The organism is Pseudomonas sp. MYb541 (assembly GCF_037479595.1).
Taxonomy (GTDB): Bacteria; Pseudomonadota; Gammaproteobacteria; order Pseudomonadales; family Pseudomonadaceae; genus Aquipseudomonas; species Aquipseudomonas canadensis.
On record NZ_JBBGYS010000021.1, the window covers coordinates 55,055 to 102,253 of the forward strand.

General features: G+C 59.0%; 40 protein-coding genes (1 of these 40 running past the window's edge). 20 read left to right on the plus strand and 20 right to left on the minus strand.

The genetic code is table 11. From position 1 onward, the window contains the following. Positions 1 to 1,006, plus strand: the 3' portion of a protein-coding gene (gene ahpF / locus WH299_RS14860) for an alkyl hydroperoxide reductase subunit F (protein ID WP_339550641.1). The gene continues 560 nt to the left of window position 1, outside the view; only the last 1,006 of its 1,566 coding nucleotides appear in the window; the start codon falls outside the window, past its left edge; its stop codon occupies positions 1,004 to 1,006. 50 nt (positions 1,007 to 1,056) lie between these two features. Here the strand turns inward: ahpF and gloA are convergent, their stop codons facing one another. Continuing rightward, a complete protein-coding gene (gene gloA / locus WH299_RS14865; protein WP_016974784.1) occupies positions 1,057 to 1,578 on the minus strand; it encodes a lactoylglutathione lyase in 522 nt (173 codons plus the stop codon). A gap of 196 nt (positions 1,579 to 1,774) precedes the next feature. On the opposite strand from gloA, the gene WH299_RS14870 reads away from it, so the two are divergent. Then, positions 1,775 to 2,311 (plus strand): DUF4946 domain-containing protein, encoded by a 537-nt coding sequence (locus WH299_RS14870; RefSeq protein ID WP_123477843.1) that lies wholly within the window; start codon positions 1,775 to 1,777, stop codon positions 2,309 to 2,311. A gap of 112 nt (positions 2,312 to 2,423) precedes the next feature. Here WH299_RS14870 and WH299_RS14875 read toward each other — a convergent pair whose 3' ends face one another. The 3 genes from WH299_RS14875 to WH299_RS14885 all read right to left on the minus strand — a co-directional run bounded on the left by WH299_RS14875 (position 2,424) and on the right by WH299_RS14885 (position 5,498). After that, positions 2,424 to 2,789 (minus strand): histone-like nucleoid-structuring protein, MvaT/MvaU family, encoded by a 366-nt coding sequence (locus WH299_RS14875; protein WP_028616210.1) that lies wholly within the window; start codon positions 2,787 to 2,789, stop codon positions 2,424 to 2,426. A gap of 198 nt (positions 2,790 to 2,987) precedes the next feature. Then, complete coding sequence (locus WH299_RS14880; protein ID WP_122727116.1) at positions 2,988 to 4,529, minus strand: EAL domain-containing protein; 1,542 nt, start codon at positions 4,527 to 4,529, stop codon at positions 2,988 to 2,990. A 99-nt stretch (positions 4,530 to 4,628) separates the two neighbouring features. After that, positions 4,629 to 5,498: a LysR family transcriptional regulator gene (locus WH299_RS14885; protein ID WP_339550643.1), complete on the minus strand. Its 870-nt coding sequence runs from the start codon at positions 5,496 to 5,498 to the stop codon at positions 4,629 to 4,631. A 77-nt stretch (positions 5,499 to 5,575) separates the two neighbouring features. On the opposite strand from WH299_RS14885, the gene WH299_RS14890 reads away from it, so the two are divergent. Both WH299_RS14890 and hppD read left to right on the plus strand, forming a co-directional pair. Beyond that, on the plus strand, positions 5,576 to 6,499 hold the full coding sequence (locus WH299_RS14890; RefSeq protein ID WP_122727445.1) for an EamA family transporter: 924 nt from the start codon (positions 5,576 to 5,578) through the stop codon (positions 6,497 to 6,499). Positions 6,500 to 6,744: 245 nt separating this feature from the next. Beyond that, entirely contained in the window at positions 6,745 to 7,821 is a 1,077-nt protein-coding gene (gene hppD, locus WH299_RS14895) for a 4-hydroxyphenylpyruvate dioxygenase (RefSeq protein ID WP_028616206.1), read from the plus strand. Between the two features lie 55 nt (positions 7,822 to 7,876). On the opposite strand, the gene rarD is transcribed toward hppD, so the two are convergent. The 3 genes from rarD to WH299_RS14910 form a co-directional block, all read right to left on the minus strand. After that, positions 7,877 to 8,758, minus strand: coding sequence for an EamA family transporter RarD (rarD, locus tag WH299_RS14900; RefSeq protein WP_122684984.1), 882 nt, complete (start codon positions 8,756 to 8,758; stop codon positions 7,877 to 7,879). A 150-nt stretch (positions 8,759 to 8,908) separates the two neighbouring features. After that, a complete protein-coding gene (locus WH299_RS14905) occupies positions 8,909 to 9,919 on the minus strand; it encodes an aldo/keto reductase (protein WP_122727112.1) in 1,011 nt (336 codons plus the stop codon). A gap of 79 nt (positions 9,920 to 9,998) precedes the next feature. After that, the gene (locus WH299_RS14910) at positions 9,999 to 10,901 is read right to left on the minus strand and encodes a LysR family transcriptional regulator (protein WP_122727110.1); all 903 of its coding nucleotides are present in this window, start codon (positions 10,899 to 10,901) and stop codon (positions 9,999 to 10,001) included. A 100-nt stretch (positions 10,902 to 11,001) separates the two neighbouring features. Here WH299_RS14910 and WH299_RS14915 point away from each other — a divergent pair, with 100 nt between their 5' ends. Next, positions 11,002 to 11,706 (plus strand): SDR family oxidoreductase, encoded by a 705-nt coding sequence (locus WH299_RS14915; protein WP_339550644.1) that lies wholly within the window; start codon positions 11,002 to 11,004, stop codon positions 11,704 to 11,706. Between the two features lie 13 nt (positions 11,707 to 11,719). On the opposite strand, the gene WH299_RS14920 is transcribed toward WH299_RS14915, so the two are convergent. Continuing rightward, complete coding sequence (locus WH299_RS14920) at positions 11,720 to 13,030, minus strand: MFS transporter (protein WP_016974773.1); 1,311 nt, start codon at positions 13,028 to 13,030, stop codon at positions 11,720 to 11,722. 161 nt (positions 13,031 to 13,191) lie between these two features. Here WH299_RS14920 and WH299_RS14925 point away from each other — a divergent pair, with 161 nt between their 5' ends. From WH299_RS14925 to WH299_RS14940, 4 genes are all read left to right on the plus strand, one after another. Next, a complete protein-coding gene (locus WH299_RS14925; RefSeq protein WP_323623666.1) occupies positions 13,192 to 14,298 on the plus strand; it encodes a sugar diacid recognition domain-containing protein in 1,107 nt (368 codons plus the stop codon). Positions 14,299 to 14,389: 91 nt separating this feature from the next. After that, complete coding sequence (locus WH299_RS14930; RefSeq protein WP_339550645.1) at positions 14,390 to 15,529, plus strand: glycerate kinase; 1,140 nt, start codon at positions 14,390 to 14,392, stop codon at positions 15,527 to 15,529. 53 nt (positions 15,530 to 15,582) lie between these two features. Continuing rightward, positions 15,583 to 16,647 carry a DUF1176 domain-containing protein gene (locus tag WH299_RS14935; protein WP_339550647.1) on the plus strand — a complete coding sequence of 355 codons (1,065 nt, stop codon included), beginning with the start codon at positions 15,583 to 15,585 and terminating at the stop codon, positions 16,645 to 16,647. Between the two features lie 61 nt (positions 16,648 to 16,708). Then, a complete protein-coding gene (locus WH299_RS14940; RefSeq protein WP_038851527.1) occupies positions 16,709 to 17,221 on the plus strand; it encodes a GNAT family N-acetyltransferase in 513 nt (170 codons plus the stop codon). On the opposite strand, the gene WH299_RS14945 is transcribed toward WH299_RS14940, so the two are convergent. From WH299_RS14945 to ccoN, 3 genes are all read right to left on the minus strand, one after another. Beyond that, a complete protein-coding gene (locus tag WH299_RS14945) occupies positions 17,218 to 17,907 on the minus strand; it encodes an aspartate/glutamate racemase family protein (RefSeq protein WP_339550649.1) in 690 nt (229 codons plus the stop codon). The two genes, WH299_RS14940 and WH299_RS14945, sit on opposite strands and share 4 nt — an antisense overlap. Positions 17,908 to 17,997: 90 nt before the next feature. Continuing rightward, positions 17,998 to 18,225: a cbb3-type cytochrome oxidase subunit 3 gene (locus tag WH299_RS14950; RefSeq protein ID WP_178083535.1), complete on the minus strand. Its 228-nt coding sequence runs from the start codon at positions 18,223 to 18,225 to the stop codon at positions 17,998 to 18,000. After that, on the minus strand, positions 18,209 to 19,636 hold the full coding sequence (ccoN, locus tag WH299_RS14955) for a cytochrome-c oxidase, cbb3-type subunit I (RefSeq protein WP_028616195.1): 1,428 nt from the start codon (positions 19,634 to 19,636) through the stop codon (positions 18,209 to 18,211). The genes WH299_RS14950 and ccoN overlap by 17 nt, the downstream gene beginning before the upstream one ends. 166 nt (positions 19,637 to 19,802) lie before the next feature. On the opposite strand from ccoN, the gene WH299_RS14960 reads away from it, so the two are divergent. Continuing rightward, positions 19,803 to 20,297 carry a hypothetical protein gene (locus WH299_RS14960; protein WP_028616194.1) on the plus strand — a complete coding sequence of 165 codons (495 nt, stop codon included), beginning with the start codon at positions 19,803 to 19,805 and terminating at the stop codon, positions 20,295 to 20,297. A gap of 89 nt (positions 20,298 to 20,386) precedes the next feature. After that, on the plus strand, positions 20,387 to 21,058 hold the full coding sequence (locus WH299_RS14965; RefSeq protein ID WP_339550651.1) for a DUF3313 domain-containing protein: 672 nt from the start codon (positions 20,387 to 20,389) through the stop codon (positions 21,056 to 21,058). A gap of 49 nt (positions 21,059 to 21,107) precedes the next feature. Here WH299_RS14965 and WH299_RS14970 read toward each other — a convergent pair whose 3' ends face one another. The 3 genes from WH299_RS14970 to WH299_RS14980 form a co-directional block, all read right to left on the minus strand. Next, complete coding sequence (locus WH299_RS14970) at positions 21,108 to 22,508, minus strand: DUF1254 domain-containing protein (RefSeq protein ID WP_323623660.1); 1,401 nt, start codon at positions 22,506 to 22,508, stop codon at positions 21,108 to 21,110. 157 nt (positions 22,509 to 22,665) lie between these two features. Next, entirely contained in the window at positions 22,666 to 23,025 is a 360-nt protein-coding gene (locus WH299_RS14975) for a response regulator (protein WP_419793305.1), read from the minus strand. Between the two features lie 148 nt (positions 23,026 to 23,173). Continuing rightward, positions 23,174 to 26,752 carry a hypothetical protein gene (locus WH299_RS14980; RefSeq protein ID WP_339550653.1) on the minus strand — a complete coding sequence of 1,193 codons (3,579 nt, stop codon included), beginning with the start codon at positions 26,750 to 26,752 and terminating at the stop codon, positions 23,174 to 23,176. Between the two features lie 262 nt (positions 26,753 to 27,014). On the opposite strand from WH299_RS14980, the gene WH299_RS14985 reads away from it, so the two are divergent. The 5 genes from WH299_RS14985 (at position 27,015) to WH299_RS15005 (ending at position 33,588) form a co-directional block, all read left to right on the plus strand. Further along, positions 27,015 to 30,512, plus strand: coding sequence for a response regulator (locus WH299_RS14985; RefSeq protein WP_122727093.1), 3,498 nt, complete (start codon positions 27,015 to 27,017; stop codon positions 30,510 to 30,512). After that, positions 30,513 to 31,343, plus strand: a complete 831-nt coding sequence (locus WH299_RS14990; RefSeq protein ID WP_012724198.1) for a CheR family methyltransferase — start codon at positions 30,513 to 30,515, stop codon at positions 31,341 to 31,343. Beyond that, entirely contained in the window at positions 31,340 to 31,945 is a 606-nt protein-coding gene (locus WH299_RS14995; protein WP_126570299.1) for a chemotaxis protein CheB, read from the plus strand. Before WH299_RS14990 ends, WH299_RS14995 begins: the two co-directional genes overlap by 4 nt. Beyond that, positions 31,939 to 33,132, plus strand: a complete 1,194-nt coding sequence (locus WH299_RS15000) for a hybrid sensor histidine kinase/response regulator (RefSeq protein ID WP_123477511.1) — start codon at positions 31,939 to 31,941, stop codon at positions 33,130 to 33,132. Before WH299_RS14995 ends, WH299_RS15000 begins: the two co-directional genes overlap by 7 nt. Before the next feature lie 78 nt (positions 33,133 to 33,210). Beyond that, positions 33,211 to 33,588: a response regulator gene (locus WH299_RS15005; protein WP_003217591.1), complete on the plus strand. Its 378-nt coding sequence runs from the start codon at positions 33,211 to 33,213 to the stop codon at positions 33,586 to 33,588. Positions 33,589 to 33,631: 43 nt separating this feature from the next. On the opposite strand, the gene WH299_RS15010 is transcribed toward WH299_RS15005, so the two are convergent. The 6 genes from WH299_RS15010 to WH299_RS15035 form a co-directional block, all read right to left on the minus strand. Continuing rightward, the gene (locus WH299_RS15010; protein ID WP_339550654.1) at positions 33,632 to 34,627 is read right to left on the minus strand and encodes a hypothetical protein; all 996 of its coding nucleotides are present in this window, start codon (positions 34,625 to 34,627) and stop codon (positions 33,632 to 33,634) included. A 28-nt stretch (positions 34,628 to 34,655) separates the two neighbouring features. After that, positions 34,656 to 37,415 carry a hypothetical protein gene (locus tag WH299_RS15015; RefSeq protein WP_339550656.1) on the minus strand — a complete coding sequence of 920 codons (2,760 nt, stop codon included), beginning with the start codon at positions 37,413 to 37,415 and terminating at the stop codon, positions 34,656 to 34,658. Between the two features lie 148 nt (positions 37,416 to 37,563). Beyond that, complete coding sequence (locus WH299_RS15020; protein ID WP_126570297.1) at positions 37,564 to 39,234, minus strand: ATP-binding protein; 1,671 nt, start codon at positions 39,232 to 39,234, stop codon at positions 37,564 to 37,566. Continuing rightward, positions 39,234 to 40,733: an ATPase domain-containing protein gene (locus WH299_RS15025; RefSeq protein WP_339550657.1), complete on the minus strand. Its 1,500-nt coding sequence runs from the start codon at positions 40,731 to 40,733 to the stop codon at positions 39,234 to 39,236. The genes WH299_RS15020 and WH299_RS15025 overlap by 1 nt, the downstream gene beginning before the upstream one ends. Positions 40,734 to 40,877: 144 nt before the next feature. Next, a complete protein-coding gene (locus WH299_RS15030) occupies positions 40,878 to 41,936 on the minus strand; it encodes a tetratricopeptide repeat protein (RefSeq protein ID WP_028616183.1) in 1,059 nt (352 codons plus the stop codon). 70 nt (positions 41,937 to 42,006) lie between these two features. After that, entirely contained in the window at positions 42,007 to 42,900 is an 894-nt protein-coding gene (locus tag WH299_RS15035) for a bestrophin family protein (RefSeq protein ID WP_028616182.1), read from the minus strand. 201 nt (positions 42,901 to 43,101) lie between these two features. Between WH299_RS15035 and WH299_RS15040 the strand changes: the two genes are divergently transcribed. The 4 genes from WH299_RS15040 to WH299_RS15055 are packed head-to-tail and all read left to right on the plus strand — an operon-like array spanning position 43,102 to position 46,988. Continuing rightward, positions 43,102 to 43,869 (plus strand): SDR family NAD(P)-dependent oxidoreductase, encoded by a 768-nt coding sequence (locus WH299_RS15040; protein WP_122727082.1) that lies wholly within the window; start codon positions 43,102 to 43,104, stop codon positions 43,867 to 43,869. 12 nt (positions 43,870 to 43,881) lie between these two features. Then, on the plus strand, positions 43,882 to 45,066 hold the full coding sequence (locus tag WH299_RS15045; RefSeq protein ID WP_339550658.1) for an acetyl-CoA C-acyltransferase: 1,185 nt from the start codon (positions 43,882 to 43,884) through the stop codon (positions 45,064 to 45,066). 9 nt (positions 45,067 to 45,075) lie between these two features. Next, the gene (locus tag WH299_RS15050) at positions 45,076 to 46,203 is read left to right on the plus strand and encodes an acyl-CoA dehydrogenase (protein WP_122685042.1); all 1,128 of its coding nucleotides are present in this window, start codon (positions 45,076 to 45,078) and stop codon (positions 46,201 to 46,203) included. An 11-nt stretch (positions 46,204 to 46,214) separates the two neighbouring features. Next, on the plus strand, positions 46,215 to 46,988 hold the full coding sequence (locus tag WH299_RS15055; protein ID WP_339550660.1) for an enoyl-CoA hydratase: 774 nt from the start codon (positions 46,215 to 46,217) through the stop codon (positions 46,986 to 46,988). Positions 46,989 to 47,199: the final 211 nt, after the last annotated feature.

Consider the following 47,199-nt stretch of genomic DNA (forward strand, 5'->3'; position numbering starts at 1 on the left):
GGAGGAAATCCTCGCCAAGCTCGACACCAGTGGCATCGAAAAAGCCGCCGAGAAAATCAGCGCCAAAGACGCCTTTGATGTGCTTGTGGTCGGCGGTGGCCCAGCCGGCTCTGCGGCCGCGATCTACGCTGCGCGTAAAGGCATCCGTACCGGCGTTGCTGCTGAGCGCTTTGGCGGCCAAGTGCTGGACACCATGTCCATCGAGAACTTCATCTCGGTACAAGAAACCGAAGGGCCGAAACTGGCCAGCGCGTTGGAAGCCCACGTACGCCAATACGATGTGGACATCATGAACCTCCAGCGCGCCAGCAGCCTGGTGCCCGCGAAAAACACCGGTGACTTGCACGAAATCCGCTTCGAAAGCGGTGCGACCCTGAAGTCCAAGACTGTGATCCTGGCCACCGGCGCCCGCTGGCGCGAAATGGGTGTGCCGGGTGAGCAGGAATACAAGGCCAAGGGCGTGTGCTTCTGCCCGCACTGCGACGGTCCGCTGTTCAAGGGCAAGCGTGTGGCGGTTATCGGCGGCGGTAACTCCGGCGTTGAGGCGGCCATTGACCTGGCCGGTATCGTCAGCCACGTCACCCTGCTTGAGTTCGATAGCAAATTGCGCGCCGACGCCGTGTTGCAGCGCAAGCTCTACAGTCTGCCGAACGTTGACGTGATCACCAGTGCGTTGACCAGCGAAGTGAAAGGCGATGGCCAGAAAGTCACCGGCCTGGCGTACAAGGATCGCGACAGCGGCGAGTTCAAGACCATCGACCTGGAAGGGATCTTTGTGCAGATCGGCTTGCTGCCCAACACTGACTGGCTCAAAGGCACCGTTGAACTGACGCCGCGCGGCGAGATCATCGTCGATGCGCGGGGGGAGACTTCACTGCCCGGCGTGTTTGCCGCCGGTGATGTGACGACGGTGCCCTACAAGCAGATCGTGATTGCAGTGGGTGAGGGCGCCAAGGCTTCCCTGAGTGCCTTCGATCACCTGATCCGCACTTCCGCCCCGGCGTAAATCCGGAGCCGGAAATGAAAAACCCCATGAGTGATCATGGGGTTTTTTCGTTACAGCGGTGCGGGCTGGATAATCTCGACCCAGTACGCGTCCGGGTCCTTGATGAAGGCCAGGCTCTTCATGCGGCCATCGCTCAGGCGCTTCTGGAAGTCGCAGCCCAGGGCTTCGAAACGTTCGCAGGCAGCGACGATATCCGGCACCGAGATGCAGATATGGCCAAAGCCACGTGGGTCGGTATTGCCATTGTGGTAGGCAAAGTCGGCGTCGTTTTCGGTGCCGTGGTTGTGGGTGAGTTCCAGGATGCCTGGGATCGACTTCATCCACTGGGTGCGCTCGGCGGCGTCGGCCGGGATCTGGGATTTGTCCACCAGGGCCAGGAAGTACAGGCTGAATTCGGCTTCCGGAAAATCACGCTTTTCAACCAGGGAAAAACCCAGGACGCGGGTGTAGAAGTCCAGCGACTTGGTGATGTCCTTGACCCGCAGCATGGTGTGGTTGAACACGAAGTTCGTGGTGGCGGTGTCCGGTTGGGCGGTAACGCCCGGGAAAGTGTTCAGTTCGTGCAGGCTCATGGGCCCTCCAGAAAAAATGGGGCAAACGCAGCTCTGAAATGTGAGCGGTTCCTTGGCTTGCGGCTGGCATCCGTGCAGCCGGACCATGATACGCAAGGCTTGCCCCAGGCGCCAAATGAAAAAGCCCATGCAGGCCTTGCGACACAGGGGCGCCGGGGCTCAAACTTTGGCGCTTGAACCTTGGGTATTTTTCGCAATGATCGCATTTCGTAAACCGCTGTTGAGCGCTGTGTGTTTGCTGGTGGGCAGTTCCTTGGTGCTGGCGGCCGACCCCGAAATTCATTGGCCCAGTGGCTGGCAGGTCGAAGAGGTCGTACCGGATGGCGAAGCGCCTGCCAAACCCCAGGCGGTGTCGCGCCAGCGTGCAATCAAGAATGATGAAAATGGCACGACCCTGATGGTGATGGAGTTGACCGGTACGCCGATTGAAGCGGGGCATAAGGTTAATCTACAAGGCGTACTGCTGGAGATGCGCAAGTCCATCCAGAAAGATTTTGCCCAGGGTGGTTATCAAAGTGTGTGCAGCAAGATGCGCCCTACAACATTGAGCCGCCTAGACGCGCTGGAAACTACTTGTGTGATAACCGAAAACGGGCGCCACGTGCTTTCGCAAACATTGGTGGGCGCGGTTGATGCCGATAAGGCGTATGTTTTTTCATACGCAGGGCAGGCGGATGCTTACGAAGCAAGCAAGGAAGAAGTCAGCTCGGTGCGCGATAGCCTCAAACTCTAAGTGTGTAATGTGCGACGTTTCTGAACATTATGAAACGTTATTTAAGTTCGGTTTCGAACCCTGGAATTAAAAAAGCCCCGTATAAGCGAGGCTCTTTCTTAGTGCAGTGCGATCAGCCGCGAAGCCAGGAGTCTACAGTGGCGGCGCCGTACTGTTCTTTCCACGCCTTGAGGCCACGGTGGTTGCCGCCTTTGGTTTCGATCAGTTCACCGGTGTGCGGATTCTGGTAAACCTTGACCACACGTGCGCGGCGCTGTTTTGGTGCGTTGACGGCAGCAGCGCTGGACTTGCCCGGGTTTGGATCAAGGATGGAAATGATGTCGCGCAGGCCTTTGCCGTAGGTCTTCATCAGGCCCTGGAGCTTTTCTTCGAATTCGATTTCTTTCTTCAGGCCGGCGTCGTTCTTCAGGGATTCCAGCTGGGCAAGCTGCTCTTGAAGGGCTTTTTCGGCTGCGCGAAATTCGGCGAGTCTGGACAAAATAGGTACTCCAATAGTGTGTTTGGCTGATATCAACTGCAGACAAAGCTATAAGCCAAGCGCTTTAAGGCGACTCTAGAAAGAAGCCGTCCCGCGAATTCTGCACAGGCTGGAAAAATTGTAGTAGTTAATTTGCTACGAGTAAATCATGTCTGTTGGCTAAATAACATTATTTCAGTGCAGGTAGTGCATGGCTATTCAATGGCTTGCCAGAGATTTAATAAATTCATCGCTGGGCAAAGGCTTTCCGAACAGGTAGCCCTGCAAAAAATCCACGCCTTGAGCGGCCAGGTAGTCGGACTGTTCGGGCGTTTCCACACCTTCTGCTACGATGCCTAAATCGAGTTTGCCGGACAGTTCTATGATGCTGTCGAGAATATGCCGTGATAGTGCATCGGCACCGATCATGGCGACAAAACTCTGGTCAATCTTCAAGTAGTCGACATTGAAGTTACGTAAATAGCCCAGGCTGGAGTGGCCGGTTCCAAAGTCGTCAATAGCGATCATCACCCCCAGTTGATGCAGGGCGTCAAACAGGCGGCGAGTGATGTCGGTGGGCACGATCAGCTCGCGCTCGGTCAACTCCAGCACCAAGGTCACTTGGCCCACGGGAAAGGCGGCGAGAAACTCTCGGCAGTCATCCACCAAGGCCAAATCCTGGCAGTGGCGTGCGGTGATATTGACGCCGATATGAAACCCAGGGCTGAAGCGCGCCGCATGGGGCGCCAGTTGCACGGCGGTCTGGCGCAGGAGGGCGCGGGTCATCGGAACTATCAGGCCCGAATGCTCGGCCAGGGGAATAAACAGGTCGGGACGCACCAGGCCTTCCTTTGGATGCTGCCAGCGCATAAGCACTTCACATCCCGCCCACTCGCGAGTATCACCGCGTACCACCGGCTGGAAATACGGAATGAATTCATTGGCGCCCAATGCCCGCTGCAATTCGTGAGTCGGTGCCGAGGAGCGCTTTTGCAGCCAGTGCGCCAAAAGGCCAGCCAATACGCCAAAAAACACGATCAGGCTGAACAATGCCGGGTATCGGGCCTGCATGTAGCGCCAGACTTCACCCGCCGGCATACCCGCGTCGACGCTGTAGTGATAACGTCCGGACGCCAAGTGGTGGTGGGCCACCGCGAACGCCGGCACCGCAGTGTCATGCACCTTGCCATCAGCCCCCAGCCAATTCGGGCCCACTTGCAATATCAGGTGGGCGTATCGGCTGATCAGACGCAGGGCGTTGGTCAAGTGGTAGCCATCAATCGACGCAAAAGCCGCCTTGTCGCCGTCAACCAGCCGGTAGACCAGCAGTGCGGTGTCGGGTGTCACCGGGTTGCCATTCATCAACCATAACCGGCCGTCCACATAGTCATCCGGGTTGACCGGTGACTCGTAGTTGCTGCCGAACAACGAGCTGCAATAGATGTTTTTTTGCCAGGACAGGGTGGTCGCGCGCACAAACGGGCGACGCGTGACTTGTTCTCGCAGGGCCAGCTGCACGTCGTTATCACAGGGCAACCCCGCCAGCGGCAGCAAGGCCTGGGCGGCGAGGGCGGTATTGTCGAGCATCAGGTCGAATTGGCGCACCGCCTCCTGGGCGGTCTGGGCGGTGCTTTGTTGCAAGGTACGTTCGGCCTGCCAGTGAAGGATAACGACCCCGAGCGCAATCGGTAGCAGCGCGCTCAGGGTTGTGATCAGGTAGCGAGTGGCGCGTTTTCGCGGGCCGTTGACAGTCAGGGGCATGGAGTGAACGGCCTGTTGCAGGGATCGGATATCAGTCGATGATAGATGGCTCGGCCGAAATAAGCTCGCGACACCTACCCATTTGGCCAGTACGCGGCACTACAACTCGACGCTTTGGGCAATACGGATAAACGCGAGCGCTGCTGGAGAAGACTGACGCCGGTCCAGTACGGCAAGCCCAACCTGGCGCGGCACACGCGGGGATAAGGCGCGCTGTACATACCGTGTGTCATGTCCAACCGGTAACGACGCTTGCGCTACCACGCTCACGGCATTGCCCCGGCTGACGGTTTCCAGGGTACTCAGCAGTTGCGAGCAGCGATAACGCACAGTCGGGGTCAGACGCGCCTCGTTGAACAGTCGCATCACCAGCTCAGTGGATCCGGCTTCAGTCAGCACAAAAGGGTCGTTGCACAAATCCTTTAGACTAACGTGTTCACGGGCGGCCAGCTTATGGTCAGCCGGCAGCAGCGCCACCATCTGGTCCTCGAACAGTGGGAACGTGTCGAAGCGCTCTTGTTCCAGTACCACAAAGCCGATATCAATTCGGCGTTCATCGAGCCATTGGATGACTTGCCTGTCCGGCCCTTCATCAACGTGTACCTCGATACCCGGATACTCCAGGCGGAACCGGCTGAGGATCTTTGGCAGCAGGTAGGCCGAGGAGGTGGGGCCGAAGGAGCCGATGCGCAGCGTCCCGCTTTTCAGGCCCCGGGCGTCCGCGGCTTCCTGTTGCAAGGTATTCGCCAGGCCCAGCATCGCCCGGGCGCGCGCCAGTAACTGCACGCCGATGTCGCTTAGTTCGACCTGCGCTTGGTGGCGCCTGAACAACGCCACCCCCAGCTCCTGCTCCAGGCCTTTAATCGCGTGGGACACCGCCGATTGGCTGATACCGAGACGGTGGGCGGCGCTGGTAAAGCCTTGCAGCTCGGCTACCAAGGAAAAGATTTCAAGTTGGGTCAGGGTCATGAGCAATCACTCATTTTACGATGACACCGTATTACCAGAAGAATGCACGCATCCTCAAGCCATTGGAGCCCTATCCTGTGCATTCAAGCCCCGATCGCATCACTTATATGAAGTTGGCCGCCGTCACCATGATCTGGGGCGGCACCTTCGTGGCCGGTCGCTACCTGAGCGGGACGATCGACCCTTTGCTGGCGGCCAGCCTCCGGTTTGCACTGGCCAGCCTGGCATTGTTGGGATTCCTGGGCTTGGCACGCATCCCGTTGGTCCGACCCAACCCGCGGCAGCTACTGCAACTGGCGATGCTGGGTTTCTTCGGTATCTTTTTCTATAACCTGTGTTTCTTCTATGGATTGCAGTTAATCAACGCATCGCGCGCCTCATTGATCGTGGCGCTGAACCCGGCCGTCATCGGCCTGGCGTCCTGGTGGTTGTTCAAGGAGCGCCTGGGTGCCAGCAAAGTCGCGGGGATCGTGCTCTGCCTGGCGGGTGCCGCCATGGTCATCGTCAGTCGCAACCCCCAGGTTTTGAGCGAAGCAACCAACACGTGGCGTGGGGATTTGCTGATCTTCGGCTGTGTAGTGGGGTGGGGCATCTACTCACTGTTTTCCCGTGGTTTAAATCAGAGCCTGGGGCCGCTGCAGACGGTCACCTGGTCGATACTGCTGGGAACGCTGATGCTTACCGTCACCACACTGATCATGGGGCGCTTTACGCTGGAGGCGATGGGTCGCGTGTCTCTCGCGCAAGGACTGAGCTTGATGTACCTCGGCGTGCTGGGTTCTGCGCTGGCCTATATTGGTTATTACGACGGTATCCGACGAATCGGCGCGACACGTTCCGGTGTATTTATCGCGCTCAACCCACTCACCGCCGTGATCTGTGGCGCTCTGTTGCTGGACGAACCGTTGAGCCTGCCCATGCTGGCCGGCGGGGCAGTGATCCTGCTCGGCATCTACCTCTGCAACAAACCCCTTGCACGCGCCAGGGCAATGGGGATTTGATAAGAGTACGGACAAACGTGGTTACGCTGTGTAGAATCGATTTACGCATACAAGAATATGGACTTGCGCTCACGCAAGCCTAAGCCGTCAGAGACTGATGACCCCATGAAGCTACTCGGCTCCCCCCTCATCTTTGGTGACTTCCTCGCCCGCAGCGTGCGAGGCCTTTCCTGTGCGCCACCCTGCAACCTCATCCTTGCTCGCCACTAATACTGTGTCTATTACAAGAATGATGAGGTGCCACCATGGCAGATCTATACGAAAACCCAATGGGCCTGATGGGCTTTGAATTTATCGAATTTGCGTCGCCGACGCCGGGCACCCTGGAGCCGATCTTCGAGATCATGGGCTTCACCAAAGTCGCGACCCACCGTTCGAAGAACGTACACCTGTACCGCCAGGGCGAGATCAACCTGATCCTCAACAACGAACCCAACAGCATTGCCTCCTACTTTGCGGCCGAACACGGCCCCTCGGTGTGCGGCATGGCGTTCCGCGTCAAGGACTCGCAAAAAGCCTACAACCGCGCCCTGGAACTGGGTGCCCAGCCGATCCATATCGAAACCGGCCCGATGGAATTGAATCTGCCGGCGATCAAGGGCATCGGCGGTGCGCCGCTTTACCTGATCGATCGTTTTGGCGAAGGCAGCTCGATCTATGACATCGACTTCGTATACCTCGAAGGCGTGGAGCGTAATCCGGTCGGTGCAGGTCTCAAAGTCATCGACCACCTGACGCACAACGTCTATCGCGGCCGCATGGCCTACTGGGCCAACTTCTACGAAAAACTGTTCAACTTCCGTGAAGCGCGCTATTTCGACATCAAGGGCGAATACACTGGCCTGACGTCCAAGGCCATGAGTGCGCCGGACGGCATGATCCGCATCCCGTTGAACGAAGAGTCGTCCAAGGGCGCGGGGCAGATCGAAGAGTTCCTGATGCAGTTCAACGGCGAAGGCATCCAACACGTGGCGTTCCTCACCGAGGACCTGGTCAAGACCTGGGACGCGTTGAAGAAGATCGGCATGCGCTTCATGACCGCGCCGCCGGACACCTACTATGAAATGCTCGAAGGCCGCCTGCCGAACCACGGTGAGCCGGTGGACCAACTGCAGGCACGCGGTATCCTGCTGGACGGCTCTTCGGTGGAAGGCGACAAGCGCCTGCTGCTGCAGATCTTCTCGGAAACCCTGATGGGCCCGGTGTTCTTCGAATTCATCCAGCGTAAGGGCGACGATGGGTTTGGCGAGGGCAACTTCAAGGCGCTGTTCGAGTCCATCGAACGCGATCAGGTGCGCCGTGGTGTATTGACCGCCGACTAAACGTAAAAAAGCCCGGCCGAGGGTAACCCCGGCCGGGCTTTTTATCGCCTGCGCATCAGGCTTTGCGTTGGCGGACCAAGTGCTTGAAACCTTCGAACACCAGCACCATCACCGCCAGCCAGATCGGGATGTAGGTGAACCATTCGCCACCTTTGATCCCTTCCCCCAGGATCAATGCCACGCCCAGCAGCAGCACAGGCTCCACATAACTGAGCAAGCCAAACAGACTGAACGCCAGTAAACGGCTGGCGATGATATAGCTCACCAGCGCTGAGGCACTGATCAGGCCCAGCATTGGGATCAGTGCATACAGTTTCGGGTGGGCATCCATGACCGCAAAGCCTTGCTCACCACTCTGCACAAACCACCAGGCCACCGGCAGCATCAGCGCCATATCCAGCCAGAGCCCGCCCAGATGGTCGGTCTTGAGGTATTTGCGCACGATGAAATAAACCGGGTACCCAATAATCACCACCAGCGTTGCCCAGGAGAATCCACCCGCCTGGTACAACTCGTTGAGTACACCGAGGGCGGCAAAAAACACGGCGATCCGTTGCAGATAGGACAGTTGTTCACCCCACACCAGGCGCCCGGTCAGCACCATGGTCAGCGGCAACAGGAAGTAACCCACCGACACATCCAGGCTGCGCCCATTCAGCGGCGCCCACATAAACAGCCATAGCTGTACGCCCAACAAGGCGGAAGACAGCAACACACCCGCAATCAAGCGCGGCTTGGCCGCAAGCAGTTGCGCCAGCTCCCACACCCGTCGCCATTCGCCGCTGACGATCATGAAGATCGTCATGCACGGCACGGTGAGCAACATGCGCCAGCCGAAAATCTCCAGGCCGCTCAAGGGCGTGAGCAATGATGTGAAGTAATACATCACGGCAAACAACACTGAGGCCAAGACCGATAAAACAACACCTTTAGACACACTATCCTCGCGAAAACCGTTGATACAAAAGATGAGGGGATTATGGAGCTTTTGGCGGGAGAGGGTTGCGCTGTTTTGGGGCGTTTTTCAGGAAAATTTCTCGCAGCCTTTTGTAGGAGCGAGCAAGCTCGCTCCTACAAAGTGGAGGGGTTATGCGCGTGGTATGCGACCGGAGACGAAATGCCCGACATCATTGAACCCCGGCGTGGATGAATGTCCCGGCGTCACCAACGAATCGATAAACGCCTCATCTTCGGCGCTGATCTTCACCTCCAGCGCGCCAATATAGGCATCCCACTGCGCTTCGGTACGCGGCCCGACAATCGCCGAACTGACCGCCGAGTTGTTCAGTACCCAGGCAATCGCAAACTCGACGATCCCGACGCCACGACCTTGGGTGTACTGCTGGATCTGCTGGGCGATGCGCAACGATTCCACGCGCCATTCGGTTTCCAGGATGCGTTTGTCCTGGCGCGCCGCGCGGCTGCCGGCTTCGGGGGTAACGTCCGGGGCGTATTTACCACTGAGCACGCCGCGGGCCAGTGGGCTGTAAGGCACCACACCCAGGCCGTAGGCGGCTGCCGCGGTGATCTGTTCCACTTCGGCCTGGCGGTTGACGATGTTGTACAACGGCTGGCTGATCACCGGTTTGTCGACGCCCAGGCGCTCGGCCACGCGAATCACCTCGGCGATGCGCCAACCGCGATAGTTGGACAGGCCCCAGTAGCGGATCTTGCCCTGGCGGATCAGGTCGCCAATCGCCGATACCGTTACTTCCAGCGGCGTGTTGTGGTCTTCACGGTGCAGGTAGTAGATGTCCAGGTAGTCGGTATCGAGGCGTGTCAGGCTGGCCTCCAGCGCGTTGAAAATGCGCTTGCGGCTCAAGCCGCTGCGGTTGGGCAAACCGTCTACCGGCCCGATGCCGACCTTGGACGCCACCACCCAATCCTGGCGATTGCGCACAATGGCTTCGCCGACGATTTCCTCGGAGCGACCGCCGGTATAGACGTCCGCCGTGTCGATGAAATTGATGCCCTGGTCCCAGGCCTTGTCGATGATGCGCAGCGAGTCCTCGGTGTTGGTCTGTTCGCCAAACATCATGGTGCCCAGGGTCAAGGCGCTGACCTTCAACCCGGACTGGCCCAATGTGCGGTAAATCATGGATAACTCCTCAAGGCGGGAAATGTACCCATGCAATACCAGACTCAGCCGCTCTGGGACAAGCCCTGCGCGCGTTTCTTCATGGGCTCAGCAATGTCTGGCAACGCTGCTGTAAAAAGCGATGCAGCACCTTCACGCGTTCCGACACCTGCAGGCGGTGAGGGCACATCAGGTTGAAGGGCGTGGGTTCGCCTTGCCAATCCGGTAGCAAGGGCACCAGTCGACCGGCCTTGATGTCTTGGGCAATGTCCAGATTGGCCTTATAGGCGATTCCGTGACCGGCCAACGCCCAGCGCCGCACGATTTCACCGTCATCGCTGAGGTAATCGCCCGACACCTCGACCTCCTGCAGCACCGTGCCCTGGCGGAAATACCAGGTGTTGTTGGCCCGGCCCTGGCGCATGTAGCGCAGGGTGTTGTGCTGCGCCAGGTCAGCCGGAGCGAGGGGTGTGCCATGGCGCGCCAGGTAAGCCGGGCTGGCACAGGGGATGCGGTGGTGATCGGGCACCACCGGCAGCGCCACCAGGCTGGAATCCCTTGGCACACCAAACCGCAGGGCGATGTCGACGGTGTCGCGGAACAGGTCGGCATTGCTGTCGTTGAGCAGCAATTGCAGGCGGATATTCGGGTGTTCGAGCTTGAATTCATCCAGCCAGCCCAGCAACACATTGCGCCCGAAATCCGAGGGCGCCGCCAGTTGCAGCAACCCGCTGAGGCTCTGGCCCTGTTGCTTGATCGCCTGTTCGCCCTCGGACAGGGCTTCCAGCGCGACGCGCACGCTCTCGAGGTAGCGCCGACCTTCCTCGGTCAGGCGCATGCTGCGCGTGGAGCGTGCCAGCAAGCGGATACCCAGGCGGGTTTCCAGGCGCTTGAGGGCAATACTGGCGGCGGCCGGGGTCAGGCCGAGCCCGCGTGCGGCGGCAGACAGGCTGCCGCTGTCGGCGGTGCGCACGAAGACTTCTAGGTCGAGGGTCGAGCTCATTTGTAAAAATCCTTTAAAGATCTTGTCGTTTTACCGGGATTTTTCGCCGATTGCCAAGCTGTGAAGATGAACGCTCATTTTCTCACTCAGGAATTTCCCCATGACTACTCCCCTCAACGGCAAAACCGTCATCGTGATCGGCGGCAGCAGCGGCATCGGTGCCGCCGTAGCCAAGGCCGCCGCTGCGCGGGGTGCGCAGGTGGTGCTGGCTGGGCGGCGCCTGGTGCCCGGCGTTGAAAACGGCCTGCGCAGCGAGCCGGTTGACGTCACTGATTCGGCCTCCCTGGAGCGCTTGTTCGAAAGCGTGGGGCGCTTTGACCACTTGGTCTACACATCGGGGCCAAGCGTGCGCGCCAAAACCCTGATCGAAACCGACCTAGTCGAAGCCCAGGAAAACTTCAACGTAAAACTGTGGGGCTCACTGCGGGCCATTCAGTTGGCGCTGCCATATCTGAACGAGCACGGCAGCATCAGCCTGACCTCCGGGCAACTGGGGCGTAAATCCGTGGCGGGGCAGTTCATCAAGACCGGCATCAACGCCGCGACCGAAGCCCTGGTCAAGCAGTTGGCCAAGGAACTGGCGCCGCGTAGGGTCAATGCGATCAGCCCAGGAGTGATTGACACGCCAGCCTATGCAGGGCTTGCAGAAGATCAGCGCTTGGCAATGTTCGCCAAGGCCGGTAGCGCACTGCCAGTGGGGCGAGTGGGCCATGCGGAGGAGGTTGCGGCGGGATATGTGCTGGCCATGGAAAATGGCTTTATGACCGGCGCCGTCATCGACATCGACGGCGGCGGTCTGCTCTGATGGCTAGAGCGGTTTAAGCCTTCAGGGTTCGCGTCATCCGCAACGCCAACACACTGCCGGCGACGATCACCGCTGCGAGCAGGTACAGCGCCACATCCGTGGACCCGGTGGCATCTTTCACAAAGCCGACGATATAAGGGCTGAGGAAGCCGGCCATCTGGCCCATGGAGTTGATCAACGCCAGGCCGCCTGCCGCCGCGCCGGCACTGAGCATGGCGGTGGGCACCGGCCAGAACATCGGCAGGCCGGTGAGGGCACCCATGGTGGCGATGGTCAGGCCGAGGATTGCAATCGCTGGGGTCGTGGCAAAATTCACCGCGATCACCAGGCCCACAGCGCCCATCAACATCGGCACCACCAAGTGCCAGCGACGCTCTTTGCGCAAGTCGGCGGAGCGACCCACCAGCAACATGAATACGGCTGCCAGCAGGTAGGGGATCGCGCTGAGCCAGCCGATCACCAGGTTATCGCTGAACCCCAGGTTCTTGATGATCGACGGCAGCCAGAAGTTGATGGCGTATACGCCGCTCTGGATGCAGAAGTAAATCAGGCCGAACGCCCAGATCGCCGGATTCTTGAACACTTCGGCCAAGGAGTCGGTGGTGGTTTTCGGCTTGTTCGCCAGGTCGGTGGCCTGGTCGGCTTCCAGCACCGCGCGTTCGTGGGGCTTGAGCCATTTGGCGTTGGCAAAGCTGTCGCTGAGCAGGAAGTAGGCGAGGGCGCCCAGCACGACAGTCGGGATGCCTTGCAGCAGGAACATCCACTGCCAGCCCGCGAGGCCACCTTGGCCGGCGGCGAAGTGGTTGAGGATCCAGCCGGAGAACGGGCTGCCGAGCAACCCGGAAACCGGGATCGCCGACATGAACAGCGCCATGATCCGCCCACGGCGGAAGGTCGGGAACCACTGCGAGAGGTACAGCACCACGCCGGGGAAGAAGCCCGCTTCGGCGGCACCGGTGAACAGGCGCAAGGTGTAGAAGTGTGTCGGTGTGGTGACGAACAACAGGCAGGTAGACAGCGTGCCCCAGACGATCATCATCAACGCGATCCAGCGCCGTGGACCGAACTTGGTCAACGCCAGGTTGCTCGGTACGCCGCACAGCACGTAGCCGATGAAGAAGATCCCGGCGCCGAGGCCGTATACGGTTTCGCTGAATTTCAACGCATCGAGCATCTGCAACTTGGCAAAGCCAACGTTTACCCGGTCGAGGTAATTGAACAGATAGCAGATGAAAATGAAGGGGATCAGGCGCAGGGTAATGCGCTTGTAGATGGCGTTTTTATCGTCATCGGTGGCCAGTGGGGTCGTGGCGCTCTGTGACATGGCAGTCTCTCTTTATTATGATTTTTCGCGATGCGAGGGTAACGTTGATCGCCCATTGAGTCTCGGCCACCTGGCAGGCCGCTGTCTTTGTGCTTGCGCACAGCGAACCCGGCTTTGCGCTGTGCCTATGAACAACCCCGCTTTTTAAGGAATTTAACCCCATGTTCGAGCTGGATCATGACCTGGCACAGGATATCGTCGATCGAACCATGGCGATCCTGCCTTACAACGTCAATGTCATGGACAGCCAGGGCCTGATCCTCGGCAGTGGTGAGCCCGAGCGTATCAATACCCGGCATGAAGGCGCACAACTGGTACTCGCCAACGGCCGGGTGGTGGAAATCGATGGCCAGACCGCCAAGCACCTCAAGGGTGTACAACCGGGCATCAACCTGCCGCTGCTGCATGACGGGCGCCTGATCGGCGTGCTCGGCATCACTGGCGAACCGGAGGGCCTGCGCACCTACGCCGAACTGGTGCGCATGACCGCCGAAATGCTGGTCAGCCATCGTCACCAGCAGGCCGAGCAACAATGGCGGCGTCAGCGCTGTGATGATCTGCTGGCCTTGCTGCTGGCGGAAACCGGCGATTCGCCGCGCCTGGTGGACGAAGCCCAGCAACTGGGGCTCAAGCCGCAGCTGGCACGCACGCCGTACCTGTTTGAACTGGGCGCGGGGCAATCGGCGGAAGCGTTGAGTGCGTGGCTTGCCTCGCGTTATCCGGACAGCTGGTGTGTCAGCTCGGCGCAATACTCATTGCTGTGGTGCCGGCCGGCATCTGTGCAGGTCGACAACCCGCGCTTGTTGGAAAAACTCGACGGCCTCGGTTGGAACATCCTGCGCGTTGCCGTGGGTGGGCAAGCGGACGGCCTGACAGGCCTGCGCCGTTGCTATCGGCGTGTCGGCGATCTGCTCGCTTATGGCCGTGATGTGCTGCCGCAGTCGCGGCTGCTGACCCTCAATCGCTATCGTTTGCCCGTTATGCTCTGGCGCCATCGCAATGACGACGCGCTCGACGAACTGCTCAACCCGCTGCGTAAAGTGCTGGCCAAGGACAGCAATGGTCAGTTGCAGGCGACTCTGCGCAGTTGGTGTGAACACGACGGGCAAAGCCAGGCCTGTGCGGACGCCCTTGGTATTCACCGCAACAGCCTGCGTTACCGCATGGAGCGTATTGCCGAACTCAGTGGTGTCGACCCTTTGACCCTGGACGGTATGCTCGCCCTCTACCTCGGCGTACAACTGCTGCCCCAGGCTTTGTCTGAATGAACAACAAAGCGCCGCCGTACTTGTGCATCTGACCGGCGTCAGCAGCCCTGGCAACTGGCAGCATGGGCATCATAAAAACCGGAGAAAGCCCATGAAAGTCATCATCGCCCCCGACTCGTTCAAGGACAGCCTGAGTGCCGAAGGCGTCGCCCAGGCCATTGCTGAAGGGTTGGCCCAGGTTTGGCCGGATGCACAGTTGATTCAGTGCCCGATGGCGGATGGCGGTGAAGGCACGGTGGATTCGGTGCTGGCAGCCTGCAATGGCGAGTTGCGTCACCACACCGTACGCGGCCCGCTTGGCGCAGCCGTCGACGCACATTGGGGCTGGTTGGCCGACAGCCACACCGCGATCATCGAAATGGCTGAAGCCAGCGGTTTGCAGTTAGTCCCTCCGGGCCAGCGCGACGCATGCAAAACGACCACCTATGGCACCGGCGAACTGATCCGCGCCGCCCTGGATGCCGGCGCCCAGCGCATCATCCTGGCGATTGGCGGCAGTGCCACCAACGATGGCGGCGCGGGTGCGATGCAGGCGCTCGGCGTGCAGCTGTTCGATGCCGAACATCAAGCGCTACCCGCTGGTGGCCTGGCCTTGGCCCGCCTGGCGCAGATCAGCCTTGAACATCTGGACCCACGCCTGGCCCAGGTGCGCTTTGAAATCGCCGCCGACGTCAACAACCCGCTGTGCGGCCCCCACGGTGCGTCGGCGATATTCGGCCCGCAAAAAGGCGCAACTCCCGAGCAGGTCCACCAACTGGACGCCGCCCTCGGCCACTTCGCCGACCACTGCGCGAAGGTGTTGCCTAAAGATGTACGCGACGAACCGGGCAGCGGCGCTGCGGGTGGGCTGGGATTTGCCGCCAAGGCCTTTCTGGGCGCGCAATTTCGCGCCGGTGTCGAGGTAGTGGCCGAACTGGTCGGCCTGGACGAAGCCGTACGCGGCGCCGACCTGGTCATCACCGGTGAAGGCCGCTTCGATGCCCAGACCCTGCGCGGTAAAACTCCGTTCGGCGTGGCGCGCATCGCCCAACAACACAACGTGCCGGTCATTGTGATTGCCGGCACATTGGGCGATGGCTATGAGCAGATGTACGCCCACGGCGTGGACGCGGCGTTCCCCTTGCCTTCCGGGCCGATGAGCCTGGAACAGGCGTGTGCTGAGGCGCCGCGTTTGTTGCAGGAGCGGGCGGCGGATATTGCACGGGTGTGGCGCGTGGCAACACGCCGCTGACGTAAAACCCCGGACATGGGACAATCTGCGCCTTTTCGACACGGAGAGTCCCCATGCTGCGCCCCGCACTCCTGGCCCTGTTTCTGACAGGCGCCACCGCCCCAGCCTTCGCTCAACCACCGACCGAGACGGTCCCGCTGCTGCGGGAGATCAAGCAGTGGGTCATCGGTTGCGACAACCTGCGCAATTGCCACGCCCTTAGCGCGCCCAGTGGCGTCGACGAAGAGGATTACAGCTCGTTGACCTTGCACCTCTGGCACCAGGCCGGTCCTCAAGGGTATCTGCGTTTGCGTTTTGATCATCGAGGGGAGGACGTGGATCTGTCCACATTGCTACTGGATGGTAAGCCGCTGGGCCTGGAACTGACGCAGGACTTGCACATCGAGCTGGACGACCAGGGTAGCGACCCTGAGGTGCAGTCCTTCGGGGTGATCGAGGACGCGGCCGCGCGGCGTTGGTTGCAGCGTTTGCGCAATGGCCAGCGATTGCAGTTGCCGGGCGACGAGGCGGCCCATGTGTCGCTCAGCGGCCTGAGTGCTTCGCTGCTGTTGATGGATGCTGTACAGGGACGCTTAGACAACGTGACGGCCCTTTCCCGACCCGGCAAGGGCGCGGCCAGCGAGGTTGCGCCACGCGCGCCGGCGCCGGTGCTGCGTAAGTTCCCAGCCGCTGCGCCGCTGACCGCAGAGGAGCAGGCGGGCCTGGTGGCTGCTGCCTTGCAGGCCGTGAAGCCCGAGGAAGGTGAGCCCGAGGCAACAGTCGGCGCGTTGACGGCGCAACAGGCAATGACGGTAACGCGTTATGACTGCGCGGCCTATAACTGCGAGTTCGACGTCAGCAGCCGTGAGCGCCAAGCGCCGTACAAGGAAACGCCGATGGACCTGCAGCCGCTACCCCTGGAAGACGCCGCGCTGCAAGGCTCTGTCGGGTATGACGAAGCGTCCGGAACCCTGAGTTATTTCTACAAACAACGTGGGATCGGGGATTGCGGTGGTGGTGCATCCTGGGTGTTTGACGGCAAGCGCTTCCAGCTCAGTGAGTTCCACAGGATGCCGCGCTGTACCGGGGTCGGTTACGGTGATTGGCCAGCGTTGTGGACGACGGTGCCAGCACCCTAGCCATCTGGCTCACATCGCCTCTACACTGGTCGGCCACTTGTCTTTCAAAGGATGAAACACAATGCACACACCTGAACCCCACATCGTGATCCAGCGTTTCACCGAGGCCCACCTGGAAGGCGTCGCTGCGCTCTATAACGAACCGGCCGTGTGCCGTCAGGTGCTGCAAATGCCTTTCCAGTCGGTCGAGGCGTGGCGTAACAAGCTGGTACAGGACAATGAGCGGCGCCTGCAATTGGTGGCCGTGCACGGTGGCGAGGTGATCGGCCAGCTTGGCCTGGAACAATACCTGCGGGTACGCCAGGCCCATGTGGGTTCATTTGGTATGGGCGTGGCGACGGCGTGGCAGGGCAAAGGGGTGGGCTCGCGCTTGCTGACTGCCGCGCTGGACGTGGCCGACAACTGGATGAACCTGCGCCGAGTGGAACTGACCGTGTACGCCGACAACGAAGCGGCACAGAGGCTGTACCGCAAGTTCGGTTTTGAGGTCGAAGGCGTGTTGCGTGATTACGCCCTGCGTGACGGCCAGTTTGTCGACACCGTCAGCATGGCGCGCCTGCGCCAGTCGGCTTAGCCCAAGGCAAACGCCACCGCAGCCTGCGCATGCAGCTCGGTGGTGTCCAGCAACGGCAGGTCGCTGTGCTCGGGCTTGATCAACAGGCTGATTTCCGTGCAACCGAGGATGATCGCCTGGGCGCCACGTGCGGCCAGGGACTCGATCACGCCTTGGTAGACCTTGCGTGACGTATCGCTGATCACGCCGACACACAATTCGTCATAGATGATCCGGTGCACAGCCTGGCGCTCGTCCGCCTCGGGCACCAGCACGGTCAGGCCCTGGGCCGCCAGGCGCGACTTGAGGAAATCCTGCTCCATGGTAAACGCGGTGCCGAGCAGGCCGACGGTCAGCGTGCCGGCGTCCACGGCCGCCGCACCCGCGGCATCAGCGATGTGCAGGAACGGAATCGACACCGCCGCTTCAATGCGCGGCGCCACCAAATGCATGGTATTGGTACACAGCACCACACACTCAGCGCCACCGGCTTGCAGACGGCGCGCGGCATCTTCGAGGATCAGTGCCGTGTCATCCCAACGGCCGGCGTGCTGGGCCTGTTCCACCGGGCCGAAATCCACGCTGTACATCAACAGTTGCGCCGAGCGCAGCGGACCGAGCTGGTCGCGCACGCGCTGGTTGATGATGCGGTAATACTCTGCGCTGGACTCCCAGCTCATGCCGCCGATTAGGCCGATGGTGCGCATGCGATGCTCCTGACAAGGAAAGTCGCTTCACCTTACCCATCGGCCGGGGATTAGTCATACGCAGTTGGCCGCGAAATGACCGGTGCAGTTCTACATGTCCAGGTTGACCCAACCCGGCTTGGCTTCCTCTGGCGCTACCGCGTTGATTTGCTTGCCGGTCGCCTGCTCCACGCGTCGCGCCACCTCCGGGTCATCGGCAAAGGGCATCAGGCTGGCGTCGTCCAGGCTTTGGTCCGACTGCCCGCGCAGGCAATACTCCACCGCGCCGTACAGGCATACCATCATCACTAGGCCCCACACGTCAGGCGATCCGCGCATCGAGCTGCGCCATTTTCAAGTCCGCGACTCGCACCGTGCGCCAAGTGTTGTAGGCCATCAGCACCATTCCCGTGAGAAAGAACACACCCCCGGCAAACCGCACCACAAACCCCGGATGGCTGGCCTGCAAGGCTTCGACAAAGGAATAGGTGAGGGTGCCGTCATCGTTGACCGCCCGCCACATCAGGCCTTGGGTAATGCCGTTGACCCACATCGACGCGATGTACAGCACAGTGCCGATAGTCGCGAGCCAGAAGTGCAGGTTGATCAGCGGCACGCTGTGCATCTGCTCGCGCCCGAACACTTTGGGGATCATGTGGTACAGCGAGCCAAAGGTAATCATCGCCACCCATCCCAGGGCCCCGGCGTGTACGTGGCCGATGGTCCAGTCGGTGTAGTGGGAGAGGGCGTTGACGGTCTTGATCGCCATCATCGGCCCCTCGAACGTCGACATCCCGTAGAACGCCAGGGACAGCACCAGGAACCGCAGGATCGGGTCGGTGCGCAACTTATGCCAGGCGCCGGACAAGGTCATCATGCCGTTGATCATTCCGCCCCAGCTTGGTGCCAGCAGAATAAGCGACATGGCCATGCCCAATGACTGCGCCCAATCCGGCAGGGCGGTGTAGTGCAGGTGGTGTGGGCCAGCCCAAATGTAAAGGGTGATCAACGCCCAGAAGTGCACGATGGACAGGCGATAGGAGTACACCGGGCGTCCGACTTGTTTCGGCACGAAGTAATACATCATTCCCAAAAAGCCGGTAGTGAGGAAAAACCCTACGGCGTTGTGCCCGTACCACCACTGCACCATGGCATCGGTAGCCCCGGAATACACCGGGTACGACTTGAACCAATCCACGGGGATCGCCAGGTGATTGACCACATGCAACATGGCGATCACCAGAATAAATGCGCCGAAAAACCAGTTGCCCACGTAAATATGTTTGGTTTTGCGTCGCACCACGGTGGTGAAAAACACAATGGCATACGCCACCCACACCACGGCCATCCACACCGCGCCGGAGAACTCGATCTCGGCGTATTCCTTGGTGGTGGTGTAGCCCAGTGGCAAGCTGATCAGCATGATCACGATCACCGATTGCCAGCCCCAGAAGGTGAACGCCGCAAGGCCATCGGAAAACAGCCGCACCTGGCAGGTGCGCTGTACCGCGTAATAGCTGGCGGCAAACTGCGCGCTGCCGGCAAAACCGAAGATCACCAGGCTGGTGTGCAAGGGCCGCAAACGGCCAAAGGTGGTCCAGGGCAAGTCCAGGTTCATTTCCGGCCACACCAGTTGCGAGGCGATCCACACGCCCATGGCCATGCCCACCACACCCCAGACGATGGTGGCGATAACGAATTGGCGGACGACTTTATAGTTATAGGCCTGCCCGATTGTTGCTGTGCTCATGCTCAGTCCTCCCACGGTTCCAAGTGGCGGCACTGTAGGAAGCGTGGGCAAAACAAAACAGGCTCAGAAAACCCTCATTGTTGCGGATCAGTTTTAAGCCGTACGTTGAGCGACTGCATCTGCCATGATCAGGCTTCGCAACCTGGCTCACCCAAGGAGATCCGCAATGGACGATGTACAACAACTGGGCGAGATGCTTCGTCACTACGCCGACAGCGAAGCGCATAAAAAACAGCAATTCGATCTGCAATCGGCTCGTTGGGCGCAAAAGCTCAATGAGTTGTTCGGCCAGATCGAGCAGTGGCTTGAGCCGGTAAAGACGGTCGGGTTGCTGGAGGTGCATCGTGAAGCTTATGTCGCCAGCGGCCCCAGCGTGCCGGTGGAGACATCGACGTTCAAGACCGAGAAACTGACGGTGCAGATCACCGGCAAACCGGTGGAATTCGTGCCGGACGTGATGGGCGTGGGCGGATTGATCTCCGTGTCGGTCATGGGCTTGACTGCTGCGCGGCACGGCAGCGTTTCGCTGGTGCTGCCGGCGGATAAAAACGATTGGCTGTGGAAGAAGACCAATGGCCTGAAAGACCCGGACACCTTTGGTTTCGACGCGAATTTCCTGGCGTCGCAGTTGCAGAGCCTGATTCCACGCGAACGTGCCTGAACCTCTGGCGGTAGGCACAGGGCTATTTTCCTAGGATTTGCTATACCTACAGCTCACTGTTCCAGCGCCGACCGCCAGGGAGTTCACCGATGAAACTAAGGCTATTGATCAGCACGCTGTGCATTACTTCGCTTGGACTGGCGGGTTGTGCCAGCAAGATTACGCAACCGGATGAATACTCCGGTTTCCTCTCGGACTACAGCCAACTAAAAGAAGCCAAGTCGCCTTCCGGCGCTGAAGTGATGCGCTGGGTCGATCCTCAATTGGATTTAAAGCGCTATAGCGCTGTGTATATCGAGCCCACGCAGTTTTACCCCAAACCCCAGGCAACGGCAAAGATTCCGGACGGCACCCTGCGCGGTATCAACAATTACTTCAACCAGGCGCTCAAGCGTGAGCTGGTCAAGTCGCTGCCCCTGGCCGAGGGCCCCGGCCCGGGTGTGATCGTGGTGCGCGCGGCCATCACCGCAGTTAGCAGCAAGACCGAAGGGCTCAAACCCTATGAGTTTGTACCCGTCGCATTGGTCGCTGCCGCCGTCAGTACCGGCACTGGCATCCGTGACCAGGAAACCACCCTGGGCACGGAGGCGCAGTTTCTCGACGGCGCCAGCGGCAAGGTACTCGCTCAGGTGGTGCGCAAAGGTACCGGCAAGCCGCTGGCCAATGATTCGCAAGTGATGAAAGCGGAGGATGTGAAAGGCGTGATCGATGGCTGGGCGTCGGACCTGCACCAGTCGTTCGTCAAGCTTAAAAAGCACTGAGCCCAGCGCTGGCCGGCGTGTTGTGACAACAACCGCCGGCCAGGCAGCGTTACTTGAGCGGCGTCAACGGCGGCAGTTTCCACTGGCCGTTAGCCACCTCCGGCTTGGGCAGGTAAATGCGCAGTACGGCATAGAAGGGCGCAGGCGGTGCGGGCAACCAGTTGCTCTGTTCAGCCTTGGGCGGCTCGTGGTGCTGCAACGCCAGGGTCAGCCCACCGTCAGCATCACGCTTGAGGTTAGGCAGCATCCGCGAATTGATCAGGTAGCGTTTCTTGTGGTTGGGCGCCAATTGCCCGGTCTTGGCCTCGTACATGGTCAGTGACCAGAACGCATCGGCTGGCGGTAGTTGGTCTTTGGCAAAATGGACGGTGTAGCTGTGACGCGCACCGTTGGCCGGCTTGCCTTCGCTGTCGACCGCGTAGGTCAGGTAGGCAACTTCGTCTTGCGAGTTGCCGAACAGGCGCAGGTTGGCCCCGGCGTACCGATACAGGTAATTGTTTTTCAGGCGGTCACGGCTGCCATGCAGTTCACCACTGGTTACTTGATGGGTATCGAGCTTGTCTTTCTTGAACGCTGCAAACTCGGCCTTGGCGTCTGCGATGCCGTCTTCCAGGGCTTTGCGTTGTTCGGCGCTCAGTTGGCCGACCTTGAACGGCTCACCCGGCGCGATCCCGATCTTGGCAAAGCGAGCCAGCACGTCTTTCTCGCTGTCCTGAGGCTTTGCGTAGGCCAGCATAAAGTTCAGGTATCGAAACAGTTGCGGGCTGTCTGTCATGGCTGCCGTGGGCTTGGGCCATTCGATTTTAGCCACCTTGGCCGGCATAGGTTGTTTCACGTAGCCGCTCAGCGGCTGCACCTTATAGCCGTTCTGGATCTGTTTGACTTTGGTCAGGTCTTTTTCGTCAAACAACTGCGTGCGGTAGAGCGCATACACCAGGTTGCTTTCGCTATAGATCACCCGGTCTATGTCCACCGGCTGCTGACCCTTCCAGTCAGGCCCCGCGATCATGTAGTGGCCGCCATTGTTTCCAGTGTTTCGGGTACCCAGGTAGGCGATGTTCTGGCTATAGAGATCGATCAACTGCACTGAGTAATACCGATCGTCTTCGATCCGGGGCAACGTCAGTACCAGTGGCTCCCTGCGCAGATCCATCCAGACGAAGGAGTAGGGCGTGTCCGGGTTGGGCTTGAGTTGCGACGTGTCTTTAGGCCCCAGCACCTGAGCGGAGTGACTAATACGGTTAATCGGCGTTTTGAAACCTGTGCCACCTTGATCAACGGCCTGGGTATAGAGCGTCTTGTACATCTCAACGACCGGGTAGCCGTATAGATAGGCTTCCTTGGCGATCGCCCGGGCTTCGCCTGGGGTGGCGGTGAAGTCGGCCCAGACGCCGGTGCTCATGAGTATCGAGAGGCTCGCCAACAGCAGGCGCGTCGGTTTTCCAATCATGTCGTTGCGTCCTTCGTGAGTGCGTTTTGAAGAATAGGGCTGAGTGGCGCGGGGAGGCGTTGAGTTTCCGGTTTTCTTGGCCGAAGGTCACGTTAATCTCTGTACGTTTGACGCAAAAATGCCGCCCATGCAGGCGGCACTCAATAGCGAACGGGCATTAATGCTTTGGCAGCATCGATTTGACTTTGTCGCGTAGTTGATCGATCGAGAACGGTTTGGCGATCAGCTGCATGCCGTCAGACACGTCGATATTCTCGGCATAACCGCTGGCGAACAGGATGGGCAGTGCAGGGCGCAATTCGCGCACTTTGGTCGCCAGTTGCTTGCCGTCCATGTCCGGCAGGCCGACGTCGGTCATCATCAGGTCGATCACCTGCGCGGTGTTTTGCACCAGTGCCAACGCCTCTTCAGCGTCGGCGGCTTCCAGAACGCTGAACTCCAACTCCTCCAGAACATCGACGATCAGCATGCGCACGATGGCGTCGTCTTCGACTACGAGGATGGTGGGGGTGGGCATAGTGAACATTCCTGAAAATGAAGGCGCTGGGCTTGATGAGGTAAAAGGCAACTCACTAGTGAGTGGCAACAATGCCAGCAAGTTCCGAAAGAGTTGCTGGCATTGTGACTGCAGTGAGAAAGAATGTCCCGCCGGTCCGCTCGTTTACCTACAATGGGGCCGAGGCCATCCGGGCAACGTCTGCCTGATTGCGGTAGGCTGCCATATCCGCCGTATCAAAGTCACTCACTTGGTACTCAGGCGTGCTTCGACTCTCTCCATATGCCCTGTGCCGGAAGGGGCTGGTACCTCGGTTCAAGGTGCGCTCCAGTCCCTTTTCCATGGCTTCGGCTGAATCAAATTTTGCGAGCCCGAAATTTGGGTCAAAGTAGAACCAGATGGGCTGGCCATTCCTTTCCGTTACGCCGGCAACCAATGCATGATCCTGCGTGGCAATCCTGAGAGTCCGTGGCGGCGAAGCGCTGGTCAGCTCGGAAGCGATCTGGTCATAGGGGATTTGCCGTGGCCGTTTACCCATGTGGAAAGTTTGGTGACCGCTGACTGAATGGTGAAACGATCTGAGGTCGCCGATGAAGCGCGCAGCGTTGGGATCGCGTGTGTTGGCGGCGGCCTTGAAAATATTACCCAGGAAGACCGTTTCGTCTCCAGACTGCATGGCCAGCGCCAACGTGTTGGCCATGCCCGCACACTCGCCGGGTGACGCCAAGTGGGTCTGACTGAGGTAAAACTCCTGCGGCATGGGAATCACCGTGCCACCGGCCTCTTGGATGTCCCGCTGAAACAGTAGAAACCCGTCCTGGATAAGCTGTACTTTCTGGCGTTCGATTTGTTTGACCAAGGTGCCTACATCCCGGGCGCTCATTCCGGGCAGGGAAACCAGGGCCTGAAGCTCAATAATACTCATGCCCGACGAGTAGCCTGGCACGTCGTCCAGCTTTCCAAGCTCGTAGCCACGGTCGAAGTCGATAGCGTTCTCAGGACGTCGTGCCCTGGCTAATGTGGTCTCGAACTCTGCGGGCACATACAGGCCCAATACGGTAGGTGGCCCTTGGGGCGGTAACGAATCACCCGCCAACTTTTTATAGAGCCAGTCGGTAAAGCTTTGATTGAGCTCTCCCTTTGCCGCTACCTTTGTTGGCGTAAAGCCCTCAAGCGCCGCGCCATAAGGACGCATCTTGTCGACATCGAACGCATACCATTTGCCATTTTTCAGGACGGCGGCGCTGTCGATACTCTGCTCGCCTACTTTCAGGCTGCCCGTTGCAACGACGATGTTGTCTACGCTGGCGGCTTTCAGCAGGTCGTAACTGCCGCTCGCCCCCCTGAGTTTGTTGACCCCCTCAGCGATCTTGCTGACCCCTGCACCGATAAGTTTCCCGCCGCCCCCGAGAAGGCCAATCACACCATCCACGGGGTTGAGTTGCCCGAAAACAGCCGCGCCAATGACTTTGGTTGCCCGTGCCACTTTGGTCACGGTGGACACCGTGCTACCGGCGATCTTCGTCAGCTTTCCGGCCGTGCCCACACCTGCGGTCAGGAAGCCAAATATGTCCAGTCCGAGATCGAAAATACCCTCGGCAATTTTTCCCTGACTAAAGTTCTTGACTGTCGAAACAAAAGGGATCAAGTCCAGCATGAAATGACCGACGGTATTGGCTGCTTTGCGATGTTTATCGCCCGTGGTCTGCCCAAGTGCCTGCTCATGGATAGCGGGGTCATCGAGATTAATATGCTCGACAAAGGCGTCAGCGATAAGTTGAGTGCGCGTCGAAGCGAAGCTGTCCAGCCGCGGGTCGTTGGGCACTGATTGCTCAGTGCTCAGGTTGGTCGCGTTTACAGAGGGCGTGAACGCTTTCTTTTCATACACGATATTTGCCGCTCGCCAGGTACCCGTTGTTGCGTCACTTTCCGGGACCTTGCGGATAGCGCCCCCATTGAAGTCAATTTCATACGCAATAGGCACCCCGTCACGCTCAATCCTTACCAGCAACTTCGGGTCTTTTGGTAGCTGCGTCTTGTCAAAGAAACCCATTCCCAGTTTTTGGGAGTGGGTTTGATAAAAACTGACCTTGCCATATTCAAAGTTTTCGCGATCTTGCAGAGGCAACTGAGAAATCAGGTGCTTGATGGAGGTACTGACCGCAGCCTTCTTTTCTTCGATGGCGTTTTTGAATTGCGATTGAAACGCAGCGAGCACTCCAAACCCTGGGTTCTCGTTCAGTTGCGCCACGGGGGTCCGGGGGTCGGTAGAGGTGTACGTTGAGTTAGCGTCAGCGTACATCATGGTGACGTCCAACAGGGAGTGTGGGCCGAACTCAGTGGCCGACCTATGAGGGAGCGCCGTGATCACTTTGTTTTCAAACATTGATTCCTGGCCCGGAAAGCGTTTTTTAAGCTCCGCCAGCGCCATTTCTTTACGGGAGGGGATGTCTTTCTCAAAGGCCTGTGCTGCCTGCGCCATTGACGATTGGCGGGTTTTGAAGGTGGTCACCAGCGTATTTAGTTCATCGGCTGAGTATTGATGGTCGTCTTTTTTTTCCAGCACACCATTGGCCACGCCCCAATCAATCAATGCGCTGCGTTGCGCGTTTGCAGTGACGGCGGGGTTTGCCAGGCTCGCGCCTTCGGCTTCACGCATGACTTGGGCAAAGGTCATGCTGGCCAAGCGTCCAGGCGTTTCGGCTTCTATTGTTGCAGCAGCCACCGCGAGGTTGACCCAGGCCGGGCTGCCGTAAGTCACCCTGTCCGGGATGTCCTTGATCAGAAAAACCGGCGCGCGAGCGGCCAATAACAGGTGTGTGCCAGCATCCGCCATCTCGGGGCCAGCCCTGAGCGGGTCCGATAAATGCGTTTTCAGGCCATTCACTATCTCGGACGCGGGCTTGCCCCAGTGGTTTTCGCTGGCCAGATCGAACCCCCCGAGAGTGTTGCGTTTAGGGACTCTGCTGGAGCCCGGATCGGGGTCATGGTCAAGTTGCAGTACCAGTGCAGCCAGCAGGTAGTCCAGGGTGCTTGTATCAGTGGGGATCCCTCTCATATGGTCCCGAAATGATATTCCCGCCTGTTGCGCCGTTGGAGAACTTACAAGCGTGTTTAGCGTGTTGACCGGATCCCTCAGCGTGTCAGCGGTAAGCCTAGCGTTGTTCCTCAAGTACTCCAACAGTCGTCCGCTATACCCTTTAGTCAGCGCAAGCCGGCGGCCTAGAGTTCGTAACGTTTTCTGCCCGCTTTCGCTCATTGGCACCGGCCAACCAAGTGCTCCGTCCAAACTTCCCAGCGGGTGTTCCTGCGACCGGTTGATCACCGCGTCCGAAAGCCCGCCCAGAGAGAAATGGTCGTGAGGCAAACGCAAGCCAAGGTGGTTGACAAATGATTCAAGCGTAGTGTGCTCACCCAGCGCCGTGAAACCTGGCGAATCTGAATGAAGCGTCATGGGCGTTGTTTTCAGCGCGTGAAGGACTGCCGTTGAGGACGCGTCAGGGCCTAAACGATCAGCCACCTGGGCAAGCTTGTCTCCAAGAACCTTCAAGTTATGGTTATGACCCAACGCCTGGTTGAGATTGAAGGGACGATCGAGTGTGCTGACGGCGAGTGGTTGCTCCGTTTGCTCAGACGCCTTGTCGCTAGACACTGGAGGCGCGGCTGGCGGAAGTTGGGCAGGTTCCGACGTCTGCAAGGAGAGGGGAGTGGGTGATGAAACGTAACGGGATTGCAAAGAGATAGTCATGCGCGTGCACCATGTAAGAATAAAGGTGTGCGTCTATCACGCGGATCTTCCATTTTCCCAGACGCAAAGGTCAGTGGGAAAGCTACCCAACCAAGTTCCGAATTTGGTGCAGGCGAAGTATTAGGATTTGAGACCGTAAGAAAAAGGATGGACGCGCTGAGAGCCGATACATAAGCGAACGACTGAAATGGCAGAAAAATAGCGTTGAACCGTAACTTTGGGGCAAACTCCCGGTTTTTCCACACTTGGCCAAGGCATGCCCATGACTCCAGCGTCGTCCATCGATGAAAAGAGCTTTCGTAACCTCCTGAGCCGAAACGTCGCGCTGCCCTTGAGTGTGGGCGTGCTCAGCGCGGTGTTCTTCGTAGTACTGATCACCTATCTGTTGTCGGTGATCCAGTGGGTTGAACACACCGATCGGGTGATCAATAACCTCAATGAGTCGTCCAAGCTGACCGTTGACCTGGAAACCGGCATGCGCGGCTTCCTGATCACGGGTGACGAGCATTTCCTCGACCCTTACGAAGTGGCCAAGCCGCGCATCATTGCCGATTTGCGCAATTTGCAGGACCTGGTGGCCGACAACCCACAACAGGTGGATCGCCTCAAACGCCTGGAAGCCCTGCAAATCGAGTGGAACAAATACGCCCAGTCGATGATTGATATGCAGCGTGAGAGCGGTGACTACCGCAGCGCCGTCAAGGCCGGTCGTGGCAAGCGCCTGACGGACGAGATCCGCAAGGAATACGACGACGCGGTGGCGATGGAGCAGCAGTTCCGCATCACCCGGAATGAAGAGGTTACCCGTACCACGGTGATCAGTGTCACCTTGTACTTGGCGTTCGTATTGGGGTTGAGTGCTTTTCTGGCTTACATCGGGCGCAAGAATTTAATTTCACTATCAGAGAGTTACAGCGATAACCTCGCGTCACAACAGAAGATCGCGCGGCGCCTGGAACAACAAGCCTGGCTGCGCAATGGCCAGACCGAACTGGCCGAACAGGTGCTCGGCCAGCTCACCCTGAACATGCTGGGCCGCAATATCCTGCAATTCTTTGCCCAGTACATGGGCTCGGCCGTCGCCGCGCTGTACGTGCGTGAAGAACATGGCGGCCTCAAGCGCGTGGCCACCTATGGTTTCTCCCGCGAGCAGGAGCAGCAGGAACAGTCGATCTACAGCGACGAGGGCATCGTTGGGCAGTCCGCCAACCTGGGTCGCCTGATTCGCCTGGATGACGTTCCGGTGGATTACTTCAAAGTCAGCTCCGGCCTGGGTGAAAGCACTACCCGCAGTGTACTGGTGGTGCCGACCAACAATGACGAGCGGGTCAACGGGGTGCTTGAGCTGGGGTTCCTGCGCCCTCTGGAAGAGCGCGACATCGAGCTCCTGGAGCTGATTTCCGGCAATATCGGCACCTCCATCGAAGCCGCCCGCTATCGCCAGCGCTTGCAGGAAGTGCTGGCCGAGACACAGCAGCTCAACGAAGAGCTGCAAGTGCAGCAGGAAGAGCTCAAGACCGCCAACGAAGAGCTGGAAGAACAGTCACGCATCCTCAAGGAATCCCAGGCCCACCTGGAAACCCAGCAGGCGGAGCTGGAGCAAACCAACGAGCAGTTGGCCGAGCAGACCGAAACCCTGGCCGAGCAACGTGACGCCATGGACCGCAAGAACGTTGAACTGAACCAGGCTCAACTTGAGCTTGAAGATCGCGCTGAAGAACTGCAGCGTTCCAGCAAGTACAAGTCCGAATTCCTCGCCAACATGTCCCACGAGCTGCGTACACCGCTGAACAGCTCGCTGATCCTGGCCAAGCTGCTGGCCGAGAACCCCCAGGAAAACCTCAGCGCTGAACAGGTCAAGTTCGCCGAGTCGATTTACTCCGCCGGTAATGACCTGCTCAACCTGATCAACGACATCCTCGACATCTCCAAGGTTGAGGCCGGCAAGCTGGAAATGCGCCCGGAAAACTCCAGCGTGGCACGCTTGGTCGACGGCCTGCGTGGCATGTTCGAGCCGCTGGCGGCCGATCGCAAACTGGGCTTCCAGGTGGAGGTGCAGGAAGGCGCGCCGGGCATGCTGTTCACGGATCGCCAGCGCCTGGAGCAGATCCTCAAGAATCTGCTGTCCAACGCGGTCAAATTCACCGAACAGGGCGAGGTCAGCCTGTCAGTGTCCCGCGCACCGGGGGAGGGCATTGCCTTTGCCGTGCGCGATTCCGGCATTGGCATTGCGCCGGATCAGCAGGAAAGCATCTTCGAAGCCTTCCGTCAGGCGGATGGCACCACCAACCGTCGCTACGGTGGCACCGGCCTGGGCCTGTCGATTTCCCGCGACCTGGCGACCTTGCTGGGAGGCTACATCAGCGTGACCAGCGAGCCGGGCAAGGGCAGCATTTTCACGCTGATCCTGCCGGAACAGTATGTCGAGCGCGAAGAAGACGCTGCCCCCATTGAACAACCGCGCCAAGTGGTGGTGACGCCTGCGCCGACACCCGTGAAGGTGTCCCCGATGCCAGTGGCCGACGCCAAGCTGATCCCGCGCTTTGCCGACGACCGCGACAAGGCGCCGTTCACCACGCGCTGCATCTTGGTGGTGGAAGACGAGCCCAACTTCGCCCGTATCCTCTTCGACCTGGCCCATGAGCTGGGCTACAACTGCCTGGTGGCCCACGGCGCGGACGAAGGCTACAGCCTGGCCGAGGAATACGTACCCGATGCGATCCTGCTGGACATGCGCCTGCCGGACCATTCCGGGCTGACCGTGCTGCAACGCCTGAAAGAACATGCCAGCACCCGGCATATCCCGGTGCATGTGATTTCCGTGGAAGACCGCGTCGAAGCCGCCATGCACATGGGCGCCATCGGCTATGCGGTCAAGCCAACCACTCGCGAAGAACTCAAGGACGTGTTCGCGCGCCTGGAAGCCAAGCTGACCCAGAAGGTCAAGCGCGTGCTTCTGGTTGAGGACGATGACCTGCAACGCGACAGCATTGCGCGCCTGATCGGCGACGATGATATCGAGATCACCGACGTCGGCTACGCCCAGGCGGCCTTGGACCTGCTGCGCACGAATATCTACGACTGCATGATCATCGACCTCAAGCTGCCAGACATGCTTGGCAACGAGCTGCTCAAGCGCATGGCGACCGAGGACATCTGCTCATTCCCACCCGTGATCGTCTACACCGGGCGCAACCTGACCCGCGATGAAGAGGCTGAGCTGCGCAAGTATTCGCGCTCGATCATCATCAAAGGTGCACGTTCGCCGGAGCGCTTGCTGGATGAAGTGACACTCTTTCTGCACAAAGTCGAATCCCAGCTGTCCCATGACCGCCAGAAGATGCTCAAGACCGCCCGCAGCCGCGACAAGGTCTTTGAGGGGCGTAAAATCCTGCTGGTGGACGACGACGTACGCAACATCTTCGCCCTGACCAGCGCCCTGGAGCACAAAGGCGCCGTGGTGGTGATCGGGCGTAATGGTCGTGAAGCCATCGACAAACTCAATGAAGTCGAGGATATCGACCTGGTACTGATGGACGTGATGATGCCGGAAATGGACGGTTACGAGGCCACCGCCTTGATCCGCCAGGACCCGCGCTGGAAGAAGCTGCCGATCATCGCCGTGACGGCCAAGGCCATGAAGGACGATCAGGAGCGCTGTCTCGCGGCCGGTTCCAATGATTACCTGGCCAAGCCGATTGATCTGGACCGTCTGTTCTCACTGATTCGCGTATGGCTACCGAAGATGGAACGCATTTAAGTGGAGCGAAGTTTCTTGGAAAAAAGCAGCGACATTGAGCTGCGCCTGTTGATCGAGGCGATTTACCTCAAGTACAGCTACGACTTCCGCGATTACTCCGGGGCGTCGGTGAAGCGGCGCGTGGCCCATGCCTTGCGCCAGTTCGATTGTGCGACCATTTCCGCCTTGCAGGAGCGTGTGCTGCACGACCCGGCGGCGTTCATGCAGTTGCTGCAGTTCCTGACGATTCCGGTGAGCGAGATGTTCCGTGACCCGTCGCACTTCCTGGCGATCCGCCAGGAAGTGGTGCCGCTGCTCAAGACTTACCCGTCGATCAAGATCTGGATTGCCGGCTGCAGCACGGGCGAGGAGGTGTACTCCATGGCCATCCTGCTGCGTGAGGAGGGTTTGCTGGAGCGTACGATCATCTACGCCACCGACATCAACCCGGCGTCCCTGGATAAGGCCAAGCAGGGCATTTTTTCCCTGGAGAACGTACGTGCCTACACTGCCAACTATCAGCAGGCCGGTGGGCAACGTTCATTTGCCGACTACTACACCGCGGCTTACGATTACGCGATATTCGATAAAACGCTGCGCGAAAATGTCACCTTTGCCGATCACAGCTTGGCGACCGACAGTGTATTCTCAGAAACTCAATTAATTTCATGTCGTAACGTGCTGATTTATTTCAATAAAAAATTGCAGGATCGCGCGTTTGGATTGTTCCATGAGTCGCTGTGCCATCGCGGCTTCCTGGTGCTGGGCAGCAAGGAGACCCTGGATTTCTCCGCCTACGGCAAACAGTTCGAACCCTTGGTCAAACAGGAACGGATCTACCGCAAACTATGAATCAAGCGGCTGCCAGCCCGGCATCGGTCCGGGGCATAGAAGCGATCGTCATCGGCGCCTCCGCCGGTGGCGTGGAGGCGTTGCTGACGATTTTCGCCGAGCTGCCTGCCGATTTCGGCTTGCCGATCATCACCGTGCTGCACTTGCCGGACGAGCGTCGCAGCCAATTGGCTGAAGTGTTCGACCGCCGCGTCGCCATGCCCGTGGTGGAAGCCCGTGACAAGGAAGTGATCAAGCCGGGCACCCTGTATTTTGCCGGCCCTGGCTATCACCTGTCGGTAGAGCATGACCGCAGCCTGTCCTTGAGCCAGGAAGACCGCGTGCACCACTCGCGGCCGGCGATTGATTACCTCTTTGAATCCGCCGCCGATGCCTATGGCACGGGCTTGCTGGCCATTCTGTTGACCGGCGCCAACCATGACGGCGCGCGCGGCTTGGCCCATGTCAAGCAACAAGGTGGAACCACTGTGGTGCAAGAGCCCACAGAAGCACGCGTTGCCGTCATGCCCCGTGCAGCCCTGGCGCTGCATACACCCGACCACATTCTGACGCTGAGCCACATTGGCTCATTGCTGGCTTCCCTGGAATATTCCCCATGTTAAGTACTATCCAGGCCAAACTGCTGATCGTCGACGATCTGCCGGAAAACCTGCTGGCCCTTGAAGCGCTGATCAAGCGCGAGGACCGCCAGGTGTTCAAGGCATTGAGTGCCGACGAGGCCTTGTCCCTGTTGCTGGAGCACGAGTTCGCCATGGCGATTCTCGATGTGCAAATGCCCGGCATGAATGGTTTCGAGCTGGCAGAATTGATGCGCGGTACCGAGAAAACCAAGAACATCCCGATCGTGTTTGTCAGCGCAGCCGGCCGCGAACTCAATTACGCGTTCAAGGGTTACGAGAGCGGCGCCGTGGATTTCCTGCACAAGCCGCTGGATATCCATGCGGTGAAGAGCAAGGTCAACGTGTTCGTCGACCTGTTCCGCCAAAGCAAGGCCATGAAGCAACAGGTCGAGGCCCTGGAGCGCAGCCGTCGCGAGCAGGAACTGCTGCTGACGCGCCTGCAGGCGACCCAGGCCGAGCTGGAACAGGCCGTGCGCATGCGTGACGACTTCATGTCGATCGTCGCCCACGAAGTACGTACGCCCCTCAACGGCCTGATCCTTGAGACCCAGCTGCGCAAGATGCACCTGGCCCGTGACAATGCCGCCGCGTTCACCCTGGACAAGATGCACGCCATGGTCGACCGCGATGAGCGCCAGATCCAGAGCCTGATCCGCCTGATCGAAGACATGCTCGATGTCTCGCGCATCCGCACCGGCAAGCTTTCAATACGCCCGGCCCACTTCGACCTGACCCAACTGGTGAGCAATCTGGTGGAGAACTTCGCCCCCCAGGTCGCCGCAGCGGATTCGTCCATGACACTGGTTGCCGACGGCCCGGTGGAAGGCAACTGGGATGAGTTCCGTATCGAACAGGTGGTGACCAACCTGCTGACCAACGCCCTGCGCTACGGGGCCAAGAGCCCGGTGGCGGTGCGCGTGTACAGCGAGCATGGCGAGGCGCGGGTAGAGGTGCGCGACCATGGGATCGGCATCAGCGAAGAAAACCAGAAGCGTATTTTCCAACAGTTCGAGCGCGTGTCCGCCAGCCAAGTGGCTGCGGGCCTGGGCCTCGGGCTGTTCATTTCCGAGCAGATCGTTGCAGCCCATGGTGGCACCATCGAGGTCGAGAGCCAGATAGGCGAGGGCGCCTTGTTCCGGGTATGCCTGCCATTGCAGGCCGCGGCATGAATTCAATCGTCACCTCGACGCAACCTCTGCGTGACCCCATGGTCGTACTTGCAGCAACTGACCGGACTAAGGCTTCCCATGAGTGAAGATGCACAAGATGTCGTACTGATCGTCGAGGACGACGAATCCATTATGTTTGTGCTGGGTGAATACCTGGCTGGCCTGGGCTATCGGGTGTTGAAGGCGATCGATGGGGAGCAGGCCTTTGAAATTCTGGCGACCAAGCCGCACCTGGATTTGATGGTGACGGACTACCGTTTGCCGGGCGGGATCTCCGGCGTGCAGATTGCCGAGCCGGCGATCAAGTTGCGACCGGAATTGAAGGTTATTTTCATCAGCGGTTACCCGCAGGAAATCCTCGACTGCAACAGTCCGATCACGCGCAACGCGCCGATCCTGGCCAAGCCGTTTGACCTGGATACGTTGCAGGAGCATATCCAGCGCTTGCTGGCATGAGCAGGGCGGCGTCTGCAAAAGGACGCCGCACATTTCGCAGGGTTTAGGCTTTCAACTTCTGCACGTTGGCATTGAGCGTTCCCGCTGTAGTGAAGGTATATTCAGCACCATCAATTGGATGATCGAGATAGTCCTGAAGGCCTTTGTGGTTGCCGTGGCTGATATCATAGACGAAGCCCCCACCGCTTACTTGTTTCAACGGATGGCCGTTTTTTAGCATAGCGCTGTCCAAGGCAAGGCCATTGAAGTTATATAGAAATAACTCGCCTTTCTCGGTTTTTTGTAGGTAAACAGTGTGTGTAAAGTTTTTTTCTCCGTGGAGCGACTTAAAGTTAATAAGCCCTGACTCGGAAATTTCTGCGGGATTAAATATTGATTTCGTATTAGCAGGATTTATGCCCATTAATTCAAGGTATGCGGGCGTGTAGTTAGTGCCAGGCACTCTGCTTGCCGACTTTCTAATAGCGTCGAGAACGTTGCTGGAGAGTGCTTTCTCCGCCTCTCCCAATTGCACTGACGCCGTATAACAGACCCCAGGTGTTCTGCCAGGTTTGGCCATTAGCTTGTCCCAGCTTTTGGTCAGGTCAGCGTGAGAGAGAGGGCGGGAGGCATTGGTAGGCTTGAAGTTTACGAGGGCGGAGCCAAACGCTTCATTTTTAGTTGGATTATAGGCATACCAGTTATCATTTTTAAAAATCGCGGGGCCTTGTACGGTCTCGCTGCTGACCTTAAAAGTACCGACGGATGCCTTATTCAAGTGTTTGCTGGATAACAGTACGCTCCCCACGTCGTCAGCGTTACGTGTGATTGATCTGAAACCGTCGACTACTATATGTTTGCCTTTTTTTGCGAGCCCGACGCCTATCTGACCAAGGCCAATAAGGCCATCGAAGGGGTTAAGCGCGCCTACGGCTGCGCGGCCAAGTATTTTCCCAACCTTGATAGCTTTGCTCGCTGCTGTAGCCCCCGCATGTAAAGCCTTTGCGCCCTTTGCAGCCGTGCCAATACCTATTGCAAAGCCAAATGCATCAAACGCCAAATCTTCGAAACCATCCTGAATCTTACCGTTAGAAAAAATTTACGATCGCAGACCTTAGAGGAATCAAATTGAGAAAGAAGTCTTGAGCCTTTTTGTAAAAAGGTATTTCAGTATCAAAGGTAGTCAACCCTTGCGCCTCATCCCTGTAGCTTTTTATATCAATGTGCTCTTTGAATGCATCGGCTATTAGATGTGTTCTAGAACTGTCAAAACTATATGGAATACTCGTAGAGTGAGGATGCTCAGTGTAAATATAGTCTGCATAGCCCTCAGGTTTTATCTCTACAAGCCTTTTTTCCGGAAATCTTATACCGCCAACCGCCACACCATTCAAATCCAAGCGCTCAATCACGCGGCCTGCTGTCGGATCTATCTCATAGGTTCGGGTCTGTCCATTTCGCACAATTCTTACTATCAAATTGTTATGCTCGCGAGGAAGGATGTCCGGTGCCTTGGCCGCCTGCGTTTTCGTCCATTTAAGGCTGTCCTCACGCATGACAGTAATGCTGCCAAACTCCAAATCTCGACGGATATTCAAGGGCTGTGTTGCGATCAGGTGCTTTACTTGGGCGGCGGTATTTCTCTCTATTGAATGACTGTATTCTGAAAATTGCTTTGTGAATGATTCTGCTGCATTGGGCAGCTGTTCTAAAGTGGGTAATAGCTCAGTTATATTGACGTTAGTCGAAGATGAAACAAGCGTTCCTTTATACGCGTCTTGCGTAATGAAGTTACCTTGAAGGTCGGTGGCTGCACGTTGCGGGGGCTCTGAATAGAATTCAAATTTACCCTTGAGGTAAAGATCAAGCACCGAATAAGGCCCAGGGTAGTCTGGGATATAGGGCTCCAATGTCAGGCACTTTTCTTCAAACTGTTTCTCGGTCATTTCCGGCAGAGCCTTTTTCAGCTCCGCCAATGCGATGTCCTTGGCAATCGGCATCGGTGTGTTCTGAGCGCCAGAGGCTGTTTTCAACTCACTGATTTGTTCATTGTAAGCATCGCGCACTTCTTTCTTTGATGTCTCATTCATGGGGTAACCCAAACCATTGGCAAGGCCCCAGTACTTGAGCGCACGCTCCTGAGCTTCGTACTCGATAATTTGTTCTTGCGCTGAAATCGGAGCAATTTCAGCGGCGAGCATGACATCGCCATAGCTCATGGATGCCGTCGAGCCGGGCGACTTTGCTTCCAGACGCGCCACCGCAGTAGTAAAGCTGACCCAGCTATGTGAGCCAAGGGTTACTTTTTCTGGGATGTCCTTCACCAAGTACTCAGGCGCCTGGGATGAAAGCAATAAATGCGCGTGAACGCGGGCGTTCTCTGGCGATGTCGCTGCACCGCTGGACAATAGGTCATCGGCTACACGTGTAAAGATCTGTTGGGCAGATCGGCCGAAAGCATCGCCGCGTTCCAGCTGAGCAACAGGAATGTCGCCCTTGCTACTCATAGGGTATGTCGGATGAAGATTGAAAAAACTCAGCGCTGTCAGTAACCAGTCCTCAGCACTGCATTCGACCTCCAACGCGTCGAATTCAGCTTTGATTGCTTCGCCCAGCGCCTTGCCCTTGGGTGACTGGATCAAGGTATCTATCACGGATCGAGGGTTGCGCAAGTCGGAAGGATCAAACACTCTGCCTTGCATCAAATAGTCCAGTACGGACTTGGCGCTGCCAGTGCTGATGTTGCCAATTTCCCCGCGGTTGAGCATAGCTTTCAATTTTTGCTGGTTGATAGTACTGAGCGGTATTGGCCATGCCAGTGCGCCGCCATAATTGCCATAGCGTGTAGGTTGGGGAGCTGGGGACAAGATCGCTGCTTCAAGGTTTCTCAGTTCTGGAAGACTCTTGGGAATGTTCCAGCCCTTTTCTGTGATGTACTCCTTCAAACTAGTCGTGTTGTTTGCGTTTAAAAGCGCTTGCGGATACGTGCTGTCAGGCTCGACCCGGACCCTGGTCGTGTTCAACAGGTCGAGTATCTGATCGCTTGTTTTTGGATCCTTCGTCACCGTCGAGATCAAATCTTTAAGTGAGATCACTACGTTTAGCCGGGTATTATTGTCTGCCAGCGCCGCTTTCTGTTCGCCTAGTTTGTCTTCGCTGCGCGCTTCATCAAGGTACCCGTAGTAGTCACTGGGGCGCTCAACGAACGTGTTGTCACGTATTAACGCTTGCGCGCGCGTCCGAGCCTCATCGTCTGATAAGTTACCCTCTCCGTAGAATCTTCCAATCAGCCACAGCGGTACGCTGCTGCTGTCTTCTGAAAGCGGCGGTTGAAAAGAAAAAGGGTAATTCGATGATGCGACACTGCCAGCTTCCTTGACGAACCTGCCTACATCTGCCCAGCGTGCATTGGAGGGCCCGTATCTCTCTATCCTTCTGTCGGAGGCCGTTCGGCTCTTGAGTTTGAAGGAGATTTCACCTGACTCGGGGCTGATTTTCACAGAGTTCTTGTCAGCGTTCTGCTTTACAAGCCAATCTTTAACCCCACGCGACTCCATGGCTCGACCTAACTGAGCCCACCACTGGCCAAACGTCGAATGGTGCGGAACATTCTCGACCATGACCTCGTCATGGCTGCCCTCGAGGCTTTTCAGCAGCGCGTGGCCATACAGTGCAGCCAACGCTTTGTCGCCGGTCTCGCGACTGCTCCCGCTCTCTGGGAGCGGCACTGGCTCAGCGGTGGCTTCACGCCGGTGACGGGTGATCGTTTGAGCTACGGATGTTTGCAGAGGCGCAGCATTCGCAGGAGTGCGCAGCGCGTAATGTGAACTGCTGGTAAGAGTCGTCATTGTGGTCCCTGTTTCTCGATTTCAACGTTAGCTACGGCGTTTTCACACATCCGTTGGCAAACATTCGTGTTGAAATAACAAAAGGAGATTCCACATCAAATCAGAGCAACCATTCCTCAATGTTTCAAGGTCGCCCCGTGTTTCATCATCACGCCCGTATCATTTCCCGCACCTTCGCCGTCAACAAATCAAAGGTAAATGGCTTGGTGATCAACTGCATACCCGGGTCCAGGAACCCACCCCGCACGGCCGCGTGTTCGGCATAACCCGTAATGAATAGCACCTTGAGGTCCGGGCGGATCTGCCGGCCTATTTCGGCGAGTTGCCGGCCGTTCATGCCAGGCAGGCCGACATCGCTGATCATCAGGTCAATACGCTGATCGGATTCGATGATCGGCACCGCAGTGTTGGCGTCACCGGCCTCGACAAAGCCATAGCCCAACTCTTTGAGCACCGCGCTGACCAACACCCGCACCGCGGGGTCGTCCTCGACGATCAACACCGTTTCTCCCGCGTTGGCGAAAGGCAGCAGCGCCGCGTCAGCCGCCACGTCCGCAACGATTTCCCCGATGAATCGAGGTAGAAACAGGCTGACCGTCGTGCCTTTGCCGACTTCACTGTGGATGGTGACGTGGCCATGGGATTGGCGGGCGAAGCCATAGATCATCGATAGCCCCAGGCCCGTGCCTTGGCCGATCGGTTTGGTGGTGAAGAACGGATCGAATACACGCCCCATCACACTTTCCGGAATACCGCAGCCCGTGTCGCTGACACTCAATTCGACGTAGTCACCGGGTTCCAAGGTGCCATAAGCGGCCGTGAACACGTTGTCGAGGTGGCGGTTGGTGGTTTCCACGGTAAGGCTGCCGCCGTTGGGCATGGCGTCTCGCGCATTGATCACCAGGTTGAGCAGGGCGCTTTCCAATTGATTGGGGTCGGCCTCGGCGGTCCACAGGTGGCCGGTGAGGCGCATGTCCAGGGCGATGCTTTCATTGATGCTGCGTTGCAGCAGCTCACCCATGGACGTGACCAGTTGGTTGATCTCCACAGGTTTTGAATCAAGGGATTGGCGGCGGGAGAACGCCAGCAGCCGGTGGGTGAGGCCGGCGGCACGATTGGCCGAGGTAACGCCGAGGTCGATCAGGCTGTCGAGGTCGTCCAGTTTGCCCCGGGACACGCGCCTTCGCAGCAACTCCAGGCTGCCGATGATGCCGGTCAGCATGTTGTTGAAGTCATGGGCGATGCCGCCGGTCAACTGGCCGACCGCTTCCATCTTTTGCGATTGGCGCAGCGCATCTTCGTTGTGACGCAGTTGGGCAGTGCGTTCTTCGACCTGTTGCTCGAGGGTTTCCAGCGTTCGCTGCAGGCGCAGTTCGCTTTCACTCAGGTCTATCAGGCGGTCCCGTGCTTCGTACTGCCGACGGCGCCCGCGCAGGGCGGTGCTGACCAGGCTGATCAGCGTCACCGGATGGAACGGACGCTCCAGAAACGTCACGTTGCCCAGCAAGCCGCTGAACCGGGATGAACCGTTCTGTTCGCTGCCGCCGTGGTGGGTCATCAGGACAATAGGCAAGTCTGACCAGGCAGGTTGTTGGTGCAAATGCTCCAGCAAGGGCTCGAGGTCAACGCCGCGCAGCGCTTCGGCGGCGATGATCAGTAAACCGCAGCCGTGCTCCAATGCCTCGCACAACGTGCCCAGATCGCTGGCAATGATGCCACTGTAACCGGCCTCATTGAGCATCATCAGCGCAAGCGAGCTGTCACGTCCCAGCGGCGCGAGGATGATCGCGCGCTCGGAGACAGGTGTCACGACCGTCACTAACCCATGTCCTTGAGCAGGGGAGAGCCGGCGCCCATGTAGGTGGGAATGCCGCGCAGGACACCCTGGAAGTTGTTCAACGGCTCGCCGACGGTCATGCCACGGCTGCCGATGCGGTACTCACGAATCGTCGACTCATGGGAGCCGGTACGTTTCTTGATAATCGAGATGGCGCGGCGCACCTCGCCGACTGCCTCGAAGTAACGCAGCAGAATCACCGTATCGGCCAAGTAAGTAATATCGACTGGCGCCTGCATGTCTCCGACCAGGCCATGCTGGGCGACGGTCATGAAGGTGGCTGCGCCTCTGCGGTTCAGGTACAGCAACAGCTCGTGCATATGCAGGATCAGTGCGTTCTCTTCCGGCATTGCGGCCTGATAGCCGTTGATGCTGTCGATGACCACGGTCTTGATCCCGCGCTCATCCACACAACGCCGGACGCGGTGGGAGAACTCGCCGGGAGACAGCTCAGCGGCGTCCACTTGCTCGATCAGCAGATTGCCGGTGGCCTGCAAGGCCGCCAGGTCGATGCCCATATTCTTCATGCGCTCGAACAGCAGGCCCAACTCTTCATCGAAGATGAACAGCGCCGCCTTTTCGCCACGGGCCACGGCGGCGGCGGCGAAAATCATCGAGATCAGCGACTTGCCTGTACCGGCCGGGCCGAGGATCAGGCTGCTGGAGCCCGTCTCGATGCCGCCGCCAAGCAGCGAATCGAGCTCGCGGATGCCGCTGGTGAGCGTCTCGCGGTTGTAGCCGCCACGGTGCTCGGCCGCGACCAGGCGCGGGAACACATGCACACCACCTTGCATGATGGTGAAGTCATGGAAGCCGCCACGGTACTTCTGGCCCCGGTACTTCACCACCCGTACCCGGCGACGTTCGGCGCCGTAGTTGGGCGTCAGTTCTTCCAGGCGAATCACCCCGTGGGCCACGCTGTGCACGGTCTTGTCCAAGGATTCGGTGGTCAGGTCATCCAGCAGCAGCACGGTCGCGTCATAACGGACGAAGTAATGTTTGATCGCCAGGATCTGTCGACGATAACGTAAAGAACTCTGCGCCAGCAGGCGGATCTCGGAGAGGCTGTCGACGACCACGCGGGTCGGCTTGACCCGCTCAACCACCTCGAAGATTTGCCGCGTGGCTTCGCCCAGTTCCAAGTCCGAGGAATACAGCAGGCTTTGCTGATGTTCAGCGTTGAGCAGGCTTTCCGGTGGGGTCAGCTCGAAGATATGGATATTCTCGTCCAAGTCCCAGCCGTGGGATTTGGCACCTTGACGCAGTTCACGTTCGGTCTCGGACAAGGTGATGTACAACGAAGTCTCACCGTTCTTTGCGCCCGCCTGCAGAAAATGCAGGGCGACGGTGGTTTTACCGGTGCCTGGTTCACCTTCCAGCAGGAACAGGTGGCTGCGCGATAGTCCCCCGGAAAGAATGTCATCCAGACCTTCGATGCCGGTGGCGGCCTTTTCACTGAACAGCTCGTTGGATGTAGACAAGGAGTGCCCTCAGGTCACGTTCAAATAGAGGGGCGCGCCGCTCTTGGTGCGCCATATTTACTTGACCGTAGTGGCCTTTAGCGGTTCAACGTTTCGTAAAGTTTGTGCAACGATTGCTTGGGTTTACACGTTTTCAGCCTGGACCTACAGGCCTTGCTGCAACGCCGGATCATCCGGATTCTGTTGCTCAAGCTGCGCCAGCAGGACCTGGACGTTCTGCAACTGACCGCTTTCCTTCCAGTAATTGATCAGCAACACCCGTGCCTTGCGATTGGCGGGGTGGCGCTGGATGATTTCTTCCAGTTGGCGCTGGGCCGCCTCCAGTTCTTCCTGGGCGTGCAGGGTAGTGGCGAGGTCGTAGCGATAGTCCTGATTGTCCGGTTCCAGCTCAACGGCCTTGGACAGACCGAGCAGTGCATAGGGCCGCTCGCCGTGGTGCAACAGCCAAATGCCCAACGCGTGCTGCAGGTAGGCCGACTCGGGGTGCGCGGACAACTGACGCGCGAGCAACTGGCGGGACTCATCGGTCTTCCCTTGTTTATCCAGCAGTTCGATCTGCGCGACGACGGCTTGCAGGTTGTCTGGCTGCAGGCGCATCGCCTGTTCCAGGGCATTTTGCGCCTCCGGCAACAGCGCGCTGTGGATGTACAGGCGTGCCAGTTGAATCCAGCCTTCGGCCGTTTCGGGCTGGGCCTTGAGTTTTTTCACGAACTCGTCCAGTACCTGCTGCAACGGACCAAAATAGAGGCCCAAGGTATCTGGCGATAAACCGAGCAACGCGTTGGCGGCGGCAAACCGTACCTCCTCCTCGGGATCGTCCAGCACGGGGCCGAGCAACAGCGTGCGCTGACCGGTCGGGACCAGGCCGACAATACTGTGAATGGCGGCCTCGCGCACCAGGGGCGACTCGCTGGCCAAGTCTTTGTCTGCCAGCTTCAGGGCCTGGGGACTGGGATAGTTAGGCAACTCAGCATGCAACGCAGCGCGGCGCTCGGGGGACAGGTCCGGCCGGCCCAGTTGCTGGTACAACACCCGCGCCGCCCCAGGCTCGCCGTTACGCGCCTGTTTCAGGGCCTTGGAGTAACCATGGGCAATAGCGGGCGCTACAGCCACCGGGGTGGAGCGAGAGAAATACCAGGTGATCAGCACAATCAACAACAGGGCGCACAGGCCGACGAGGGAGTAACGGCGTGACTTTGACATGCAGGCGTCCGAAAGCGTGGGCAGCAAAGCCGTCAGCTTCGGTCAGACCACGGCAGGTGTCAAACCCGCATCAGGTCAGCACGTATTCCACCGGTTCCAAAGGCGGTGGCAGATCGGTTTCACCGAGGGCGGCCAATACTTCGCGCTCCAGAGTGCGCAGGAGGGCATTGCAGGGCAGGTCGTTTTCGTCAAAGCCGAACGGGTCCTCCAGGTCATCACCGATTTCATCGAGGCCGAAAAACGTGTAGCTGACGATGGCCGTGAACACTGGCGTCAACCAACCCAACGGCTCGGCCATGGCGAACGGCAGCAAGATGCAGAACAGGTAGATAGTGCGATGCAGCAACAAGGTATAGGGAAAGGGCAGCGGCGTGCTCTTGATCCGCTCGCAGGACGCCTGCACCTGGCTGAGACTGACCAGGCGCGCCTCCCACTGTGTGTAGCGCCATTCGCTGATCACGCCTTGCTCGGCCAATGCGCAAAACCGTGCGCCGACCTGTTGCAGCAGGTTGTCGGGCAGGTTGGGATGGTTGGCCTGGAACTGGCTCCACGGCTTTATGGCCTGGGCTTCATCTTCATGGCGCAGCCGTGCGACCAGGCCATGGGCGAAGCCGCACACGCTGCGCAGCAAACCCGCACGCTCGGCCGGATCCCGCAGCACCTGGGTTTCGCGGATCAACGAGCGCACATCGATGATCATCTGCCCCAGTTGCTTGCGGCCCTCCCACCAACGGTCATAGCAGGCGTTGTTGCGAAAGCTCATGAAGATCGACAGTGACAGCCCGAGCAAGGTGAATGGCGTGGCATTGACCTTGGAGAAATACGCCGGGTGCAGGGTTTCCACCAGCACGATCACCGAGGCCAGCAGGGTGACTAACAGGCTGCGCAGGGCGATGCGCTTGGCTATCGAACCCTTGAGGGAAAACAGGATGCCCAGGAGGTTGGGTTTGGGTCGGACTATCATTCAGGGGGCGAGCTTCTGTGTTGGTGCAGCCCATCAGGTTAGAAGCACGCACTGCGCCCGTCCAATCGCTTGGGCTGACTGGCTGATCGGCGGGGTCGATGACTGGCCAAACCAGTCAGGCAGGTTGAGGGCTTTGACCATTGCCGCAGTGGCGCTCTGGGGCGACTATTTCGATGATTCGGACCGTTAAAGAGAATAACAATGCAGATTGAAAACAAGATCTTCCTGGTCAGCGGCGGCGCTTCCGGCCTGGGTGCGGCCACCGCTGAAATGCTCGTAGCGGCAGGCGCCAAGGTGATGCTGGTAGACCTCAACGCCGATGCCGTGGCGGCCAAGGCCCAGCAGCTGGGCGAGAATGCCCGTAGCAGCGTGGCGGATATCAGCCAGGAAGCGGCCGCCGAAGCCGCCGTACAGGCCACTGTTGCAGCCTTCGGCGGGTTGCATGGGCTGGTGAACTGCGCCGGCGTAGTGCGTGGCGAGAAAATCCTCGGCAAGAACGGCCCCCATGGCCTGGCCAGCTTCGCCCAAGTGATCAACGTCAACCTGATCGGCAGTTTCAACCTGTTGCGCCTGGCAGCCGCTGCCATTGCCGAAACCGAGGCGAATGCCGACGGCGAACGCGGTGTGATCATCAACACCGCCTCCGTTGCCGCGTTTGACGGTCAGATCGGCCAGGCGGCGTATTCCGCGTCCAAGGGCGCCATCGCCAGCCTCACCCTACCGGCCGCGCGTGAACTGGCGCGTTTTGGCATCCGCGTCATGACCATCGCGCCCGGCATTTTCGAGACGCCAATGATGGCTGGCATGACCCCGGAAGTCCGTGAATCCCTGGCGGCCGGCGTGCCATTCCCGCCACGCCTGGGCAAACCCGCCGAATACGCCGCGCTGGTGCGGCACATCATTGAAAACAGCATGCTCAATGGCGAGGTGATCCGTCTCGACGGTGCCTTGCGCATGGCAGCCAAGTAAGGAGGATTTTCCATGACCGATCCCATCGTTATTGTCAGCGCCGTGCGCACGCCCATGGGTGGCTTCCAGGGTGACCTCAAGGGCCTGACCGCGCCGCAGCTGGGTTCCGCCGCGATTCGTGCGGCCGTCGACAGGGCCGGTATCGCCACCGATGCCGTGGATGAAGTGCTGTTCGGCTGCGTCCTGCCCGCAGGCCTCGGCCAGGCACCCGCACGCCAGGCGGCGTTGGGCGCCGGGCTGGACAAGGCCACGCGCTGCACCACCCTCAACAAGATGTGCGGCTCGGGCATGGAAGCCGTGATCCTGGCCCATGATTCGCTGCTGGCCGGCAGCGTCGACGTGGTGATTGCCGGTGGCATGGAAAGCATGTCCAACGCACCGTACCTGCTCGACCGCGCCCGCAGTGGCTACCGCATGGGCCACGGCAAGGTGCTGGACCACATGTTCCTCGACGGCTTGGAAGATGCCTACGACAAAGGCCGCCTGATGGGCACCTTTGCCGAGGACTGTGCCCTGCACAACGGGTTTACCCGCGAGGCCCAGGATGCGTTTGCCATTGCGTCCCTGACCCGCGCGCAGGAAGCGATCTCCCATGGCAATTTTGCCGCCGAGATCGTTCCGGTGCAGGTCACCGTGGGCAAGGAGCAGAAAACCGTCCTGCATGACGAACAGCCGCCCAAGGCCAAGCTGGACAAGATCAGCAGCCTGAAACCGGCGTTCCGTGAAGGCGGCACGGTAACGGCGGCCAACTCCAGCTCGATTTCCGATGGCGCAGCGGCCTTGCTGCTGATGCGTCAGTCCGAGGCGCAGCAACGTGGCCTCAGGCCCTTGGCGGTGATCCGTGGGCATGCGGCATTTGCCGATGAGCCAGGATTGTTCCCGGTGGCGCCGGTGGGCGCTATCCGCAAATTGATAACCAAGACCGGCTGGAAACTGGATGAGGTGGATCTGTTCGAGATCAACGAAGCCTTCGCCGTGGTCAGCCTGGTGACCATGAGCAAGCTGGAAATCCCCCACGCCAAGGTCAATATCCACGGCGGCGCCTGTGCCCTGGGCCATCCGATCGGCGCCTCTGGTGCGCGGATCCTGGTGACGCTGCTTTCGGCCCTGCGCCAGAACGGCCTCAAGCGTGGCGTCGCAGCGATTTGTATCGGCGGTGGTGAAGCCACGGCCATGGCTGTTGAATGCCTGTACTAAGGACTGACCATGCTGCCCAATGACGAACAACTGCAAATCAGCGACGCGGCCCGGCAATTTGCCCAGGAGCGCCTGAAACCCTTTGCCGCCGAATGGGACCGCGAGCATCGCTTTCCCAAGGAAGCCATCGGTGAAATGGCCGAACTGGGCTTCTTCGGCATGCTGGTGCCAGAACAGTGGGGCGGTTGCGACACCGGCTACCTGGCCTACGCCATGGCCCTGGAAGAAATTGCCGCGGGTGATGGCGCCTGCTCCACCATCATGAGCGTGCACAACTCGGTAGGTTGCGTGCCGATCCTCAAGTTCGGCAACGACCAGCAGAAAGAACAATTCCTCAAGCCCCTGGCCAGCGGCGCCATGCTCGGTGCCTTCGCGCTGACCGAGCCCCAGGCCGGTTCCGACGCCAGCAGCCTGAAAACCCGCGCACGCCTGGAAGGGGACCATTACGTGCTCAATGGCTGCAAGCAGTTCATCACCTCTGGGCAAAACGCCGGGGTGGTGATTGTGTTTGCCGTGACCGACCCGACGGCGGGCAAACGCGGGATCAGCGCGTTCATCGTGCCGACCGATTCGCCGGGCTACAGCGTGGCGCGGGTCGAGGACAAACTCGGCCAGCATGCGTCCGACACCTGTCAGATTCTGTTCGAGGAGGTGAAGGTGCCAGTCGCCAACCGTCTTGGGGAAGAGGGCGAAGGCTACAAGATTGCCCTGGCCAACCTTGAGGGCGGCCGTGTGGGTATTGCTTCACAAGCGGTGGGCATGGCCCGTGCCGCCTTTGAAGCCGCCCGCGACTATGCCCGTGAGCGTGAAAGCTTCGGCAAGCCGATCATTGAACATCAGGCCGTGGCCTTCCGCCTGGCGGACATGGCCACGCAAATCGCGGTCGCCCGGCAGATGGTGCATTACGCCGCCGCCCTGCGTGACAGCGGCAAGCCAGCGCTGGTGGAAGCCTCGATGGCGAAGCTGTTCGCCTCGGAAATGGCCGAGAAAGTCTGTTCGGCCGCCTTGCAAACCCTGGGCGGTTACGGTTACCTGAGCGACTTCCCCCTGGAGCGGATCTACCGCGACGTGCGGGTCTGCCAGATTTACGAAGGCACCAGCGATATCCAGCGCATGGTCATCTCACGCAATCTCTAAGGAGCCGATACATGAGTTACGAAACCATTTTGCTCGACGTCCAAGGCCGCGTCGGGCTGATTACCCTCAATCGCCCGCAAGCCTTGAACGCTCTCAACACGCAATTGGTCAGTGAATTGAACCAGGCACTGGATGGCCTGGAAGCCAACCCGGAAATCGGTTGCATTGTGCTGACGGGCTCCAAGAAAGCCTTCGCCGCCGGTGCCGACATCAAGGAAATGGCCGAGCTGACCTACCCGCAGATCTACCTTGATGACCTGTTCAGCGACAGCGATCGTGTGGCCAACCGCCGCAAGCCGATCATTGCCGCCGTCAACGGGTTTGCCCTGGGTGGCGGTTGCGAACTGGCCTTGATGTGCGACTTTATCCTGGCAGGCGACGGCGCCAAGTTCGGCCAGCCGGAAATCAACCTCGGCGTACTGCCGGGCATGGGCGGCACCCAGCGCCTGACCCGTGCCGTGGGCAAAGCCAAGGCCATGGAAATGTGCCTGACCGGGCGTTTTATCGACGCGGTAGAAGCCGAGCGCTGCGGGATCGTCGCACGTATCGTCCCGGCTGATGAGCTGTTGGAAGAGGCGCTGAAAGTCGCCACTCTGATTGCTGGCAAGTCAGTGCCTATCAGCATGATGGTCAAGGAAAGCGTGAACCGTGCGTTTGAAGTGAGCCTGTCGGAAGGCGTGCGTTTTGAGCGCCGGGTGTTCCATGCAGCGTTCGCGACGCAGGATCAGAAGGAAGGCATGGCGGCGTTTGTGGCCAAGCGTGCGCCCGAGTTCAAAGATCAATAATGCGATCGTCCAAACACTGAGCATCAAATGTGGGAGCTGGCTTGCCTGCGATAGCATCACCTCGGTCTGACAGATAAACCGGGGTGCCTGCATCGCAGCATAGGTACCTACACAACTTTCAGAAGCTGAAAAAATCCCCTGTAGTGGGGGGGGGGGGGGGGGGGGGGCCGGGGGGCGGGGGGGGGGGGGCCCGGGGGGGGGGGGGGGGGGG

What these genes read in the sequence shown, in the direction of transcription:
- gloA (WP_016974784.1), bottom strand. Translation starts at nt 1,578, where the DNA reads ATGAGCCTGCACGAACTGAACACTTTCCCGGGCGTTACCGCCCAACCG.
- WH299_RS14870 (WP_123477843.1), top strand. Translation starts at nt 1,775, where the DNA reads ATGATCGCATTTCGTAAACCGCTGTTGAGCGCTGTGTGTTTGCTGGTG.
- WH299_RS14880 (WP_122727116.1), bottom strand. Translation starts at nt 4,529, where the DNA reads ATGCCCCTGACTGTCAACGGCCCGCGAAAACGCGCCACTCGCTACCTG.
- WH299_RS14885 (WP_339550643.1), bottom strand. Translation starts at nt 5,498, where the DNA reads ATGACCCTGACCCAACTTGAAATCTTTTCCTTGGTAGCCGAGCTGCAA.
- hppD (WP_028616206.1), top strand. Translation starts at nt 6,745, where the DNA reads ATGGCAGATCTATACGAAAACCCAATGGGCCTGATGGGCTTTGAATTT.
- WH299_RS14905 (WP_122727112.1), bottom strand. Translation starts at nt 9,919, where the DNA reads ATGATTTACCGCACATTGGGCCAGTCCGGGTTGAAGGTCAGCGCCTTG.
- WH299_RS14910 (WP_122727110.1), bottom strand. Translation starts at nt 10,901, where the DNA reads ATGAGCTCGACCCTCGACCTAGAAGTCTTCGTGCGCACCGCCGACAGC.
- WH299_RS14915 (WP_339550644.1), top strand. Translation starts at nt 11,002, where the DNA reads ATGACTACTCCCCTCAACGGCAAAACCGTCATCGTGATCGGCGGCAGC.
- WH299_RS14920 (WP_016974773.1), bottom strand. Translation starts at nt 13,030, where the DNA reads ATGTCACAGAGCGCCACGACCCCACTGGCCACCGATGACGATAAAAAC.
- WH299_RS14925 (WP_323623666.1), top strand. Translation starts at nt 13,192, where the DNA reads ATGTTCGAGCTGGATCATGACCTGGCACAGGATATCGTCGATCGAACC.
- WH299_RS14930 (WP_339550645.1), top strand. Translation starts at nt 14,390, where the DNA reads ATGAAAGTCATCATCGCCCCCGACTCGTTCAAGGACAGCCTGAGTGCC.
- WH299_RS14935 (WP_339550647.1), top strand. Translation starts at nt 15,583, where the DNA reads ATGCTGCGCCCCGCACTCCTGGCCCTGTTTCTGACAGGCGCCACCGCC.
- WH299_RS14940 (WP_038851527.1), top strand. Translation starts at nt 16,709, where the DNA reads ATGCACACACCTGAACCCCACATCGTGATCCAGCGTTTCACCGAGGCC.
- WH299_RS14945 (WP_339550649.1), bottom strand. Translation starts at nt 17,907, where the DNA reads ATGCGCACCATCGGCCTAATCGGCGGCATGAGCTGGGAGTCCAGCGCA.
- WH299_RS14950 (WP_178083535.1), bottom strand. Translation starts at nt 18,225, where the DNA reads ATGCGCGGATCGCCTGACGTGTGGGGCCTAGTGATGATGGTATGCCTG.
- ccoN (WP_028616195.1), bottom strand. Translation starts at nt 19,636, where the DNA reads ATGAGCACAGCAACAATCGGGCAGGCCTATAACTATAAAGTCGTCCGC.
- WH299_RS14960 (WP_028616194.1), top strand. Translation starts at nt 19,803, where the DNA reads ATGGACGATGTACAACAACTGGGCGAGATGCTTCGTCACTACGCCGAC.
- WH299_RS14965 (WP_339550651.1), top strand. Translation starts at nt 20,387, where the DNA reads ATGAAACTAAGGCTATTGATCAGCACGCTGTGCATTACTTCGCTTGGA.
- WH299_RS14970 (WP_323623660.1), bottom strand. Translation starts at nt 22,508, where the DNA reads ATGATTGGAAAACCGACGCGCCTGCTGTTGGCGAGCCTCTCGATACTC.
- WH299_RS14975 (WP_419793305.1), bottom strand. Translation starts at nt 23,025, where the DNA reads ATGCCCACCCCCACCATCCTCGTAGTCGAAGACGACGCCATCGTGCGC.
- WH299_RS14980 (WP_339550653.1), bottom strand. Translation starts at nt 26,752, where the DNA reads ATGACTATCTCTTTGCAATCCCGTTACGTTTCATCACCCACTCCCCTC.
- WH299_RS14985 (WP_122727093.1), top strand. Translation starts at nt 27,015, where the DNA reads ATGACTCCAGCGTCGTCCATCGATGAAAAGAGCTTTCGTAACCTCCTG.
- WH299_RS14995 (WP_126570299.1), top strand. Translation starts at nt 31,340, where the DNA reads ATGAATCAAGCGGCTGCCAGCCCGGCATCGGTCCGGGGCATAGAAGCG.
- WH299_RS15000 (WP_123477511.1), top strand. Translation starts at nt 31,939, where the DNA reads ATGTTAAGTACTATCCAGGCCAAACTGCTGATCGTCGACGATCTGCCG.
- WH299_RS15005 (WP_003217591.1), top strand. Translation starts at nt 33,211, where the DNA reads ATGAGTGAAGATGCACAAGATGTCGTACTGATCGTCGAGGACGACGAA.
- WH299_RS15015 (WP_339550656.1), bottom strand. Translation starts at nt 37,415, where the DNA reads ATGACGACTCTTACCAGCAGTTCACATTACGCGCTGCGCACTCCTGCG.
- WH299_RS15030 (WP_028616183.1), bottom strand. Translation starts at nt 41,936, where the DNA reads ATGTCAAAGTCACGCCGTTACTCCCTCGTCGGCCTGTGCGCCCTGTTG.
- WH299_RS15035 (WP_028616182.1), bottom strand. Translation starts at nt 42,900, where the DNA reads ATGATAGTCCGACCCAAACCCAACCTCCTGGGCATCCTGTTTTCCCTC.
- WH299_RS15040 (WP_122727082.1), top strand. Translation starts at nt 43,102, where the DNA reads ATGCAGATTGAAAACAAGATCTTCCTGGTCAGCGGCGGCGCTTCCGGC.
- WH299_RS15045 (WP_339550658.1), top strand. Translation starts at nt 43,882, where the DNA reads ATGACCGATCCCATCGTTATTGTCAGCGCCGTGCGCACGCCCATGGGT.
- WH299_RS15050 (WP_122685042.1), top strand. Translation starts at nt 45,076, where the DNA reads ATGCTGCCCAATGACGAACAACTGCAAATCAGCGACGCGGCCCGGCAA.
- WH299_RS15055 (WP_339550660.1), top strand. Translation starts at nt 46,215, where the DNA reads ATGAGTTACGAAACCATTTTGCTCGACGTCCAAGGCCGCGTCGGGCTG.